At 68.3% G+C, this 52,526-nt stretch carries 58 protein-coding genes and 11 pseudogenes (1 of these 69 only partly in view); 30 read left to right on the top strand and 39 right to left on the bottom strand.

Annotated elements, in window-relative coordinates; translation table 11 throughout:
• Nucleotides 1-1,394: pseudogene (locus tag ASD25_RS09755) on the bottom strand (OPT family oligopeptide transporter) (it extends 548 nt beyond the left edge of the window).
• 233 nt (nucleotides 1,395-1,627) lie between these two features.
• On the opposite strand from ASD25_RS09755, the gene ASD25_RS09760 reads away from it, so the two are divergent.
• The gene (locus ASD25_RS09760) at nucleotides 1,628-2,080 is read left to right on the top strand and encodes a cytochrome c (RefSeq protein WP_056616786.1); all 453 of its coding nucleotides are present in this window, start codon (nucleotides 1,628-1,630) and stop codon (nucleotides 2,078-2,080) included.
• Between the two features lie 7 nt (nucleotides 2,081-2,087).
• Here ASD25_RS09760 and ASD25_RS09765 read toward each other — a convergent pair whose 3' ends face one another.
• Together ASD25_RS09765 and ASD25_RS09770 are read right to left on the bottom strand one after the other, a co-directional pair.
• A complete protein-coding gene (locus tag ASD25_RS09765; RefSeq protein WP_056616789.1) occupies nucleotides 2,088-2,867 on the bottom strand; it encodes an SDR family oxidoreductase in 780 nt (259 codons plus the stop codon).
• Nucleotides 2,867-3,166, bottom strand: a complete 300-nt coding sequence (locus ASD25_RS09770; protein ID WP_056616792.1) for a 4a-hydroxytetrahydrobiopterin dehydratase — start codon at nucleotides 3,164-3,166, stop codon at nucleotides 2,867-2,869. Before ASD25_RS09770 ends, ASD25_RS09765 begins: the two co-directional genes overlap by 1 nt.
• Nucleotides 3,167-3,283: 117 nt before the next feature.
• On the opposite strand from ASD25_RS09770, the gene ASD25_RS09775 reads away from it, so the two are divergent.
• The 4 genes from ASD25_RS09775 to ASD25_RS09790 are packed head-to-tail and all read left to right on the top strand — an operon-like array spanning nucleotide 3,284 to nucleotide 6,906.
• A complete protein-coding gene (locus ASD25_RS09775; protein ID WP_056616795.1) occupies nucleotides 3,284-3,994 on the top strand; it encodes a Crp/Fnr family transcriptional regulator in 711 nt (236 codons plus the stop codon).
• Between the two features lie 56 nt (nucleotides 3,995-4,050).
• Nucleotides 4,051-4,827 carry a class I SAM-dependent methyltransferase gene (locus ASD25_RS09780; protein WP_056616800.1) on the top strand — a complete coding sequence of 259 codons (777 nt, stop codon included), beginning with the start codon at nucleotides 4,051-4,053 and terminating at the stop codon, nucleotides 4,825-4,827.
• Nucleotides 4,815-6,413, top strand: coding sequence for a 2-polyprenylphenol 6-hydroxylase (ubiB, locus tag ASD25_RS09785; protein WP_056616801.1), 1,599 nt, complete (start codon nucleotides 4,815-4,817; stop codon nucleotides 6,411-6,413). The genes ASD25_RS09780 and ubiB overlap by 13 nt, the downstream gene beginning before the upstream one ends.
• 22 nt (nucleotides 6,414-6,435) lie before the next feature.
• Nucleotides 6,436-6,906, top strand: coding sequence for a hypothetical protein (locus tag ASD25_RS09790; RefSeq protein WP_056616803.1), 471 nt, complete (start codon nucleotides 6,436-6,438; stop codon nucleotides 6,904-6,906).
• A gap of 2 nt (nucleotides 6,907-6,908) precedes the next feature.
• Here the strand turns inward: ASD25_RS09790 and arfB are convergent, their stop codons facing one another.
• The 4 genes from arfB to ASD25_RS09810 all read right to left on the bottom strand — a co-directional run bounded on the left by arfB (nucleotide 6,909) and on the right by ASD25_RS09810 (nucleotide 10,697).
• On the bottom strand, nucleotides 6,909-7,313 hold the full coding sequence (gene arfB / locus ASD25_RS09795) for an alternative ribosome rescue aminoacyl-tRNA hydrolase ArfB (RefSeq protein WP_056616805.1): 405 nt from the start codon (nucleotides 7,311-7,313) through the stop codon (nucleotides 6,909-6,911).
• A complete protein-coding gene (locus ASD25_RS09800) occupies nucleotides 7,310-7,771 on the bottom strand; it encodes a YaiI/YqxD family protein (RefSeq protein WP_056616809.1) in 462 nt (153 codons plus the stop codon). Before ASD25_RS09800 ends, arfB begins: the two co-directional genes overlap by 4 nt.
• A gap of 134 nt (nucleotides 7,772-7,905) precedes the next feature.
• On the bottom strand, nucleotides 7,906-9,258 hold the full coding sequence (locus ASD25_RS09805) for an amidohydrolase family protein (protein ID WP_056616812.1): 1,353 nt from the start codon (nucleotides 9,256-9,258) through the stop codon (nucleotides 7,906-7,908).
• Nucleotides 9,258-10,697 carry an amidohydrolase gene (locus tag ASD25_RS09810; protein WP_056616814.1) on the bottom strand — a complete coding sequence of 480 codons (1,440 nt, stop codon included), beginning with the start codon at nucleotides 10,695-10,697 and terminating at the stop codon, nucleotides 9,258-9,260. Before ASD25_RS09810 ends, ASD25_RS09805 begins: the two co-directional genes overlap by 1 nt.
• 189 nt (nucleotides 10,698-10,886) lie before the next feature.
• On the opposite strand from ASD25_RS09810, the gene ASD25_RS09815 reads away from it, so the two are divergent.
• The gene (locus ASD25_RS09815) at nucleotides 10,887-11,345 is read left to right on the top strand and encodes a CHRD domain-containing protein (protein ID WP_056616816.1); all 459 of its coding nucleotides are present in this window, start codon (nucleotides 10,887-10,889) and stop codon (nucleotides 11,343-11,345) included.
• Nucleotides 11,346-11,442: 97 nt separating this feature from the next.
• On the opposite strand, the gene ASD25_RS09820 is transcribed toward ASD25_RS09815, so the two are convergent.
• Nucleotides 11,443-12,372, bottom strand: coding sequence for an electron transfer flavoprotein subunit alpha/FixB family protein (locus ASD25_RS09820; protein ID WP_056616818.1), 930 nt, complete (start codon nucleotides 12,370-12,372; stop codon nucleotides 11,443-11,445).
• A gap of 102 nt (nucleotides 12,373-12,474) precedes the next feature.
• Nucleotides 12,475-13,188: an electron transfer flavoprotein subunit beta/FixA family protein gene (locus ASD25_RS09825; RefSeq protein ID WP_056616821.1), complete on the bottom strand. Its 714-nt coding sequence runs from the start codon at nucleotides 13,186-13,188 to the stop codon at nucleotides 12,475-12,477.
• Nucleotides 13,189-13,310: 122 nt separating this feature from the next.
• On the opposite strand from ASD25_RS09825, the gene ASD25_RS09830 reads away from it, so the two are divergent.
• Entirely contained in the window at nucleotides 13,311-13,643 is a 333-nt protein-coding gene (locus tag ASD25_RS09830; protein WP_056616824.1) for a hypothetical protein, read from the top strand.
• A 155-nt stretch (nucleotides 13,644-13,798) separates the two neighbouring features.
• On the opposite strand, the gene ASD25_RS09835 is transcribed toward ASD25_RS09830, so the two are convergent.
• From ASD25_RS09835 to ahcY, 3 genes are read right to left on the bottom strand one after another with little or no spacing between them, the layout of a single operon-like run.
• Nucleotides 13,799-14,377: a cob(I)yrinic acid a,c-diamide adenosyltransferase gene (locus tag ASD25_RS09835; RefSeq protein WP_056616827.1), complete on the bottom strand. Its 579-nt coding sequence runs from the start codon at nucleotides 14,375-14,377 to the stop codon at nucleotides 13,799-13,801.
• 5 nt (nucleotides 14,378-14,382) lie between these two features.
• Nucleotides 14,383-14,589 (bottom strand): twin transmembrane helix small protein, encoded by a 207-nt coding sequence (locus ASD25_RS09840; RefSeq protein ID WP_056616831.1) that lies wholly within the window; start codon nucleotides 14,587-14,589, stop codon nucleotides 14,383-14,385.
• A gap of 9 nt (nucleotides 14,590-14,598) precedes the next feature.
• Nucleotides 14,599-15,993 carry an adenosylhomocysteinase gene (ahcY, locus tag ASD25_RS09845; protein WP_056616835.1) on the bottom strand — a complete coding sequence of 465 codons (1,395 nt, stop codon included), beginning with the start codon at nucleotides 15,991-15,993 and terminating at the stop codon, nucleotides 14,599-14,601.
• A 161-nt stretch (nucleotides 15,994-16,154) separates the two neighbouring features.
• On the opposite strand from ahcY, the gene ASD25_RS09850 reads away from it, so the two are divergent.
• From ASD25_RS09850 to ASD25_RS09860, 3 genes are read left to right on the top strand one after another with little or no spacing between them, the layout of a single operon-like run.
• On the top strand, nucleotides 16,155-17,495 hold the full coding sequence (locus ASD25_RS09850) for an amidohydrolase family protein (protein ID WP_156389248.1): 1,341 nt from the start codon (nucleotides 16,155-16,157) through the stop codon (nucleotides 17,493-17,495).
• Nucleotides 17,496-17,537: 42 nt separating this feature from the next.
• Complete coding sequence (gene bioB / locus ASD25_RS09855; protein WP_056616841.1) at nucleotides 17,538-18,533, top strand: biotin synthase BioB; 996 nt, start codon at nucleotides 17,538-17,540, stop codon at nucleotides 18,531-18,533.
• 34 nt (nucleotides 18,534-18,567) lie between these two features.
• Entirely contained in the window at nucleotides 18,568-18,942 is a 375-nt protein-coding gene (locus tag ASD25_RS09860) for a hypothetical protein (RefSeq protein ID WP_056616844.1), read from the top strand.
• Here the strand turns inward: ASD25_RS09860 and ASD25_RS09865 are convergent.
• On the bottom strand, nucleotides 18,939-19,913 hold the full coding sequence (locus ASD25_RS09865; protein ID WP_056616847.1) for an ABC transporter ATP-binding protein: 975 nt from the start codon (nucleotides 19,911-19,913) through the stop codon (nucleotides 18,939-18,941). The two genes, ASD25_RS09860 and ASD25_RS09865, sit on opposite strands and share 4 nt — an antisense overlap.
• Before the next feature lie 164 nt (nucleotides 19,914-20,077).
• Here ASD25_RS09865 and ASD25_RS09870 point away from each other — a divergent pair, with 164 nt between their 5' ends.
• Entirely contained in the window at nucleotides 20,078-20,332 is a 255-nt protein-coding gene (locus ASD25_RS09870) for a hypothetical protein (RefSeq protein WP_056616849.1), read from the top strand.
• A 62-nt stretch (nucleotides 20,333-20,394) separates the two neighbouring features.
• Nucleotides 20,395-20,634, top strand: a complete 240-nt coding sequence (locus ASD25_RS09875) for a zinc-finger domain-containing protein (protein WP_056616852.1) — start codon at nucleotides 20,395-20,397, stop codon at nucleotides 20,632-20,634.
• On the opposite strand, the gene ASD25_RS09880 is transcribed toward ASD25_RS09875, so the two are convergent.
• Both ASD25_RS09880 and ASD25_RS09885 read right to left on the bottom strand, forming a co-directional pair.
• A complete protein-coding gene (locus tag ASD25_RS09880; protein WP_056616857.1) occupies nucleotides 20,631-21,287 on the bottom strand; it encodes a glutathione S-transferase family protein in 657 nt (218 codons plus the stop codon). The two genes, ASD25_RS09875 and ASD25_RS09880, sit on opposite strands and share 4 nt — an antisense overlap.
• Before the next feature lie 2 nt (nucleotides 21,288-21,289).
• A complete protein-coding gene (locus tag ASD25_RS09885) occupies nucleotides 21,290-21,988 on the bottom strand; it encodes a dihydrofolate reductase family protein (RefSeq protein ID WP_056616859.1) in 699 nt (232 codons plus the stop codon).
• Between the two features lie 160 nt (nucleotides 21,989-22,148).
• Between ASD25_RS09885 and ASD25_RS09890 the strand changes: the two genes are divergently transcribed.
• Nucleotides 22,149-22,526 carry a hypothetical protein gene (locus ASD25_RS09890; RefSeq protein ID WP_056616862.1) on the top strand — a complete coding sequence of 126 codons (378 nt, stop codon included), beginning with the start codon at nucleotides 22,149-22,151 and terminating at the stop codon, nucleotides 22,524-22,526.
• Between the two features lie 214 nt (nucleotides 22,527-22,740).
• Here ASD25_RS09890 and ASD25_RS09895 read toward each other — a convergent pair whose 3' ends face one another.
• From ASD25_RS09895 to ASD25_RS09905, 3 genes are all read right to left on the bottom strand, one after another.
• Nucleotides 22,741-23,688: a hypothetical protein gene (locus tag ASD25_RS09895; RefSeq protein WP_056616865.1), complete on the bottom strand. Its 948-nt coding sequence runs from the start codon at nucleotides 23,686-23,688 to the stop codon at nucleotides 22,741-22,743.
• A gap of 86 nt (nucleotides 23,689-23,774) precedes the next feature.
• The gene (locus ASD25_RS09900) at nucleotides 23,775-24,542 is read right to left on the bottom strand and encodes an ABC transporter permease (RefSeq protein ID WP_056617200.1); all 768 of its coding nucleotides are present in this window, start codon (nucleotides 24,540-24,542) and stop codon (nucleotides 23,775-23,777) included.
• Between the two features lie 5 nt (nucleotides 24,543-24,547).
• Nucleotides 24,548-25,492 carry an ABC transporter ATP-binding protein gene (locus tag ASD25_RS09905; RefSeq protein WP_056616866.1) on the bottom strand — a complete coding sequence of 315 codons (945 nt, stop codon included), beginning with the start codon at nucleotides 25,490-25,492 and terminating at the stop codon, nucleotides 24,548-24,550.
• Nucleotides 25,493-25,696: 204 nt separating this feature from the next.
• Between ASD25_RS09905 and ASD25_RS09910 the strand changes: the two genes are divergently transcribed.
• The 3 genes from ASD25_RS09910 (at nucleotide 25,697) to ASD25_RS09920 (ending at nucleotide 28,574) form a co-directional block, all read left to right on the top strand.
• Nucleotides 25,697-26,611, top strand: a complete 915-nt coding sequence (locus ASD25_RS09910; RefSeq protein WP_235562689.1) for a DUF1206 domain-containing protein — start codon at nucleotides 25,697-25,699, stop codon at nucleotides 26,609-26,611.
• 76 nt (nucleotides 26,612-26,687) lie between these two features.
• Complete coding sequence (locus ASD25_RS09915) at nucleotides 26,688-27,221, top strand: lipocalin family protein (RefSeq protein ID WP_056616869.1); 534 nt, start codon at nucleotides 26,688-26,690, stop codon at nucleotides 27,219-27,221.
• Between the two features lie 18 nt (nucleotides 27,222-27,239).
• A complete protein-coding gene (locus ASD25_RS09920; protein ID WP_056616870.1) occupies nucleotides 27,240-28,574 on the top strand; it encodes a sorbosone dehydrogenase family protein in 1,335 nt (444 codons plus the stop codon).
• Nucleotides 28,575-28,627: 53 nt separating this feature from the next.
• On the opposite strand, the gene ASD25_RS09925 is transcribed toward ASD25_RS09920, so the two are convergent.
• Nucleotides 28,628-29,254 (bottom strand): hypothetical protein, encoded by a 627-nt coding sequence (locus ASD25_RS09925; RefSeq protein WP_056616872.1) that lies wholly within the window; start codon nucleotides 29,252-29,254, stop codon nucleotides 28,628-28,630.
• A gap of 151 nt (nucleotides 29,255-29,405) precedes the next feature.
• Nucleotides 29,406-29,867 carry a hypothetical protein gene (locus ASD25_RS09930; RefSeq protein WP_056616875.1) on the bottom strand — a complete coding sequence of 154 codons (462 nt, stop codon included), beginning with the start codon at nucleotides 29,865-29,867 and terminating at the stop codon, nucleotides 29,406-29,408.
• 263 nt (nucleotides 29,868-30,130) lie between these two features.
• Here ASD25_RS09930 and ASD25_RS09935 point away from each other — a divergent pair, with 263 nt between their 5' ends.
• The 3 genes and pseudogenes from ASD25_RS09935 to ASD25_RS31895 all read left to right on the top strand — a co-directional run.
• A complete protein-coding gene (locus ASD25_RS09935) occupies nucleotides 30,131-31,930 on the top strand; it encodes a long-chain-acyl-CoA synthetase (protein ID WP_056616878.1) in 1,800 nt (599 codons plus the stop codon).
• An 81-nt stretch (nucleotides 31,931-32,011) separates the two neighbouring features.
• Nucleotides 32,012-32,415: motility-associated protein (locus tag ASD25_RS31890; protein ID WP_369816562.1), on the top strand; the 404-nt coding region annotated here is incomplete at its 3' end.
• 1 nt (nucleotide 32,416) lies between these two features.
• Nucleotides 32,417-32,959: pseudogene (locus ASD25_RS31895) on the top strand (MotA/TolQ/ExbB proton channel family protein); the annotation flags it as partial.
• A gap of 7 nt (nucleotides 32,960-32,966) precedes the next feature.
• Here ASD25_RS31895 and ASD25_RS09945 read toward each other — a convergent pair.
• From ASD25_RS09945 to ASD25_RS10000, 13 genes and pseudogenes are all read right to left on the bottom strand, one after another.
• Nucleotides 32,967-33,296 carry a PilZ domain-containing protein gene (locus tag ASD25_RS09945; protein WP_056616883.1) on the bottom strand — a complete coding sequence of 110 codons (330 nt, stop codon included), beginning with the start codon at nucleotides 33,294-33,296 and terminating at the stop codon, nucleotides 32,967-32,969.
• Nucleotides 33,293-34,018: a kinase gene (locus tag ASD25_RS09950; protein WP_200943579.1), complete on the bottom strand. Its 726-nt coding sequence runs from the start codon at nucleotides 34,016-34,018 to the stop codon at nucleotides 33,293-33,295. Before ASD25_RS09950 ends, ASD25_RS09945 begins: the two co-directional genes overlap by 4 nt.
• Nucleotides 34,019-34,107: 89 nt before the next feature.
• Entirely contained in the window at nucleotides 34,108-34,428 is a 321-nt protein-coding gene (locus ASD25_RS09955) for a 2Fe-2S iron-sulfur cluster-binding protein (protein ID WP_056616888.1), read from the bottom strand.
• Nucleotides 34,429-35,014: succinate dehydrogenase iron-sulfur subunit (locus ASD25_RS09960; RefSeq protein WP_156389270.1), on the bottom strand; the 586-nt coding region annotated here is incomplete at its 5' end. It abuts the gene before it with no gap.
• Between the two features lies 1 nt (nucleotide 35,015).
• Nucleotides 35,016-35,292, bottom strand: a pseudogene (locus ASD25_RS30350) (2Fe-2S iron-sulfur cluster-binding protein); the annotation flags it as partial.
• Nucleotides 35,293-35,393: 101 nt separating this feature from the next.
• Nucleotides 35,394-35,498 (bottom strand): annotated as a pseudogene (locus ASD25_RS33140) (succinate dehydrogenase iron-sulfur subunit); the annotation flags it as partial.
• Nucleotides 35,498-37,000 (bottom strand): cell envelope integrity protein CreD, encoded by a 1,503-nt coding sequence (gene creD, locus ASD25_RS09970; protein ID WP_082572320.1) that lies wholly within the window; start codon nucleotides 36,998-37,000, stop codon nucleotides 35,498-35,500. The pseudogene ASD25_RS33140 and the gene creD, both read right to left, overlap by 1 nt.
• A gap of 8 nt (nucleotides 37,001-37,008) precedes the next feature.
• A pseudogene (gene sdhA / locus ASD25_RS09975) lies at nucleotides 37,009-38,594 on the bottom strand (succinate dehydrogenase flavoprotein subunit); the annotation flags it as partial.
• A 1-nt stretch (nucleotide 38,595) separates the two neighbouring features.
• Nucleotides 38,596-38,894, bottom strand: a pseudogene (locus tag ASD25_RS09980) (FAD-dependent oxidoreductase); the annotation flags it as partial.
• 6 nt (nucleotides 38,895-38,900) lie between these two features.
• On the bottom strand, nucleotides 38,901-39,308 hold the full coding sequence (gene sdhD / locus ASD25_RS09985) for a succinate dehydrogenase, hydrophobic membrane anchor protein (protein WP_082572321.1): 408 nt from the start codon (nucleotides 39,306-39,308) through the stop codon (nucleotides 38,901-38,903).
• Nucleotides 39,305-39,685 (bottom strand): succinate dehydrogenase, cytochrome b556 subunit, encoded by a 381-nt coding sequence (sdhC, locus tag ASD25_RS09990; RefSeq protein ID WP_056616895.1) that lies wholly within the window; start codon nucleotides 39,683-39,685, stop codon nucleotides 39,305-39,307. The genes sdhD and sdhC overlap by 4 nt, the downstream gene beginning before the upstream one ends.
• A gap of 118 nt (nucleotides 39,686-39,803) precedes the next feature.
• Entirely contained in the window at nucleotides 39,804-40,244 is a 441-nt protein-coding gene (locus ASD25_RS09995; RefSeq protein WP_056616898.1) for an HIT domain-containing protein, read from the bottom strand.
• Between the two features lie 6 nt (nucleotides 40,245-40,250).
• On the bottom strand, nucleotides 40,251-41,177 hold the full coding sequence (locus tag ASD25_RS10000; protein WP_235562690.1) for an SIMPL domain-containing protein: 927 nt from the start codon (nucleotides 41,175-41,177) through the stop codon (nucleotides 40,251-40,253).
• A 199-nt stretch (nucleotides 41,178-41,376) separates the two neighbouring features.
• Between ASD25_RS10000 and ASD25_RS29310 the strand changes: the two genes are divergently transcribed.
• The 4 genes and pseudogenes from ASD25_RS29310 to ASD25_RS10015 form a co-directional block, all read left to right on the top strand.
• Nucleotides 41,377-41,559 (top strand): redoxin domain-containing protein (locus ASD25_RS29310; RefSeq protein WP_156389272.1); only part of this gene is annotated, 183 nt, incomplete at its 3' end.
• Nucleotide 41,560: 1 nt separating this feature from the next.
• Nucleotides 41,561-41,982, top strand: a pseudogene (locus ASD25_RS10005) (redoxin domain-containing protein); the annotation flags it as partial.
• Between the two features lie 21 nt (nucleotides 41,983-42,003).
• Nucleotides 42,004-42,252, top strand: a complete 249-nt coding sequence (locus tag ASD25_RS10010; protein WP_235562702.1) for a redoxin domain-containing protein — start codon at nucleotides 42,004-42,006, stop codon at nucleotides 42,250-42,252.
• Between the two features lie 143 nt (nucleotides 42,253-42,395).
• Nucleotides 42,396-42,929 carry a carboxymuconolactone decarboxylase family protein gene (locus tag ASD25_RS10015; RefSeq protein ID WP_056616906.1) on the top strand — a complete coding sequence of 178 codons (534 nt, stop codon included), beginning with the start codon at nucleotides 42,396-42,398 and terminating at the stop codon, nucleotides 42,927-42,929.
• On the opposite strand, the gene ASD25_RS10020 is transcribed toward ASD25_RS10015, so the two are convergent.
• The 3 genes from ASD25_RS10020 to ASD25_RS10030 are packed head-to-tail and all read right to left on the bottom strand — an operon-like array spanning nucleotide 42,926 to nucleotide 44,724.
• Nucleotides 42,926-43,450: a hypothetical protein gene (locus ASD25_RS10020; RefSeq protein ID WP_056616909.1), complete on the bottom strand. Its 525-nt coding sequence runs from the start codon at nucleotides 43,448-43,450 to the stop codon at nucleotides 42,926-42,928. The genes ASD25_RS10015 and ASD25_RS10020 overlap by 4 nt on opposite strands.
• Before the next feature lie 50 nt (nucleotides 43,451-43,500).
• Entirely contained in the window at nucleotides 43,501-43,869 is a 369-nt protein-coding gene (locus tag ASD25_RS10025) for an MmcQ/YjbR family DNA-binding protein (RefSeq protein WP_056616911.1), read from the bottom strand.
• 3 nt (nucleotides 43,870-43,872) lie between these two features.
• Nucleotides 43,873-44,724, bottom strand: coding sequence for a glutamate racemase (locus ASD25_RS10030; RefSeq protein WP_056616914.1), 852 nt, complete (start codon nucleotides 44,722-44,724; stop codon nucleotides 43,873-43,875).
• Nucleotides 44,725-44,846: 122 nt separating this feature from the next.
• On the opposite strand from ASD25_RS10030, the gene ASD25_RS10035 reads away from it, so the two are divergent.
• Nucleotides 44,847-47,021 carry a M3 family metallopeptidase gene (locus ASD25_RS10035; protein ID WP_056616917.1) on the top strand — a complete coding sequence of 725 codons (2,175 nt, stop codon included), beginning with the start codon at nucleotides 44,847-44,849 and terminating at the stop codon, nucleotides 47,019-47,021.
• Nucleotides 47,022-47,124: 103 nt separating this feature from the next.
• Here the strand turns inward: ASD25_RS10035 and ASD25_RS10040 are convergent, their stop codons facing one another.
• Nucleotides 47,125-47,439 (bottom strand): UrcA family protein, encoded by a 315-nt coding sequence (locus ASD25_RS10040; protein ID WP_056616919.1) that lies wholly within the window; start codon nucleotides 47,437-47,439, stop codon nucleotides 47,125-47,127.
• A gap of 136 nt (nucleotides 47,440-47,575) precedes the next feature.
• Nucleotides 47,576-47,875, bottom strand: a complete 300-nt coding sequence (locus ASD25_RS10045) for a UrcA family protein (RefSeq protein WP_056616922.1) — start codon at nucleotides 47,873-47,875, stop codon at nucleotides 47,576-47,578.
• 367 nt (nucleotides 47,876-48,242) lie between these two features.
• Between ASD25_RS10045 and ASD25_RS10050 the strand changes: the two are divergent.
• From ASD25_RS10050 to ASD25_RS10070, 5 genes and pseudogenes are all read left to right on the top strand, one after another.
• Nucleotides 48,243-49,433 (top strand): annotated as a pseudogene (locus ASD25_RS10050) (signal recognition particle protein); the annotation flags it as partial.
• 1 nt (nucleotide 49,434) lies between these two features.
• Nucleotides 49,435-49,719 (top strand): annotated as a pseudogene (locus tag ASD25_RS10055) (signal recognition particle protein); the annotation flags it as partial.
• Between the two features lie 24 nt (nucleotides 49,720-49,743).
• A pseudogene (rpsP, locus tag ASD25_RS10060) lies at nucleotides 49,744-50,236 on the top strand (30S ribosomal protein S16).
• A gap of 143 nt (nucleotides 50,237-50,379) precedes the next feature.
• Nucleotides 50,380-50,841, top strand: coding sequence for a ribosome maturation factor RimM (gene rimM / locus ASD25_RS10065; protein WP_056616928.1), 462 nt, complete (start codon nucleotides 50,380-50,382; stop codon nucleotides 50,839-50,841).
• A 21-nt stretch (nucleotides 50,842-50,862) separates the two neighbouring features.
• Nucleotides 50,863-51,078, top strand: a complete 216-nt coding sequence (locus ASD25_RS10070; RefSeq protein ID WP_056616930.1) for a KTSC domain-containing protein — start codon at nucleotides 50,863-50,865, stop codon at nucleotides 51,076-51,078.
• A gap of 21 nt (nucleotides 51,079-51,099) precedes the next feature.
• Here the strand turns inward: ASD25_RS10070 and ASD25_RS29315 are convergent.
• Nucleotides 51,100-51,804 (bottom strand): annotated as a pseudogene (locus ASD25_RS29315) (enoyl-ACP reductase); the annotation flags it as partial.
• Nucleotides 51,805-51,957: 153 nt separating this feature from the next.
• Here ASD25_RS29315 and ASD25_RS10085 point away from each other — a divergent pair.
• Entirely contained in the window at nucleotides 51,958-52,473 is a 516-nt protein-coding gene (locus tag ASD25_RS10085; RefSeq protein ID WP_156389249.1) for a hypothetical protein, read from the top strand.
• Nucleotides 52,474-52,526: the final 53 nt, after the last annotated feature.

Below are 52,526 nucleotides of genomic sequence, written 5' to 3' on the forward strand. Positions count from 1 at the left end.
CCTGGTTCAGCAGGTTCAGGATCAACGGAATGACGATGGCGCCGGCGATAACGCCGACGATCAGCGCCGTCTGCTGGCGCCAGGGCGTGGCCTCGACCAGCTGGCCGGTCTTGAGGTCCTGCAGGTTGTCGTTGGCGATCACGGCCACGGCGAAGACCACGGCGGTCACGATCAGGGCGAAGGCCACCACCGACGGATCGGCGGGCAGGCCCGCCAGCGCCAGCACGCCCAGCATCAGCACCGAGGCGATGACGATGGCCAGAATGCCCACGCCCGACACCGGACTGTTCGACGAGCCGATCAGCCCGGCCATGTAGCCGCAGATGGCCGCCACGGCGAAGCCGATGAAGACGACATAGATCAGGCCGCCGCCGACCAGCAGGGCGGTCGAGCTCGCCAGCGTCGGATTGCCGTTGGCGAACCAGGCGAGGATGAAGCCGATGCCGATCAGGCAGGCGACCGACAGGCCGGCGACGATGTTGATCGGAATGTCCTGCTCGGTGCGCGCCAGCACCTCGCCGCTCTGACGGCGGCGGTTGGCCGCCAGCGCCGAGGTCAGGCCGCCGATCAGCGGACCGGCCAGCTTGATCAGGGTCCAGATGGCCGCGACGCCGATGACGCCCGCGCCCATGAAGCGCACCTCCCGCCGCCAGACAGTGCTGGCCAGCTCCTCGGCGCCCACGCCTGCGGGCAGGGTGGTGGCGATCGAGGGAATGCCGTTGGCCGTCAGCCAGGCGATGGTCTCGGGACTGGTCAGGATCGGCACGGCGATGCACCAGGCCAGGATCAGGCCGAACAGCTGCGCCAGACCCACGCTCAGCCCGATCAGGTGTCCCGCGCCCAGCAGGGCGAACTGCATGCCGAAGCCGATGCCCGTGGCCCCGCCGCCAAGCGCCGCCGGAAGCTTGACGAACCGCGCCGCCTCGCCCGCGAACACCCGGCCCGCGACCAGTAGGGCGTAGCCCGCCGAGACGATGGCCCCGGTGATCACCACCCACAGTCCGGCGGCGTTCTCGCGCACCGCGCTTTCGGTCTGTTCCGCCCCGCGCGAGCCGACGGTCAGCACCTCGGCCGCCGCGACGCCTTCGGGATAGGGCAGGCCCGCATCGACCACCAGCGCGCGACGCAGCGGGATGGAGAAGGTCACCCCCAGAATCCCGCCGAAGACGCAGATCAGCACCGACTCCCAGAACGGGAACTCCAGCCACCAGCCGACCATGACCACTCATGGCCCCGCCGACCGAGGCCACGGTCTGGACGGTCATGTTTTCCCAGATGGTCGAGGTCTTGAACATCCGCAGGATGGCCATCGAGATGACCGCCGCCGGAATGGCCGAGGCGAAGGTCAGCCCGACCTTCAGACCCAGATAGGTGTTCGCGGCGGTGAAGATCACCGCCAGGATGCAGCCCAGAAACAGGGCGCGCAGCGTCAGTTCGATACGCTTGCCGCCGCTGACGGGCGCGCTCGCGGGTGTGTCGGTCATTGGGGTTCCTCTCCCTCGTTGACCGGACCTAAGCCGGAAATGCCCCGGTCGTCGAGAGGCCTGGATCAGAACGGGACGGCGGATCCCGTCATTGACTCCGGCGGCCCGCCGATCGAGCCTCCATGCAAAGGGGAGAGACGACGATGCGGAAATGGATCACGGCGGCGGTGCTGGGCCTGTTGTGCGTCGGCGGCGCGGCCAATGCCCAGGGAGACGGTCCGGAAGGCGTCATCCAGGGTCGTCAGGCGGCGATGCTGCTGTCCGGCGTGGCCATGGGATCGATCAAGGCGTCGATCGACGCCGGTCAGGATCCTGCGACACAGCGCTTCAACACCCGCGCCCTCGCGCGCTGGGCCCACGCCGTGCCCGGCGTGTTCCCGGCCGGGACGGGTCCCGAGGCCGGCGTTCCCACAAAGGCGAAGGCCGAGGTCTGGAGCGACCGCGCGGGCTTTGAGGCAAGCGCCGCCCGATACGCCGCCGCGGCCGACCGTCTGGCGGAACTGGCCCCCGGCGAGGACGCCGACGCCTTCGCCGCCCAGTGGACCGTGGTGCGCCAGAGCTGCAACGCCTGCCACACGGCCTACAAGGCCGACTGAAGCCCTGTCACTGGGCGGTCATGCCGCCGTCGATGCGGAACTCGGTCCCGGTGACGAATTTCGACTCGTCCGAGGCGAGGTAGAGGACGCAGTAGGCCACGTCGTCCGGCTCGCCGATGCGCTTCAGCGGAATGCCCCGCGACAACCGCTCGTGCGCCTTGGCCTCGTCGCCGCCGGCCATGGCGACGAACGGATCGAGGATCGGCGTCTTGATGAAGACCGGATGCACCGAGTTGCAGCGCACGTTCCAGTCCTGCTTGGCGGCCTCCAGGGCGATGGTCTTGGTGTACATCCACACCGCCGCCTTGGTGGCGTTGTAGGGCCCCATGCCCGGGGCGGCCGCCAGTCCCGCGATCGACGAAATGTTGATGATCGAGGCCGGGGCGGCGTCGCGCAGGTGCGGCATGGCGTGCTTGCAGCCCAGCATTACCGACTTGAGATTGATGTCGTACTGGCGCTGCCAGTTCTCGACCGTGTCGGCCTCGACGAAGGTCAGGGGGCCCCCGACGCCGGCGTTGTTGACCAGAATGGAGAGCCCGCCCATCGCCGCGACGGCGGCCTCGATCACCGAAACCCACTGCGCCTCGTCAGCGACATCGTGGGCGAAGGCGAAGGCGGCGCCGGGATGGTCGGCATTGATGGCGGCCGCCAGCGCCTGCGCCCGCGGCCCGTCGATATCCGTGACCGCGACCTTCGCCCCCTCGCGAACCAGCATCCAGGCCATGGCCTCGCCCAGACCCCCGGCCGCGCCGGTGATCAGCGCCTTTTTCCCGTCAACGCGTCCCATCAGCGGCCTCCCATGGCGGCGGCCGTCTCGTCGATGAACTTCGCCATATCGACGTCCTTGCCCGTCACCCCGCCGGCGTCATGCGTCGTCAGCAGGATTTCGACGCGGTTGTAGACGTTCGACCATTCCGGATGGTGATCGACCTTGTCCGCCTTCAGGGCGACGCGGGTCATGAAACCGAAGGCGGCGTTGAAGTCGGCGAACACGATCTTGCGTGCGATCGCGGGCCGGTCGCCGGCGTCCTCACGCCACAGGGGCAGGCCCTTCAAGGCTTCCGCAACGTCAATCCGGTCGGTCATCTCATCCTCCGCGTCCTCTTCGCCCTATCCCGCCCCGCGCAGTGTCACAAGCGCGCGGAACACACGGCGAAGCTTTGACGTTAACGAGCGTCGCTATTCAGGGAACGGGAGCCTGCCATGGACAATATGTGGATCGCCGCACTGGATCCCGCGGACCGCAAACGGATCGAACCGCACCTGCACGAACGCCCGTTCGCCCAGGGCCAGATGCTGTACGACGCCGGTGAGGCGGTCGAGGAAGTCTGGTTCCCCATGAGCGGGGTGGTCTCGCTGATGACCATTCTGGACGGCGACCGCATGATCGAAACCGCCGCCATCGGGCGCGAGGGGCTGGTCGGCGTGACCTGCGGCCCGCTGAACGCCCGCGCCGCCAGCCGCGCCATCGCCCAGGTCGACGGCGTCTCGGCCTGCTGCCCCTCCGATGTCTTCGCCGACGCCCTGGGCAAGAGCGAAGCCATGCGCACGGCCCTCGCCAAATTCACCGAAAGCCTGTTCGCCCAGGTTCAGCAGGCCGCCGCCTGCAACGCCCAGCACCGGCTGGACGAGCGGCTCGCCCGCTGGCTGCTGACCATCCACGACCGCGCCGACAGCGACCGCTTCGGCCTCACCCAGGCGGATGTCGCCGGCATGCTGGGCGTGCGTCGCGCCACCGTGTCCGAGGTCGGGGCCGAGCTGGAGGACAAGGGATTGATCCGCCGGGGCCGCGGCTGGATCGAGATCACCGACCGTCCCGCCCTCGAGAAAGCGTCCTGCGGCTGCTACGGCGCCATGCGCGGTTTGATGAAGGACCTTGGCGTGCCCCGGCCTACCACCGGGGCGGACGCCTGAACACCGCGACCACGCGGCCCGGTGACGGCGGCGCGGCGACGCGCTAGACCGCCAGAATGACCGATACGGCCCAGCCTGCAGGAAAGACCTCGTCCTTCGGCTTTCGCGACGTTGACGCGAAAGAGAAGGTCCGGATGGTGCGCGGCGTGTTCGACAGCGTGGCCTCGAACTACGACCTGATGAACGACCTGATGAGCGCGGGCGTGCACCGGCTCTGGAAGGACGCGGCGGCGGCGAAGCTGAACCCCCGTCCGGGCGAGACCATTCTCGATGTGGCGGGCGGCACGGGCGACATGGCCCGGCGCTATGCGAAGATGGCTCGGGCGGCGCAGGAGCGGCGCGGCGGGGCAGACGCTTCGGTCATCGTGCTGGACTACAACGCCGAAATGATCATGGCCGGCGTCGAAAAGGGCGGCGAGCCCGAAATGAGCTGGAGCGTCGGCGACGCCATGGCCCTGCCGCTGCCGGACGCCTCCGTCGACGCCTATTCGATCAGCTTCGGCATCCGCAATGTGGCCGACATTCCGCAGGCGCTGGCCGAGGCCCGGCGCGTGCTGAAGCCGGGCGGGCGGTTCCTGTGCCTGGAGTTCTCGCGCCCGACCGCCTCGGCGATCCGCAAGGCCTATGACGCCTGGTCCTTCCACGCCATTCCGCGCATCGGCGGCTGGGTCGCGGGCGACCGCGACAGCTACCAGTATCTGGTCGAGAGCATCCGCCGCTTCCCGGATCAGACGACCTTCAAGTCCATGATCGAGGCCGCCGGCTTCAGCCGCGTGACCGTGACCAACCTGTCCGGCGGTGTGGCCGCCATCCATCACGGGTGGGCGATCTGACCAGCCGGATCGATCCCGCGACCCCGCCGCCCCCGCCGGCGACCGTGCCGGTGCGCCATCCGGTCGAGGCCTGGCTGCGCCTGATGGGTTGGGGCTGGGTGCTGGTCCGCTATGACGCCCTTGCGCCGCGCGAGATCACGCCCCTGCTGCCTGTCTGGATCCGCTGGCTGGCCCATCTGCTGCACGCCTTCGCCGGCAGGGAAGGCCGCGAGGGCCGTCCGGGTCAGCGGCTGGGCAAGGCGTTCGAACACCTCGGTCCCGTGGCCATCAAACTCGGTCAGGTCCTCGCCACCCGGGCCGATATCTTCGGCGTCGAGTTCGCCCGCGATCTGGGCCGGCTGAAGGACGCGCTCGAACCCTTCCCGCTCGAACAGGCGCGGCGCGAGGTCGAACGCTCGCTGGGCCGCCCGGTCGAAAGCCTGTTCACCGATTTCGGTCCACCGGTCGCCGCCGCCTCGCTGGCGCAGGCGCATCCGGCGTGGCTGGCCGATGGCCGCAAGGTGGCGGTCAAGGTGCTGAGGCCCGGCGTCGAGCGCCGCGTGGCCCAAGGCCTCGATTCCATGCGTCTGGCCGCCCGGCTGGCCGTGCGCTTCGTGGCTCCGGCTCGACGGCTGGAGCCCTCCGCCTTCGTCGAAACCATCGCGCGGGCCCTGCAGCTGGAACTGGACATGCGGCTGGAGGCCGCCGCGGCCTCGGAGCTGAAGGACATTCTCGACAAGGTCCGCGAGGGCGGCGGCGGCCACATGTCGGCCCCGGCCGTGATCTGGGACGGTGTCGGCAAGCGGGTGCTGACGCTGGAATGGGCCACGGGCGTGGCCATGACCGATCCGGCGGCGGTGGATCAGCCCGGGCTGGACCGCAACGGTCTGGCCGACAATCTGGTCCGCGCCTTCCTGACCCAGGCGCTGGACTACGGCACCTTCCACGCCGACCTGCACGAGGGAAACCTGTTCTGCCACGCTCCGGCTGAACTGACCGCCATCGACTTCGGCATTGTGGGCCGCCTCGGCCATGGCGAGCGCCGCTATCTGGCCGAAATCCTCTGGGGCTTCCTGAGCCGCGACTACGACCGCATCAGCCGCGTGCATTTCGAGGCCGGCTATGTCCCGCCCGAGCACTCGGTCGAGGCCTTCGCCCAGGCCCTCCGCGCGGTCGGCGAGCCGGTGATCGGCAAACAGGCGTCGCAGGTCTCCATGGGCCGGCTGCTCGGCCAGTTGTTCGAGATCACCGCCCTGTTCGACATGCATCTGCGGCCCGAGCTGATCCTGCTGCAGAAGACCATGGTCTCGGTCGAGGGCGTGGCCCGACGGCTCAATCCCGACCACGACCTGTGGGAGGCGGCCCGTCCGGTGGTCGAACGCTGGATCCGCCGCGAACTGGGCCCGCACGCCCAGGTCCGCGACGCGCTGGAAGAACTTCGCGCCACGCTGAAGGCCCTGTCGAAACTGGCGCAGAACCCGCCGCAGGCTCAAACCGTTGTCATACGCGAGACCCGGACCCCGGCGTGGATGATCGTGGGGGTCACGCTGGCCGCGGCCGCTTCGGCCGCTGCCCTCGTTCTGTCGCTTTGGCCCGCCATCGTCTGACTTCAGTTCTGGAGACGACCCCATGAAGACGCTTCTGATCGCCGCCGCCTTCCTGCTCGCTCCCGCCGCCGCCCAGGCGCAGGTCGCCGCCGCCACCGTGCCCAACAGCTTCGACCGGCCGGCCTCTCAGGCGCCTCGCGCGGCTACGCCCGCCCCGGCCGCACCGGCCGCCGCCGCAGTTCCGGCGATGTCGACCACCCCCGCCAACGCTCGCTCCGAGGAGCTTCTGCGCGAGATCATCGCGGGCGGTCAGGCCGGCGCCCTTCCCTACGCCCTGATGACCGACGACCTCGCTGGCAAGGTGCGCGCCCAGGAGGCCGGCATTCTCCCGCTTCTGCAGGGCTTCGGCGCGATCCAGGCCCTCGACTTTGTCGGCAGCCGCGACGGCGCTGACCTGTTCGCCGTGACCTTCGCCACCGCCGCGACCCAGTGGATCGTGGGCATCGACGAAAGCGGCAAGGTCGCCGCCCTTCTGTTCCGCCCGGCCGAATAGTCTCAGTCGTCCGAGCCCGGCCGTCCCCGCCCGCTCTTGATCGTCGACCGTTTCGCCTTGCCCTCCAGCCGCCGCTCCTTCGAGGCCCGGGTCGGCTTCGTCGGCACGCGATAGACCGGCGCGATCGAGGCCTTGTCGACCAGCTCCTGCAGCCGCTCCATGGCGTCGGCGCGGTTCCGCTCCTGCGTCCGATAGCGCACCGCGGTGATCAGGATCACCCCGTCAAGCGTCAGCCGGCTGCCCGCCAGCTTCATCAGCCGGGCCCGCACCGGCTCGGTCAGCGACGGCGAATTGCGCGCGTCGAACCGCATCTGCACCGCGGTCGAGACCTTGTTGACGTTCTGCCCGCCCGGCCCGCCCGCGCGGAAGAAGCGGAACTCCAGCTCGCCTTCGGGGATGACGGTCATCGGACCACCCGTTTGGCCCGCACCACGGCCTGATCCAGCGCCTGCAGGAAGGCCGAGCGGTCCTTCGGCCCGAACGGCGGCGGTCCCGAGGTCGCCACCCCCATCGATCGCAGATGCTCGCCCACCATCCGCCCCGCCAGCGCCGAGCCGATCGAGTCCGGCGTGAACGGCTGGCCGTTCGATTTCAGCGCCTGCGCCCCCGCCTTCAGGCAGCGGTCGGCCAGCGGGATGTCGGCAGTGATGACGATGTCGCCCTTCCCGCCCCGCTCGGCGATCCAGTCGTCGGCGATGTCAGGGCCGGCGTCGACGACGACCTGCTCGATCCACTTTTCGCGCGGCGTATTGATCCAGCTGTTGGACACCACGAACACATGCAGGCCGTACCGCGCCGCCACGCGATAGACCTCGTCCTTCACCGGACAGGCGTCGGCGTCGATGAAGATGCGGGGAAGACTCATGCGCGGCACACTATCTCTCCCTCCCCCTTGTGGGGAGGGTGGTCGCGCAGCGACCGCGTGGGGACTGTCAGACGCACCCCACCCTGTCGTCGCTTCGCGGCGACATCCCTCCCCATGAAGGGGAGGGAGAACGCCTACCTCGGATAAGCCGGCGGCATCGCCCCTTCGCCACCGCTGCGATAGCGGTCGCGCAGCAGGAACTGCCGGCTGGTCGGCGCCTGCTCGGCCCCGTCGATGAAGATGGTCTCGGCGATGCTCAGCGGCTCCAGCGGATCGCCGGACCAGACGACCACATCGGCCGCCGCCCCCGCGCGCAGCTCGCCGATCTCGCCGGCCATGCCGAAGATCTTCGCCGGATTGACCGTGATCGCCTCGATGGCGGACTCATAGGACAGGCCATGCGAAACGGCGTTGCCGGCGTTGTAGCGGGTCTCGCGGGCGCGGTGGATCGAGCCCTCATTGCCCTTGATGGCGATCGTCACACCCGCGGCGTCCAGTACGGCCGCATTCTGCATCCGCACGGCGCGGGTCTCGAGATTGCCCGGCAGGTTGGAAATCGGGTTCAGCAGCACGGGCACGCCCGCCGCCGCGATCTGCCCGGCCACCAGCCAGCCTTCCTCGACGCCGTCGAGGATGACCTTCACCCCCTCCTCGCGCGCCAGCCGCAGCACCTGCTGGATGTCCGCCGCGCGGTGCACGGTGACGATCAGCGGCATGCTGCCGTTGGCGACCGGGATCAGCGCCTCCAGATCGGCCCGCGACAGGCTGAGATCGCGCAGGCCGGCGCGATCGTAGGCGGCCTTGTTGCGCGCATACAGGCGCACCTCGGCCAGGGTTTCCTTGAACTGGGTGAACTCGGCTCCGCGCGCGCCGCCGGCCACGCCGGCTCCGGCCTCGCCGAACGGCGCGACCATGGCCACGCGCGGCTTGACCAGAATGTCGGTCCCCTGCGCCAGATGGATGACGGCGGCCTGACCGGCGAACAGGCTGGGCGCCTGATAGCCGCCCTCGCCGACGCCTGCGAAGTCGCTGTCGTCCTGGTGGTTGTGCCCGCCGGATCCGCCCGGATGGCTGGGCACCACGATGGCGCGGGTGATGCCGCCCAGCCGCGCGACCGGCAGGGTGAAGGACCACGGATCGAGGCCGTAGCTGACATCGAACGAGGCGCTGATCGAGTTGGCCCCGTTGGACTGGTCATCCGACCCGCCGACCGACGAGATTTCCGAGGCGCCCAGACCGCTGTCCACGGCCACGAAGCCGGGCGCGACCACCTTGCCGCGGGCGTCGATGATCCGGGCGCCCGACGGCGCGGCGCCGGTCCCGACCGAGACGACCCGGCCGTTCTGGATCACGACGGTGCCGTTTTCGATGACGGAGGTTCCGGTCAGCACCCGTCCGCCGGTGATGGCGGTGAGGGACTGGGCGAAGGCGGGACTGGTCAGCGCGGCCGCGCAGGCCGCGCCGAGGATAAGGCTCTTGAGGCGCATCAGCGGGCTCCCTGCGGGACGTGATAGGCCGGGTTCATGCGGTCGAAGCTCAGGCCGCCGTCGATGAAGACCTGATCGGCGCGGGCGTAGACGCTGAACGGATTGGCGCTCCAGATCACCACATCGGCGCGTTTGCCGGCCTCCAGCGATCCCGTCTGGTCGGCGATGCCCAGCGAACGGGCCGGGTTCAGGGTGATCCAGCTGATCGCCCGCTCCTCGGGGATGTTCATCCCCATGCGCCGGCCGGCGGCCAGACCGGCGGCGGCTTCCTGATTGAGGCGCTGGGTCAGCTCGGCGTCGTCCGAGTGGATCACCGCGCACGACCCCTGCGGCGCATCCACTAGGGCGGCGTTGGCCTCGACTGCGTCCAGGGCCTCCATCTTGAAGCCCCACCAGCCGGTCCACATGTCGGCGCAGATGCCTTCGCGGGCGAGGGTCGGGGCCAGTTTGTAGGCCTCGATCGCATGGTGGAAGGCGGTGATCTTGAAGCCGAACTCTTTCGACAGGTCGATCATCATCGCCATCTCGTCGGCGCGGTAGCAGTGGTTCTGCACCAGGATCGAACCGTCCAGCACCCCGGCGATGGTCTCGTTCTGCAGGTTGCGGGTCGGGGGCGAGCCCTCGCCGTCCTCGCGCCACTTGTCCCATTTGGCGCGATAGTCCTGGGCGGCGATGAAGGCGGCGCGATAGCCGGCCATATTACCCATGCCCGTCGCCGGCGACTGGTTGCGCCCGCCATAGACGCGCGACGGATTCTCGCCACAGGCCATCTTCAGCCCATATGGCGCGCCGGGCATCTTCATGCCCTGCATGGTCACCGACGGCACATTGCGCACGGTCACGCCGCGGCCGCCGAACAGATTGGCCGAGCCGGGCAGGATCTGGAGCGTGGTCACCCCGCCCGCGCGGGCGGCGTTGAAACCGGGGTCCTGCGGCCACAGCGAATGCTCGGCCCAGACCTGCGCCGTGTTCGGGCTGGTCGCCTCGTTGCCGTCGCTCATCCCCTGCACGCCCGGCGAGGGATAGACGCCGAGGTGGCTGTGCACGTCGATGATGCCCGGGGTCACGAACCGGCCGCGCGCGTCCACCACGCGGTGGCCGTCGGGAACCGGGGTCGAGGCGTCGCCGACCGCGGCCACCTTGCCGTCGGTGACGATGACCACGCCGTTCTCGATCTTGCCACCCGCGCCGTCGAAGACCGTACCGCCGACGATGGCCATGTTCTCGCGCGGCAGGCCGCGATAGGTCGAGGGGAAAGGATCGGGATTGGCGGCATAGTCCAGCCCCCGGGGCATCGGCTCGCGCGCTTCGGCAGACGCGTTGCCCGCCGCGGGCTTGTCGTCGCCCCCGTTGGTGGCGCAGGCCGACAGGGCCAGAGAGCCCGCCAGCACGCAGGCGAGGACGGCGAGGCTGGAACCCCGCAAGGCGTGAAGTCTCATCGAACGCTCCCCTTGTACGCCCGCTGGCGTACGTCGGGGCGGATTACAAAAGGGTCCGGCGCGTCCCGTCAAAGCCGGAAACATTACAAACCCGTAAGGCGGCGGCGCCGGGACGGGCCTGCGCTGGCGTTCGCCCTCGATCGGGGTGATGCTCGAGACGATTACGGTCGAGCATTCATCGGAGGTCTGATGAAATCCGGATACAGGGCGACCGTCATCGTCGCCGCGGCCGCCGCGCTGGCCGCCTGCTTGCCTTTGACCACCGGATCCGACGGCCCGGGGGGTCGGACGATGGTGATTCCGCTGAGCGGCGCGGCGGAAGGACCGGGGTTGGGAGACCCCGACGGCAGCGGGACGGCCGAGTTGCTGATCGACCCCGTCCGCAGCCGGTTCTGCTATCTCCTGGAGGTGGACGGCATAGCGCCCGCGCAGCTCGCCCACATTCACAGGTCGCCGGCCGGCGAGTCGGGCGGACCGATTGTCGTCCACCTTGAGGCCCCGACGGATGGCGACAGCGAACGCTGCATCGCCATCGATCCCGCAGTGGCGCGGTCGCTGCTTCAGTCGCCCGCCGACTACTATGTCAACGTCCACAACGCCGAACACCCCGGCGGCGCCGTGCGCGGCCAGCTGGACCAGCGCCTGTAAGTCTGTCGCGGACCGGCATGCCAGGCCTGTGCCTCCGCCCATGAAAAAGGGCGCGGGCCCGAAGGCGCCGCGCCCTGTCTCGGTCCGCCCGTGGGCTTTAGCCCAGCGCCTTCATCAGCTCCGGGACCACGACCTTGTAGTCGCCGACGATGCCATAGTCCGCGACCTGGAAGATCGGGGCGTCGGCGTCCTTGTTGATCGCCACGATGACCTTGGAGTCCTTCATCCCGGCCAGATGCTGGATGGCGCCCGAGATGCCGATGGCGATGTAGAGGGCCGGGGCAACGACCTTGCCGGTCTGGCCGACCTGATAGTCGTTGGGCGCATAGCCGGCGTCCACGGCGGCGCGCGAGGCGCCCACGGCGGCGCCCAGCTTGTCGGCCAGCGGGTCCATCACGGCGTGGAACTCCTCGGCCGAACCGAGGGCCCGGCCGCCCGAGACGACGATCTTGGCGGCGCCCAGTTCAGGGCGGTCCGACTTGACCATTTCCTCGCTGACGAAGGCCGCCTTGCCGGCGTCCGCGCCCGCCACGGTCTCGACCTTGGCCGAGCCGCCTTCAGCCGCGGCGTCGAAGCTGGTCGGGCGCACGGTGATGACCTTCTTGCCGTCGCCCGACTGCACCGTCTCCAGCGCATTGCCGGCGTAGATCGGGCGCACGAAGGTGTCGTTGGACACGACCTCGATGATGTCAGAGATCGGGGCGACATCCAGCTTGGCGGCGATGCGCGGCATGAAATTCTTGCCGTCGGTGGTGGCCGGCGAAAGGATGGCGTCATAGCCGCCCGCCAGACCAACCACGGTCGCCTCGACCGCCTCGGCCAGCTGGTGGCCCAGACCGGCGCTTTCGGCCAGCAGGACCTTGCGCACGCCGGCGATCTTCGCGGCGGCGTCGGCCGCGGCCTTCGAGCCCTGGCCGATGACCAGCACGTCCACATCGCCCGACAGCTTCAGGGCGGCGGTGACGGTCTTGTTGGTGGTGTCGCGGACGGTGTCGCCGTCGCGGTCGGCGATAACGAGAACGGCCATTACAGGACCCCCGCGGTCTTGAGTTTCGCAACCAGTTCGGCGGCGTCGNGGTGGTGTCGCGGACGGTGTCGCCGTCGCGGTCGGCGATAACGAGAACGGCCATTACAGGACCCCCGCGGTCTTGAGTTTCGCAACCAGTTCGGCGGCGTCAGCCACCTTGATGCCCGCCGAACGCTGCGGCGGGGCGGTGACCTTGACCACTTTCAGGCGTGCCGCCGTGTCGACGCCATAGTCGGCGACCGCCTTGACCGCGATCTCCTTCTTCTTGGCCTTCATGATGTTGGGCAGGCTGGCGTAGCGCGGCGTGTTCAGCCGCAGGTCCACCGACACCACCGCCGGCAGGGTCGCCGACAGGGTCTGCATCTTGCCGGCGAAGGTGGCCTGGGGCCAGTCCAGCAGGGCGGCCAGCATCTGGCCGACCGCATTGTTGTCGCCGTCGATCGACTGCTTGCCCAGCAGCACCATGTCCGGCTTCTCCTCGTCGACCACGGCCTTCAGCAGTTTGGCGACCGCCAGCGGCTCCAGATCGGCGTCCGACTGGATCAGCAGACCCCGGTCCGCGCCCATGGCCAGGGCGGTGCGGATGGTTTCCTGGGCCTGGGTGACGCCGATGGAGACGACCACGATCTCGCTGACCGTTCCGGCCGCGTGATGCTCCTTGCCTTCCTTCATGCGGACGGCCTCCTCGACGGCGATTTCGTCGAAGGGATTCATGCTCATTTTGACGTTGGCGAGATCAACGCCGGTCTGGTCCGCCTTGACGCGGGCCTTGACGTTATAGTCGATCACCCGTTTGACGGGGACGAGAACCTTCATTGTGCTATCCACGAAAGCGCCGGAATGTTGGGTCACGGAATGGTACGCCGCATCCGGCCTGTCAACGTAACGCCGCGTCAACGACCTCGTTCGTTTGTCCTTGAAGCCACGGGAATCCCCAGATGAACCGCCTCCTGACCATGAAACGGCTGAGCATCCTGTTTCTCTCGACCTTCGCCGTCCTGATCGCGGGCATGTTCGCCTACGAGAATCTGGTCGTGGCGCCGGGCGACCGCTGCGAGGCGGGCGGCAAATGGTGGGATCCGGAAGGCCGCACCTGCGCCCAGCCCATCTCCATCGCCGAAATCACCGGCCGTCCCCTGCCGGGCCAGCGCGCCGCCGCCTCGGCCGAAAAGAACCGCGAACTGGTGGCGATCGAGGATTCCCTGACGGCCCAGCAAAAGGCCCGCGACGCCGAGGCCGACCGTCAGCGCGCGGCCCTGGCGGCGCAATAGACAAGTCCTGTCCTGGCCTGCGTCCGTTTTTGACGCACGGGCGTGCTTCATTGACCGACGCCCGTTCGGGCGCGGTCTTTGAAAATCGAATCCTGATGCGACGGCGTCCGGGATGAGACTCATGAGACTCATGAGACTGTTTTTTTGGCGACCGGTCAGGTCTGGCGGGTCGCCCCGGGCTTCCACTTCACGTCGTCCGCGCCATTGGCGTTGGCCCGGCGGGCGGCGACGAACAGATGGTCGGACAGCCGGTTCAGATAGCGGATCGAGGCCGGCGTCATCGCCTCGCCCGCCTCGACCAGACGCACGGCCTCGCGCTCGGCCCGGCGCGCCACCGTGCGGGCCAGATGCAGCACGGCCGACAGCGGCGACCCGCCCGGAAGGATGAAGCTGTCCAGCGGCTTCAGGCTCTCGTTCATCCAGTCGATCTCCGCCTCCAGCCGTTCGACCTGGCTGTCGAGGATGCGCAGCGCCTCCCATTTGGGCGCAGGCTCCAGCGGCGTGGCCAGATCGGCCCCGAGGTCGAACAGTTCGTTCTGGATCCGGCCCAGCATGGCGTCGATGCGGTCGTGCTGACCCGAATGCTGGCGCGCCACGCCGATGACGGCGTTCAGCTCGTCCACCGCCCCGTAGGCCTCGACCCGGGGATCGCTCTTGGACACCGTCGCGCCCGAGGCCAGCCGCGTCTGCCCGCCGTCGCCCGTCTTCGTATAGATGCGGTTCAGGACGACCATGGCGTCTAGGCCCCGTGCGTGGATTTCCACCACATGCCGACGACCAGCAACACGATCGCCAGCGCCTGCAGCGCGACCCTCAGCCGCATCAGCTTGTTGGAATGCGACCGCGCGAAATCGCCGCCCCGATACAGCGAATAGATGCCGAAGCCGAGAGTGATGGCCACCGCCGCGATGGCCAGCAGGATCAGGATGTTCAGAACGTCGCCCATGGCCGCAGTCTAGGCGCCCCGCCTCCGCGAAGCCAGCGATGCGCAGCAAAAAGGGCCCGCGCCATATGACGCGGGCCCCTTCCGGTCTTTTGCTCCAGGTCGCCCTAGTAGCGGTAGTGTTCCGGCTTGAACGGGCCCTCGGAGGTGCTTGGGCAGGGTGTAGACCTGGTTCTCGTAGGACTTGGCGTTGGTCCACAGCTCGATCTGGGCCAGCGTCTGGTTGGTGAAGGACGCCGACATCACGAACGACGGGTGACCCGTGGCGTTGCCCAGGTTCACCAGACGGCCTTCCGACAGCAGGATGATCTTCTTGCCGTCCGGGAACTCGACGTGGTGCACCTGCGGCTTGATCTCGTCCCACTTGAAGTTCTTCAGGCCCGCGACCTGAATCTCGGAATCGAAGTGGCCGATGTTGCAGACGATGGCGTTGTTCTTCATCGCCCGCATGTGTTCGACGGTCAGGACGTCCTTGTTGCCCGTGGCGGTGACGAAGATGTCGGCCTCGCCGGCCACGTCCTCGACGGTGACGACCTCATAGCCTTCCATCGCCGCCTGCAGGGCGCAGATCGGATCGACTTCGGTGACCTTCACGCGGGCGCCGCCCTGGCGCAGCGAGGCGGCCGAGCCCTTGCCCACGTCGCCATAGCCGCAGACCACGGCGACCTTGCCCGACAGCATGACGTCGGTGCCGCGGCGGATCGCGTCGACCAGCGATTCACGGCAGCCGTACAGGTTGTCGAACTTGGACTTGGTGACGCTGTCATTGACGTTGATGGCGGGGAACGGCAGATCGCCCTTCTTGGCCATTTCGTACAGGCGGTGAACGCCCGTGGTCGTCTCTTCCGACACGCCGCCGATGGCGTCGCGGATCGCCGAATAGAAGCCGGGCTTCTCGGCGATGTAGCGCTTCATCACCTTGTAGAGGGCTTCCTCTTCCTCGTTCTGCGGGTTGTCCAGCAGCGTGCCGTCCTTCTCAGCCTTCGGGCCGAGCACGCACAGCAGGGTGGCGTCGCCGCCGTCGTCGAGGATCAGGTTCGGATAGCCGCCGTCGGCCCATTCGAAGATCTTGTGGGCGTAGTCCCAGTACTCTTCCAGCGTCTCGCCCTTGGTGGCGAACACCGGCGTGCCGTTGGCGGCGATGGCGGCTGCGGCGTGGTCCTGGGTCGAGAAGATGTTGCACGAGGCCCAGCGGACGTCGGCGCCCAGCGCTTCGAGCGTCTGGATCAGGACGGCGGTCTGGATCGTCATGTGCAGGCTGCCGGCGATGCGGGCGCCCTTCAGGATCTGCTGGCCGCCGAACTCTTCGCGCAGGGCCATCAGCCCGGGCATTTCGGTTTCGGCGATGGCGATTTCCTTGTTGCCGAACGGGGCAAGCGAGATGTCGCGGACGATGTAGTCGGTCATGAAGGGGGCTTTCCGGGAGATTGTTCGCGCGCCCTATAGACCGGGACGGTCCCCGGAGCAAGAAACACATAAGGATATCTTTATGTGTTTGTCGTGTTGGCCTCTCTGGCGGAACGGCGTCGAGTGCGCGCAACATGGCGGATGATCCGGGGAGGGTGACGATGAACAGATGGATGGCGAGCCTTGGCGGCGTGGCGCTGCTGGGTCTGGGTGCGGCAACGGCGCAGGCCCAGACCGCACCTCCGGTGACGGTCGAACAGGGTCCTGTCACCCTGATCCAGGCCGGCCGGCTGCTGGACCGCCCCGGCCAGGCGCCGCGAGGACCCTCGACCGTGGTGGTGCGTGACGGACGGGTCGTCGAGATCCGCGACGGCTTCGTGGACGCCGCCGCCTTTCCCGGCGCGACCATCATCGATCAGCGCGATCGTTTCGTCCTGCCCGGCCTGATCGACAGCCACGTGCATCTGGTTTCTGACCTCGGCGGCCAGGCCGGCTTCCTGTCCGGGATCACCGAAAACCTGCCGACACACGCCTACCGCGCGGCCGAGAATGCCCGGAAGACCCTGATGGCCGGCTTCACCACCGTGCGAAATCTGGGCGACGACGGCGGGGTCACCATGGCCCTGCGCGACGCCACGGCCGCTCATAGCCTGCCCGGTCCGCGCATCGTCGATTCCGGGAACAGCATCTCGACGACGTCGGGACATATGGACGGGCGGCTGGGCTTCAACGACGAGCTCCGCGACGACATTCCGCACGACAACGTCTGCAACGGTCCCGAAAGCTGCCGCGAGGCGGTGCGCGTCCAGGTCGGACGCGGCGCCAATGTCATCAAGATCGCCACCACGGGCGGCGTGAACAGCCGCATCGGCGCCGGGCTCGGCGCCCAGATGTTCGAGGACGAGGCCCGCGCCCTCATCGACACGGCGCATCTGTACGGCCTTAAGGTTGCGGTCCACGCCCACGGTGCGGACGGCATCAATCTGGCGCTGCGGATGGGGGCGGACTCGATCGAGCACGGCACCATTTTCGACGACGAAACGATCCGCCTCTTCCGTCAGTCCGGCGCCTATTATGTGCCGACCCTGTCGACGGTGAACGGCTATATCGAGCGGCTGGCCGCCGATCCGAACGCCTATTCGCCCGAGGTCCTGCCCAAGATCCGCTGGCGCATCTCGATCACCGGCCAGTCCCTGCAACGGGCGGTTCCGGCAGGCGTGAAGATCGCCTTCGGCACCGACGCGGGCGTGTCGAAGCATGGCCGCAACGCCGACGAGTTCGCCCTGATGGTCCAGCACGGCATGACGCCGATGGGCGCGATCCAGGCGGCTACCGTCAACGCCGCCGACCTGCTGGGCCTGTCATCCGAGATCGGCACGCTGGAGCCGGGCAAGCGGGCGGATATCGTCGCGGTAGACGGCGATCCGCTGACGGACGTCACCGTGCTGACTTCGATGGATTTCGTGATGCGCGACGGCCGGGTCTACCGCGACGAGGAGTAAGGCGGCTTGGCGGGGGCGTGGGGTGGAGCTAAGCAGGCTCGCATGACCCAGGACCTCGCCGCCCCCCGCCACGACTGGACGTTGACCGAGGTGGAGGCGCTGTTCGCCCGGCCCTTCATGGAACTGGTGTTCGAGGCCGCGACCGTCCACCGCCGCTGGTTCGATCCGTCGGAACTGCAAAAGAGCCAGCTGCTGTCGATCAAGACCGGCGGCTGCGCCGAGAACTGCGGCTACTGCTCCCAGTCGGCCAGTTTCCAGACCGGTCTGAAGGCCGAAAAGCTGATGGACGCCACCGCCGTTCTCGCCGAGGCCATGGCGGCCAAGGCCGGTGGGGCCAGCCGCTTCTGCATGGGCGCGGCCTGGCGCGAGCTGAAGGACCGGGACACGCCGAAGCTGGCCACCATGATCGCCGGCGTGAAGGCGCTGGGGCTCGAGACCTGCGCCACCCTCGGCATGCTGACCGCCGATCAGGCGCGGCAGCTGAAGGACGCCGGGCTCGATTATTACAACCACAATCTTGATACCGGCCCGGAATACTACGCCCAGGTCGTGACGACCCGGACGTATCAGGACCGGCTCGACACCCTGCAGCACGTGCGGGACGCAGGGATGGCGACCTGCTGCGGCGGCATCGTCGGCATGGGCGAGGCGCGGCGGGATCGGGCCAGCCTGCTGCATGCGCTCGCGACCCTGCCGGAGCATCCCGACAGCCTGCCGGTCAATGCGCTGGTGCCGGTCACCGGCACGCCGTTGGGCGAGCGGATGCTGGCCGAGGGCCAGATCGATCCGATCGAGTTTGTCCGCACCGTCGCGGTCGCCCGTCTGGTCTGTCCGAAGGCGATGGTGCGCCTGTCGGCGGGCCGCGAGACCATGAGCGCCGAGATGCAGGCGCTGTGCTTCCTCGCCGGGGCCAATTCCATCTTCGTCGGCGGCAAGCTGCTGACCACGCCCAATCCCGAACAGGACGAGGACGCCGCACTGTTCGCCCTGCTGGATCTGAAACCGATGGAGCCGAGGGGATTGGAGGCGGCGGCGTAACCACGCCTTAAGCGCCGTGTGTCAGGGTCGGCCCATGGAACGCCGCGCCCTTCTCGGACTGAAGTCCCGGACATCGAAAACCAGTGGCGGCTCCGGCGCGCCACAGGCCAGCTATCTGCGGCTGCCGACCATCACCGCCAACGTTATCCGCTCGGGCGGCCGGCGCGGCGTGATGACGGTCGAACTCGGCCTCGATACCGCGGACGCCGCCCTGCGGACCCGCGTGGCCCAGTCGGCGCCGCGACTGCGCGCCGCCTACGCCGTCGTGGTTCAGCAGGCGGCCAGCGCCTTGCTGCCCGGCGCCCCGCCGGACGTCGAGCGGCTGGTCGCCCAGCTTCAGGCGGCGACCAACACCGCCATGGGCCGCGCGGGCGCGCGACTGCTCATCGGCACGGTGATGGTGATCTAGTCCTTCGTCGGACTGACCTGGCTGGCGTCGCCATAGGTCAGCGCCAGGAAGACATCTTCCAGATCAGGATCCTCGGTGGTGATGTCGGCGATGGTCACGCCGGCCGCCCGTACGGCCGCCAGCACCTGCTCCACTGACGACTGGCCCTTGCGGTAGGTGACGACGAAGGCCCCGTTCGGGCGCGCCACGGCCTCGAAGCCCTTCAGGGCAGGCAGGCCGTTGAGCTCGCCCTCGGGCGTCACCACGACGTTGCGGGTGTCCAGCCGGCGCAGCAGCTGCGGGGTGGGCTCGCAGGCCACCACCTCGCCCCGGTTCATGATGGCGATGGTGTCGCAGAGCTCCTGCGCCTCCTCCAGATAGTGGGTGGTCAGCAGGACGGTCACGCCCTCGGCGTTGATGCGCCGTACGTACTCCCACAGCTGGCGGCGCAGCTCGACGTCGACCCCGGCGGTGGGCTCGTCGAGGATCAGGATCGGGGGGTTATGCACCAGCGCCTTGGCCACCATCAGGCGGCGCTTCATGCCGCCCGAGAGGGCGCGGACATAGGCGTGGGCCTTGTCGGACAGGCCAAGCGCCGCAAGCAGTTCATCGGAGCGGCGCTCATTGGCGGGCACGCCGTAGAAGCCGGCCTGCACCTCCAGCGCCTCGCGCGGGGTGAAGAAGACGTCGGCGACGATTTCCTGCGGCACCACGCCGAGGGCCGCCCGGGCGTCGCGCGGCTGTTTGTCGATGTCGCGGTCCCAGATCGAGGCCGTGCCGCCGGTCTTGTTCACCACGCCCGCGAGGATGTTGATCAGGGTCGACTTGCCGGCGCCGTTGGGACCCAGCAGGCCGAACATCGAGCCCCGCGGAATGACCAGATCGACGCCCCGCAGCGCCGTCTTGGGCGGCGCCTTCTTCGTCCCGGCGTAGGTCTTTTCCAGTCCGCGCACCTCGATGGCGTTGACGGGCAGGGCGGTCGCTTCGGGCATGCAGGCTTTCCGTTGGGCTGGCCGGCCTAGGTAGGCTTGCCGGGCGGCGTCGCCAAGGCCGCGCGCGATCTGCCGATCATCTGTGTCAATGACGCTTGACATATCGCGATCAAATGTCAAGTATCCTTGTCATTATGAACAGCACGCTTGACGGAACGTCTACAATGACCCGCACCAAAATGATCGGCTGGACGGCCTTTGCCTTCTGCCTCCTCGGCTACGGCGCCTTCACGGCCATCGTCATCCTGAACCGGACGGGCCAGCTGGATATGCGCGAAGCCCTGATGTTCGGCGGCCCGGCCGCTGTCGTCGGCGAGATCGGCCTGTGGGTCGCCGCGGGTTCACTGGGCTGGTCGCTGTTCAAGCGGCGCAAGGCGCTGTTCGACCGGGTCTTCCGCAAACGCTCGCAGACGGTTTGACGCAGAACCCGCTCACGCCTAGGGAATCGGTCCCGCCGCTTATGCAGTTCCGAGATCGCGCCATGCCGCCCCGTCACCCCGACGCCATCATCCCGCCGCCGGAAGACATTGTGGTCCCGACCAAACGGGTCGCGTGCGATGGCGGCGGCGGAGCCCTGGGCCACCCGCTGGTCTATATGGACATGGGCGGGGACGATTTCGTCGAATGCGCCTATTGCGACCGCCGTTTCGTCCTGAGCGCCCATCCGAAGCCCGAAGACGAATACTTCAGCCCCGCCGCCCGACCGCCCGAGGCGCACTAGTCGTCGCGGGCCGGCGGCGCCGGCATCAGATCGCCGAACGGGGCCGCGTCCTCCAGCGCCCGGACGAATGACGGCCGCGCCATCAACCGCCGGTGCCATGCCTTCAGCAGGGGCCGGTCGCCGAACGGAACCAGCCGCCGGGCATAGGTCAGGATCGGCGCGGCGCAGCAGTCCGCCAAGGTGAAGGTTTCGCCCGCGCCCCAGGTCCGACCGTCGGACAGGCGGTCCTCCAGCCAGTCCCATCCGCTCGCCAGAACGGCCTCGTCCTGGGCGTCGCCGTAGGGGTCTTCGTTGCCTGCGGGCCGGAATTTGCGCGGGATGATGCGGTTCATGGGGCCGCCGATGTAGATGTCGACGATGCGGTCGATCAGCCGCGCCTCCAGCGCCGCATCGGGATCCGCCGGGATGAGCCGGCCGCCGCCGGCGAGCCCGTCCAAGTATTCGATGGCGATGCTGGATTCGACGAGGCGGCGTTCGCCGTCGACGAGAACCGGCATTTTGCCGAAGGGCGAGACTTCCCGGAACGCGGCCATGCTCGCCTCGTCATTGGCGTCAACCAGCCGAAGCTCGAACGGCAGGCCCAGCTCGTACAGGGCGACGGACGCCTTCTGGCCATAGGCGGCGTAGGGATGGGAGTAGAGCTGCAGGGCCATGGTCAGCGCTCGTCCTTTGCGACGCGGTTCAGGATCAGATGGGTGGCCCGTTCGCCCGCCGTGCTGGATGCGACCTCGTAGCCGAGGGCCGGAAGATCGAGGCCCTCCCAGAAGGGTTCGCCCCGGCCGAGCACCACAGGCGAGACAGCCACATGCAGTTCGTCGATCAGCCCGAGCCGCAGATACTGGCGGATGGTTTCGGCGCCGCCGCCGATGCGGATGTCCCTGTCGCCCGCGAAGGCTCGCGCCCTTGCCAGCGCCGCCTCGACGCCCCCCGTTTCAAAGTGGAAGACCGTGCCGCCCTCCATCTCGAGCGGATCGCGGGCGTGGTGGGTCAGGACCAGGACGGGCACGTGATAGGGCGGCTCTTCGCCCCACCAGCCCTTCCAGTCGTCATCGGGCCAGTCGCCGCGGCTCGGCGCGAACATGTTGCGACCGAGGATCCACGCGCCCAGCCCCTCCATGCTGCGCCGGGAAAAGCCGTCATCCACGCCCGTCTCGCCATTGGACTGGCCAAAGCGGGTTCTGAAGCTGTCGGTCGGGAAGACCCATTGGTGCAGCCGTTCGCCGCCGACGCCGAGGGGGTGTTCCAGGCTCTGATCAGGGCCCGCGCTGAAGCCGTCGATGGAGACGCTGTAAGCGCTGACGCGCACCTTGCCGGCCGGGGTCAGGCCTCCAGCGAGGCTGGTTGCAGCGGTCATTTCGGAAACTCCTCTTCGGCAGGCGGATCGGACAGGAACTGACCCCGGCGTGGGCGCGGGTGTCAAATCGCGCGCGGGCCGGGGCAGGCGGGAAAACAGGGCTAACGGGGCGTTAATCGACGCGGCGCACGCTTGGGATCGGACCTTTTCCGGAGGCGTCATGTCCACGATCCAGACCGGCGGCTATCGCCGCCAGCGCGATCATTTCGAGCCCCAGGACGCCGATCCGGCGGAACAGCGGCGCGTCCGCGGCCTGCTGGAACGGATCGACTATTCGGCCTTCATCGCCAACCGCGAGATCATCGGCCAGATGCTGCCGAAGCTCGACGCGCCGACCTTCCAGAAGCTGGCGATCATGACGGCCACGGCGCGGGGCAAATGGGTGGCCGAGAGCCTGCGGCAGTCGGAATCGGGCGCGCCCTCGACCCCGGACCAGATCGCCCGGCTGACCTCGGCCCGCATCGCCTATGAAGAGCTGGCAGAAGCCTATGAAGGGCTGCGCCGCATGGTCGAGCGCGGCTACGTCGCCATCCGCTAGCGGCGGGTCCGGGACGAAAAAAACAGTCTCATGAGTCTCATGAGTCTCATGCGCCGCCACCACGGGGACGGTGCAGAGAACCGTGCGAAGCATAGGTACTGCGGAGGCGTCTCGCCAGAATTCAGCTTTCAAAGACCTGACCCGGGACGGGTCCGGTGATGAAAGCATGGGCCTGCGTCAGATTTGGTCGTAGGCCCGGCGAGCGTGCGGTTTTCTATCCGACAGGCTGGGGTCGGGTCGCGATCGGGGCGTCAGGATCGGACGGGGGGCGTTCCGCCTCGGTCGGCGGAGGGCCGGCGGGCTGAGCGGGCGCGATCTCGATCAGGGGCGCGGTGGTGATCGCGGGCGGCGGAGTCGCTGCGGGCGGCGGCGTCACGCGGGCGGGCGTAGCGGCGGCGGGACGGGGCGTCTCCCCTCGCGCCGCGACGGGCGCGGGGCGGGTCGCCGGCGTGGTAGAGGCCGGGACCGGAGCGGGCTCGGGCGCCGTCGCGGCCGGTGCGGGCGTGGCCGCCCGAATGACGGGCGCAGGCGCCGCCTCGACCGGTGCGACGGAGGCGGGCGCCTCGGCGGCGGGAGCCGGGGCCGGGGTGCGTGTCATGAACCAGCCGGCCGCCGCAATGACGGCGACCGCGGCGACGGCGACGCCGCCGTACAGGGCGGTGCGGCCCGAAGATTTTCCGCGGGCGCTCGCGGCCTGCAGGGTGGAGCCGACGGGCGTCGCTTCGACGACGGTTGGACGGGGAGTCGCAGGCGCGGAAGTTACGGCCGGTTTCGGAGCGGGGCGGGCCGGCGCGGGTTCCACGGGCGGCAGCGGGCGGACCGTCAGATCTGGCGCGGGAGCGGGCGTGGGGGCCGGAGCGGGCGCAGGCGACGCCGCGACCGCGGCTTCTTCCACAACAGCAGGGGCGAGCGTTGCGGGCTGCGCAGCAGCCGGCGCGGGCCGGGGCGCGGCGCGGGGAATCATCGAGCCGCTGAAGATTCCGGCGGCGGGAGCCGGCGCAGGCCTCGGCGCGCGCGGCGGTTCGGGCAGGGGCGGCAGGCTGTCGCCCCTGGGCAGCGGGCCGGCGCGGAACACGGTCGCCGGCGGCCGGCCCCAGACCACGGGGCGGCGGAACGGCTCGGGCGTTCCGTTCAGGGGCTTCTTGTCGGACTCGGTGGACATTCAGACTCCCGCGCCCCGGCGGGCGCGCTTCCTCAACGCTTACGACGGTCAGGGTGTCCGCCGAAATGGCCCGTTTCGTGACGGGCCTAGTTCTTCAGACGATAGCCGGTTTTGAACATCCAGCCCACGATGGCCAGGCAGACGAACAGGAAGCCCAGCGTCGCCGCCAGACTGGCCGCGATGCCGACGTCGCCCGAGCCGTAGAAGGTCCAGCGGAAACCGGAGATCAGATAGACCACCGGGTTGAACAGGGTGATCGTCCGCCACATCGGCGGCAGCATGTCGATCGAATAGAAGGAGCCGCCGAGGAAGGTCAGGGGCGTGACCACCAGCATCGGGATCATCTGCAGCTGTTCGAAGCCGTTGGCCCAGATGCCGATGATGAAGCCGAACAGGCTGAAGGTCGTGGAGATCAGGATCAGGAAGGCCAGCATCTCGAGCGGATGCAGGATCTGCAGCGGCACGAAGAAGGCCGCCGTGGCCAGGATGATCAGTCCCAGCACCGCCGACTTGGTCGCCGCGGCCCCGACATAGGCGATGACGATCTCGAGCGGCGACACGGGGGCCGACAGCAGCTCGTAGATGGTGCCGGTGAATTTGGGGAAGTAGATGCCGAACGAGGCGTTGAAGATCGACTGGGTGAACAGGCTGAGCATGATCAGGCCGGGCACGATGAAGGCGCCATAGGGGACGCCGTCGATCTCGGTCATCCGGCTGCCAATGGCAGAGCCGAAGACGACGAAATACAGGGCCGTGGTGATCACCGGGGTGACGACCGACTGCCAGATGGTGCGGATGGCCCGGGCCATCTCGAATTTGTAGATGGCCCAGACGCCGTGGCCGTTGAAGGTCATGCTGCTCATGCCGCGGCTCCCGTGGTCTTGTCGCGATGCACGAGGCTGACGAAGATGTCCTCCAGCGAGCTCTGGCTGGTGTGCAGATCCTTGAAGGCGATGCCGAGGTCCGACAGCTTGCGCAGCAGGGACGGCACGCCGGTCTTCTCGAGGTTGGAATCGAAGACGTATTCCAGCTCGTTGCCGTCGGCCTTCAGCGTCGGCGACCATTCGGCCAGCTCGGCCGGCACGGCGGTCAGAGGCTCCTGAAGATTCAGGGTCAGGGTCTTCTTGCCCAGCTTCTTCATCAGGGCGGAGGTTTCCTCAACGAGGATCAGCTCGCCCTTGAGGATGACGCCCACGCGGTCGGCCATCTCCTCGGCCTCCTCGATATAGTGGGTGGTCAGGATGATGGTGACGCCGCGCTCGCGCAGGCCCCGCACCAGATTCCACATGTCGCGGCGCAGCTCGACGTCGACGCCGGCCGTGGGCTCGTCAAGGAACAGGATGTCGGGCTCGTGGCTCAGGGCCTTGGCGATCATGACGCGGCGCTTCATGCCGCCGGACAGGGTCATGATCTTGTCGTTGCGCTTCTCCCACAGGCTGAGATCGCGCAGCACCTGTTCGATGAAGGCGGGGTTCGGCGACCTGCCGAACAGGCCCCGGCTGAAGGTCACGGTGGCCAGGACGGTCTCGAAGGCGTCGGTGGTCAGCTCCTGCGGGACCAGACCGATCTTCGAGCGCGCCGCGCGGTAGTCGCTCTGGATGTCATGGCCGTCGGCGACGACGGTTCCGGTGGTCGGGGTGACGATGCCGCAGACGACCGAGATCAGGGTGGTCTTGCCGGCGCCGTTGGGGCCCAGCAGGGCGAAGATCTCGCCCTTGTTGATCGTCAGATCGATGGGTTTGAGGGCCTGCAGCCCGGACTTGTAGGTCTTGGTCAGACCCGTGATTTCGATGACCGGGGCCATGGCGTCTCCTGCGACATCCGGTCGCCGGGCGAATATGGCGCCGATTGTCCGGCGCTCAAGACGCAAGCTTCACGATTTGCACGGTCTTTTCCGCCTGACCCGGGCGGCGGCAGGGCGGGGTCCCGGATGTCTGTGGGGACAAGCGGAGCCTTTGCGACGCCCGCGTGTTCCATGGCCTTGCCGTTCCCCCGAGTACAGACGCCCGTGACTGCCTTCGCCGACGCCCGCCATGAGATCCGCCGTCGTCTCGCCGCCCTCGGCGAGGCCGGACGCAAACACTCTCCCCTGCTGCGGCGCGTGCCGACCCTGGACCGGCTGATCGAGGCGGCCGCGCGGGTCGGCTATGGCGCCCTCGGTTTCGTCTATCTGTCGGCGGGGGTGCTGACCCTGCTGGCGGCCACGGATCGCATCCGTGACGCGGCCGGGTCCAAGGAGGCGACCTTCTGGTTGGCCGAACAGCCGTTCGAGCGGGTGTGGCTGATCCTGCTGGGGCTGGGGCTGCTGGCCTTCGTCCAGTGGTGCGTGCTGCAATCGGTGTTCGACGCCGACCACGTGGGCACGACGTGGAAGGGGCTGATGAAACGGGCCAGCCAGGCGTGCAACGGCCTGTTCCACGGCATTCTCGCGGTGTCCGTCTTCGGCCTGCTGAAAAAGCAGCCGGTCGATCCCAATGCGGTGGAAACGGCGGCCAATCAGGACAAGGCCGCCATGGTGCTGAGCCTGCCGTTCGGCGACTGGCTGCTGATCGCCATCGGCCTGGGGATCGTCGGCGTCGGCGTCAGCAACATCGTCAACGGGCTGCGCGAGGACTTCACGAAGAAGCTGGCTTGCTCGGCCAAGGTCTGCCGCCGCGTCGCGCCCCTGGCCAAGGCGGGCAATGTGGCGCGCGGCGTCTCGTTCATTCCGCTGGGGATCTTCGTGGTTCTTGGAGGCCTGCACTCGCGGGCCTCGGAGGTGCGCAGTTTCGGGGCCGCGCTGGACGGGCTGGAGGCGCAGCCGGGCGGGCCGTGGATTCTCGCCTTCACCGCGCTGGGGCTGATGGCCTTCGGCGCCTTCTCCTTCGTGGAGGCCCGGTTCCGTCGCATCCAGCCGCCGCACGATCTCAACCCCCTGACCTGAATTCAGCGCCGACCGCGTCCCGGCGGAACCTGCGCCGTATCTCCGGTATTCCTTCGCTGCCGGAGCCCGTCTCGCCATGCGTATCGCCGCCGCCGCCCTCGCCCTGTCCCTTGGCGTTTCCGCCTGCGTCACCGCGCCGTCGCCCGATCAGGTGCGGGCCCCACAGCCAGCCCGGGCGGTCGATCCCGAGCGCTTCTATTCCGGACGCTGGCTCGAAATCGCGCGCCTGCCCATGGGGATCACCGACGGCTGTGTCGCAGGCGCGACCAGCTATGTTCTGGTCAATCCGACGCGGGTCGACATCCGCGACACGTGCCAGGTCGACACCCCGCAGGGCCGCGAGAAGGCCGTCGGGGCGCGCGGCGAAATCCTCGATCCGGGAACCAACGCCAAGCTGCGCGCCCGCTATTTCGGCGGTCTGGTCACCTGGGACTACTGGGTGCTGGATCACGCCGAGGACTACAGCTGGTTCATCTCCGCCGACCCCACCTTCAACAAGCTATGGATCTACACCCGCGAGGTCCCTGACGCCGCTGAACGCCGCGCGCTGGTCTCCCGGGCCGAGGCGCTGGGCTATGATGTCAGCCGTCTGGAATTCCCTGCCTTCTGACCCGCCGGAAAGCCGCCCATGTCCCGCCTGACCCTGCTCGCCGTTTCGACCGCCGTCCTCACCCTCGCCGCCTGCGGAGGCAATGAGGCGCTGGACCCGTCCGCCGGGTTCGGTCCCGATCCGACCCTGCCGGCGCCGAGCCGCGCGCTGTTCCCGACCGTCAATGTCGCCGACGCCGTCGGCTGGCCCGCCGGACGCACGCCGGTGGCCGCGCCCGGCTTCCGGGTCCAGGCCTTCGCCAGCGGTCTGGATCATCCGCGCTGGCTGTACCGCCTGCCCAACGGCGACATCCTCGTGGCCGAGAGCAACGCCCCGCCGAAGCCCGAGGGCCTCGATTCCGGCGGGACGGGCGGGATCCGCGGCTGGGTCCAGGGTCTGGTGATGAAGAAGGCCGGCGCCAAGGTTCCCAGCGCCAACCGCATCACCCTGCTGCGCGACGCGGACGGGGACGGGACGGCGGAGACGAAGACCGCCTTCCTGACCAACCTGATGTCGCCCTTCGGCATGGCGCTGGTGGGGGACACGCTCTACGTCGCCAACGCGGACGCCGTGGTGGCCTTCCCCTATCAGGCCGGCCAGACGCAGATCACGGCCGCGCCGCGCAAGGTCGTCGACCTGCCCGCGCAACGGAACCACCACTGGACCAAGAGCATGGTCGCCAGTCCCGACGGGTCGCGGCTGTACGTGGGCGTCGGTTCGAACTCCAATATCGGCGAGAACGGGCTGGACGAGGAAGAGGGCCGGGCGGCGGTGTGGGAGATCGACCCGGCGACGGGCGCTCATCGCATCTACGCCTCGGGCCTGCGCAATCCGGTCGGCATGGCCTGGCAGCCGGACAGCGGCAAGCTGTGGGTGTCGGTCAATGAGCGGGACGAGCTCGGCAATGATCTGGTGCCCGACTACATGACCTCGGTGACGCCGGGCGGCTTCTATGGCTGGCCGTGGAGCTACTACGGCCAGATCGTCGACACGCGGGTCGAGCCGGCCAACCCCGGCATGGTCGCCCGGGCGCTGAAGCCCGACTATGCGCTGGGCGCGCACACCGCCTCGCTGGGCCTGACGTTCGGGGAAGGGTCGCTGTTTCCGGCGTCGTATCGCGGCGGCGCCTTCGTCGGTCAGCACGGGTCGTGGAACCGCAAGCCGCGCAACGGCTATCGGGTGATCTTCGTGCCCTTCGCCAATGGCGCGCCTGCGGGCCCGCCCCGGGATATTCTGACGGGTTTCCTCAACGACGAGGATCAGGCGATGGGCCGGCCGGTCGGGGTGCAGTTCGACCGGCTGGGAGCGCTGCTGGTGGCCGATGATGTGGGCAATATCATCTGGCGGGTGTCGCCCGCCGCCCCTGCCGCCTGACACGAAAAACCCCGGCGGATCGCTCCGCCGGGGTCTTCATTTTCAGCGCTCGATCAGTTGAGCGGTTCGACCACGATGACCGGGGCCGGGGGCGTCGGCGCCGGGGTGACCGTGACGGCGGGCGCCGGGGTCGGGGCCGTGTTGAGCGTGGCGGTCGAGGAGGACGCCGGCGCCGGAGTCACGACGCGGGCTGTCGGCGCGGTCGTGGCGGTGCGCGGCGCGGTCGGCGTGGTTGCGCGACGGACCGGAGCCGGGGCGGCGGCGCGCCGGACGGGCGCGGCCTCACGCACTACGGGAGCCGGAGCCGGGGTCGAAACGACGGGAGCGGGCGTCGAGGCGCTGGTCGCGGGCGTTGCGCTCACAAGCGGCGTGGCGGCGACGACCGGGGCGGTCGCAGCGGGCTCGGCCAGCGGGGCGGTGGTTTCGCCGCCGTTGTCCATCAGCATCATGGCGACGATCGCGCCGAGCGCGATGACGCCCACGGGGGCCAGGATCATCCAGGCCGGGACCTTGCCGGCCGTCCGGCGCGCGGCCTTGCCGCGGCGGGCGTAGACGGGGACGAACGGCTCATCGGCCATGGCGGGCCGGGCGTTCAGGTCCACCCGGTCGCCGGTCAGCGGCCGGATCTCGGAACGTTCCGAATAGGGGTTCAGCGGATCAGGGTTATAGGTGACGGTCATATCTGTTCCTCCAATAACGTGGGAGAAGGAACAGTCTTGTCAGACCACGGTTCCGTGATTTTTGTTGCAGCCGCGAAGAAACACCGTTGTCGCCACAATTGAGGCAACAACGGTGAAGCTCCTGGCTTGGCGCTTTACTTGGCGTGAGTCGTCAGAAGTTATTGATTTCTGAAATAGACAGGACGGCCGGTTGCGGATCGCCGCTCGAATAGGTGCCGACCCAGATTTCGTAACGTCCCCCGGTCGAGGCCAGGGTGATGAGCGGATTGTTGTCCTCGCCCGTGTCGTCGTCGCAGTACCACTCGCCGTTGGGCCCGTTGACGACCAGTGTGGTGTCGGCCTTGGAGAGCACCGAAATCTTGATGTTCAGCGAGCCCTTGCCGCTCCAGTTCAGGCGGAAGTCCGGCGCGCTGGTGATGTAGCCGGAGCAACCGCTGCCGGCGGCGGTGGCGCTGACGGCGCCTCCGGCGCGCAGGCTGACCAGATGCGGATCGGGCGTGAAGCCCGGCGACAGGGTGATGTCGCCGTAGTTTGGATCGGCGTTGTAGTCCTGGGCCGAAGCGGCCCCGGTGATCGCCAGGGCGCAGGCCGTGGCGGCGATGAGAAGTCGCATGGTTCAAGTCCCCCCGGGGGCCCCTCACGGCCCCAACGCCGCACACCCCTGTTCGCCGATTAAGCCCAAGCTTGAGGCGATCTTCAAGCGCGGCTCCCGAATTGGAGTGCTGACGCTACGTCACCGCCGCATCGGCGCCACGCCCCGGGGCAAACCCGCGCGCACACGGTATGAAACGCTGTTCAGATTCCCCTGCCGGTTGACCGCGGCGACGGGCTTGTCCATCACCAAGGGGGGCGACGGACGACGGAGTGGATACGACGATGGGTCTGGTGGCGAACATCAAGCGCAACATGCGTTTCGCCAAGGGGCTGCGGCGCCTGCTCAATCGCATCAAGCCGATCACGCTCGATAGCGCCGATCTGGTCTGCGATGACTGGGAAGAGGCCGTCGACAAATTCCCCGATCATCCCGCTATCGAGGACGACCGCCGCACGCTGAGCTATCGCGAACTGGACGCCATGGCGAACCGGTTCGGACACTGGGCCCAGAGCCGGCGGCTGAAGCGCGGCGACACCATCGCCCTCGTAATGCTGAACCGGGCCGAATACGTCGCCGCCTGGCTGGGCTTCGCCAAGGTCGGGGTGGCCACGGCCCTGATCAACACCAACCTGACCGGCCACGCGCTCGCTCACTGCCTGTCGATTTCCAACGCGTCGCAGGTGGTCACAGACGAGGACTGCTGGAAACGGGTCGAGGACGCCCGCGCCCTGTCTGGCCGCAATCTGATGCTGTGGGTGCTGGGGCTGAAGGACGAGGACGAGGCCGACGAGCGGCGCGGCCTCGACAAGCCGGTGCGCAGCGGGTCTTCGGTGCGGCCGGCGCGCTCGGCGCGGTTTGGCCTGACCAACCGCGACACAGCGATGTACATCTACACCTCGGGCACGACCGGCATGCCCAAGGCGGCGCGGATCACCCACGCCCGGGCCCGCACCTATATGCGCGCCTTCGCCGGGGCCACGGCGGCCACGGACAAGGACGTCACCTTCAACGTGCTGCCGCTGTACCATTCGACCGGCGGCCTCGTGGGAGTCGGCCCCGCGCTGCTGAACGGCGGCAAGCTGGTGCTGCGCAAGCGGTTCTCGGCGAGCAGCTTCTGGCCCGACGTGAAGGCCTCGGGCGCGACCCTGTTCGTCTATATCGGCGAGCTGTGCCGCTATCTGGTCAACTGCCCCGAGAACCCGGACGAGCGGTCGCACAAGCTGCGTCTGGCGTTCGGCAACGGCCTGCGGCCCGACGTCTGGTCCGACTTCCAGAAGCGGTTCGCGATTCCCGACATTCTGGAATTCTACGGCTCGACCGAGGGCAATGTCTCGGTGTTCAATTTCGACGGCAAGCCAGGGGCCATCGGCCGCGTGCCCGGCTTCCTCAAGAAGCAGATCAATTTCCGTCTCGTGCGGTTCGACATGGACACCGAGGAGCCGGTGCGCGGCGCGGACGGTCTGTGCCAGCTGGCCAAGGCGGGCGAGGTCGGCGAGGCGCTGGGGATGATCGGCGACGACATCCGCCACGCCTTCTCGGGCTATGCCGACAAGGCGGCTTCGGAGAAGAAGATCCTGCGAGACGTCTTCACGCGCGGCGACCGCTGGTTCCGCACCGGCGACCTGATGAAGCAGGACAGCGAAGGCTATGTCTATTTCATCGACCGGATCGGCGACACCTACCGCTGGAAGGGCGAGAACGTCTCGACCGCCGAGGTCGAGCAGAGGCTGGCCGACGCCCCCGGAGTCAAGGAAGTCATCGCCTATGGCGTCCCCGTGCCCGGCCACGACGGCAAGGCCGGGATGGTCGCCCTGGTCGTCGACGGGAAGTTCGCGGCCCGGTCCTTCGCCGACTGGGTCGATCAGGAACTGCCCGTCTACGCCCGGCCGGCCTTTGTGCGGCTGATCAAGTCCGCCGACACCACCGGGACGTTCAAATACAAGAAGACCGATCTGGTGGCCGACGGCTTTGATCCGGAAAAGGTCGAGGGGGTTCTGTATGTTCGCGGCGGCAAGAGCGGCTACACCAAGCTGAGCGAAACCGCGGTGAAGGCGATCCTGAGCGGCGAGACGCGGCTCTGAAGGTTACCGGTTCGCAACCGCCCCTTAATCATTAACGGCGATGGTCGGCGTCTCTCGCGCGCGCAGGACTGACGCTCTTCCATGTTCCAGATTATCGGCATCGTGCTGCTGTTCGCCCTCGTGTTCGGCAGCTACGTCATCTCGGGCGGCAAGTTCGAGGTCATCCTGCACGCCCTGCCGCATGAGATGATGGCCATCGGCGGGGCCGGTCTGGCCGCCTTCCTGATCTCGAACAGCACCACCACGATGAAGGCGACGCTAGGCGGTCTGGGCAAGGCCTTCGCCGGCCCGAAATGGAAGAAGCAGGACTACAAGGACCTGCTGTCCCTGCTGTTCCAGCTGACCAAGACGATGAAGTCGAAGGGCGTCATCGCGCTGGAAAGCCACATCGAGAAGCCGGCCGAGAGCACCATCTTCCAGAAATATCCCAAGGTCCTGAAGGACCATTTCGCCACGGACTTCATCTGCGACACCCTGCGCATGATNACCATCTTCCAGAAATATCCCAAGGTCCTGAAGGACCATTTCGCCACGGACTTCATCTGCGACACCCTGCGCATGATGACCATGAACCTCGAGGATCCGCACCAGATCGAGGACGCCATGGAAAAGCAGCTGGAAAAGCACCACCACGAGGCGCTCGAGGCGCCGCACGCCCTGACGGCCCTGGCCGACGCCCTGCCCGCCCTGGGCATCGTCGCCGCCGTGCTGGGGGTCATCAAGACCATGGGCTCGATCTCGGAGCCGCCGGAAGTTCTTGGCGGCATGATCGGCGGGGCGCTGGTCGGCACCTTCCTGGGCGTGTTCCTGGCCTATGGCCTTGTGGGACCCATCGCCTCGCGCCTGAAGGCGATCGTCGACGAGGAGTCGGCCTTCTACAAGATCATCCAGTCGGTTCTGGTCGCCCACCTGCACGGCAATGCGGCGCAGATTTCGGTCGAGATCGGCCGCGGCGACATTCCGTCCTCGGCCCAGCCGTCCTTCCTCGAGATGGAAGAGTCCCTGTCGGGCGCTCCGGCCGAGGCCTGATCGAGGCCTAGCCCCACCCCGCCCGGCGCAGCGCTTCCCGCGCGGCGGCGAAGCGCGACGGTACAAGCCCCCGCAGGGAGGTCTGACCGGACTGCTTGAGTCCTGCCTCCAGACCCTTGCTCCAGGCCACGGAGGCCTCGATGGCGATGCCGCGGGCCAGGTCGATCACGATGACGGTTCCCGTCAGCGCGAAGCCGCGATCCAGCCGGATGCGCATGCCGCTGGCGGACTGGTCGACGATGAGGCACGGCATCTCGAGCCCGGGCGCGACCACGACCCCGCGTGCGTTGGCCGCGTGTCTCGGTTCGAAGCGGCGGTCCGGGGGCTGCTGTGTCATTCGGGAATGGAACCAGGGCGGCGGTCGCGATCAAGCGGCACGACCGTATGCGCAATAACGCCGCCATCCAGCATTCGCCGCGTGATGCGTTCGAAAAACTGGATGAAGACCGCCAGATGGCGGCGCTCCGCGGCGGGCAGCCGGCCCGGCGTGACGCCGAGCAGGTCCGCTTCCTGCTGGCTGCGCCAGTCGAGCACGACCTCGAAGCCCGGGGCCTTGAGAAACACGATGGCGTCGAACTTCGCCGCGAAGTCGGCATAGGAGCCGGCGACGAAACCGTTGACGGCGCGCCGCCAGGTCCCGTCGGGGTCCCGGTCGCGCTCAAGGGCATTGACCGGTTCGGCCAGGGCGGCCTCATCCTCGGGCAGGGCGCCCAGGCACCAGGCGTCGACCAGTATGGCGCGCGGCCGTCCTTCGAAGACGCGCCACTCGCGGATAGGCCGGCGGTCGTCCCCTCGCTTGTCGAAGTCGGGGAGCAGGGTCTTGTCGTCGGGACGGGCCGTGCCCAGCGCCTTCATCAGTCGGCCCAGCATCCGCAGATCGTGGGTGCCCGGCGGCCCGCGCGTGAGAAACAGGGGGTGAACTTCCTCCGCCATCGCCTCGCGCCGGGCGCGGGTCAGATAGACGTCGTCGATCGAGATCTGCACGCCGCCGAACTTTTCAGCCGCGGCGCGGGCGAGCGTCGTCTTGCCCGACCCCTGGGCACCCACGATGGCGATCACGGGCGGCCCGACGCCGGCCCGGGGACCGGTCGCGATCAGGCGGCCGATCAGGTCGACGAGCCGGGGATCCGCCGGGCTCGCGCGGCCGGTCAGTGCTGGTTCTCGGGCAGGCGCACGATCAGGCCGTCCAGATCGTCAGAAACCCGGATCTGGCAGGACAGGCGGCTGTTCGGCTGGACGTTCTCGGCGAAGTCCAGCATCGACTCCTCCATCGCCGAAGCGCGGCCGGTCTCGGCGGCGAAGGCCTCGTCGACATAGACGTGGCAGGTGGCGCAGGCGCAGGCCCCGCCGCAGTCGGCGTCGATGCCGGGGACGTTATTGCGGATCGCCCCTTCCATGACCGACAGGCCGTTCTTCACCTCGACCACATGCTCGCGGCCGTCGTGCTCGATGTATCTAATTTTTGCCACTCAGGCGGCCACTTCCGTCTTCTTGCGCGATGGCGAAACCATCAGCTGCTTCGTCTTCGCAATGGCTTCGGCCGGGTTCAGCCCCTTGGGGCAGACCTGGGCGCAGTTCATGATGGTGTGGCAGCGGTAGAGCTTGAACGGGTCCTCAAGGTCGTCGAGGCGCTTGTCCGTTGCGTCATCGCGGCTGTCGGCGATCCAGCGGTAGGACTGCAGCAGGGCTGCGGGGCCGAGGTATTCCGTCTGGTTCCACCAGTAGCTGGGGCAGGACGTCGAGCAGCAGGCGCACAGGATGCATTCGTACAGGCCGTCCAGCTTGGCGCGGTCCTCGGGCAGCTGGATGCGCTCCTTCTCCGGGTCCGGCTCGTCGGACTGGAGGTAGGGCTGGATCGAGTCGTACTGGGCGTAGAACAGGGTCAGGTCCGTCACCAGATCCTTGACCACCGGCTGGTGCGGCAGGGGCGCGATCGAGATGGTCGAGGACGAGCATTCCTCCCAGCCCTTGGTGCAGGCCAGGGTGTTGCGCCCGTCGATGTTCATCGAGCACGAACCGCAGATGCCCTCGCGGCACGAGCGGCGGAAGGTCAGGNTCCTCCCAGCCCTTGGTGCAGGCCAGGGTGTTGCGCCCGTCGATGTTCATCGAGCACGAACCGCAGATGCCCTCGCGGCACGAGCGGCGGAAGGTCAGGGTCGGGTCGATCTCGTTCTTGATGTGGATCAGGGCGTCCAGCAGCATCGGGCCGTGATCGTCGGCCGAGATCTCGAACGTGTCCCAGCGCGGGTCGGCGTCGACCTCGGGGTCACTGGGGCTCGAGACCTGCGCCACCCTCGGCATGCTGACCGCCGATCAGGCGCGGCAGCTGAAGGNCGTTCTTGATGTGGATCAGGGCGTCCAGCAGCATCGGGCCGTGATCGTCGGCCGAGATCTCGAACGTGTCCCAGCGCGGGTCGGCGTCGACCTCGGGGTCATAGCGATAGACCTTGTAGGTCTTGACGTTCTTCGCGCCGGCCGGGGCCTTGTAGACCTTGCCGCGTACGGGTTTGGAGCCCTTGGGGAGGGTGAGCTGAACCATCAGGCGATGTCCTTGGCGCCGGTGCCCGTAACGCCGTACCAGTCGACCTTGCGGGTGAAATACATGACGGCGGCGATGGCCGCGAAGCTGGAGAGGGCGCCGACCAGCAGCGCATAGTCCTCGAGCCGCATCAGCATATAGATGAGGCCGTACAGGAAGGTGAAGGCGACCAGCGCGCGGACGCCCTGCCTGCGGCTGTCGAAGGTCCAGCCGGCGTAGGCGGAGATCAGGCCCACGGTGGCCGCGGCGGCCAGCAGGAAGGCGAGGTCGAAGCCCGTGTGCTCGGCCACCGACAGCAGCAGCATGTAGAAGATCACCTGCGCCATGCCGACGAGAATGTACTGGGCGGGGTGGACGCGGCGACCGGTCGTGGTCTCGAACAGGAAATAGGCCAGGAAGACCAGGCCGATGAACATCGGGGCGTATTTCAGCGAACGGCTGACCGACTGATAGGGATTGGCGGGCTCGACGAAGCTGACGCCCAGTTCGGTGGCGCCGAGGCGGGCCAGGGCGTCGGAGCCGCCCTCGACCGGAATGCCGCGGGCGATGAAGGGCACGGACCAGCTGGCGTCGAAGCCGTTGGCCGGGGTCTCCTGACGCGCCGGCAGGAAGCCGCCGTTGTAGGACGGGTGGGGCCAGTCGCCCTTGATCGCCGCCTCGGTGGTGCCGGCGAAGGCCACCACGGCGACGCGCTGGGCGCCGGAGAAGGTGGCGCGGCCGGCGACATCCAGCGCGCCTGTCGCGCGGTCGGCCTCGGTCAGCGGGGTGCTGAACAGCTGAAGTTCGCGCGTCTCGCCGTCGCCGCGATAGTTGCGGCGGCCGTTCTCGGACGGGCCGTCATTCAACCGGACGGAACCGACGAGGTTGGACGGTGTCAGGGCCACGGTGCGGCCGGCCAGGGTCAGACGCAGATCGGCCCGGGCGCCGCGGGCGTCCGAGGCGCCCAGCAGCAGCTCGGCCCGGCTCCAGTCCAGAACCGCCCCGCGCGGGAGCTCGGCGCCGACGTTGGCGAGATCGAACCGGGCGGTGTAGCCGACGGTCGCCTCATAGACGGTGACGCGGAACAGGGAGCGTTTGCGGACCTCGGAATCCGTGGCCACATCGACCTTGCCGCGCGTCGGGAAGACGTACCAGACATCGTTCGTGCGGTTGACCGGAGGCCGGGTGCTGGCGACGGCCGCGCCGGCCGGACCGGCGTCTGCAATGTCGGCGGGCCGGCTGTAGGGGATGGCGATCACCGGGCCGAGGAAGGTCTGGGGCCCGCCCATCATGTCGCCGATCTCGGCGGCGACGCTTTCGGCGCGGTTGCTGCGATCCATCAGCAGACCGAACACGAACAGCGCCGGAATGCTCATCAGAAGAGCGAGGGCGCAGACCAGCAGCAGCTTAAGCCCCATGGACCGGCGCGGCAGGTTCACCCGCGCGAAGGATTCCACCGTCTGCGCGGCAGGCTGCGCGGGTGGCGGCTGGTCGACGGGGGGCGTCCGGGGCGTGCGGGCCATGGGCGTTCCTAGTAAACCCGAGCCTTGGGCTCGATGTACGCAATGTCATCGGACATCGTGTAATTATGCACCGGGCGGTAGTCGATCTTCACAGCGTCGCCGGGGACCTTCCAGGCGAGCGTGTGCTTCATCCAGTTCACGTCGTCGCGGTCCGGGAAGTCCTCGCGGGCGTGGGCGCCGCGGCTCTCGGTGCGGTTCAGCGCGCCCTCGATGGTGACCAGCGCCTGATCGATCAGGTTGTCGTACTCCATCGTCTCGACCAGATCGGTGTTCCAGATCAGGCCGCGGTCCGTCGTCTTGATGTCGTCGCCGGCGGCGTGGATGGCGCGCAGCTTGGCGACGCCCTCTTCCAGCGTCTTGCCGGTGCGGAAGACGGCGGCGTCGGACTGCATGGCGCGCTGCATGTCGATGCGCAGTTTCGACGTGGGGGTCGAGCCGTTGGCGTGACGGAAGCGGTCCAGACGGGCGACGTGGCCGTCGGTGGACGATGCGGGCGCGTCCGGAACCTTCGACGCCTTGTCCACGACCTCGCCGCAGCGAAGGCCGGCGGCGCGGCCGAACACCACCAGATCGGTCAGGGAGTTGGAGCCCAGACGGTTGGCCCCGTGCACCGAGACGCACGCCGCCTCGCCCACGGCCATCAGGCCGGGCACGACGCTGTCGGCGTTGTCGCCGACCTTGGTCAGGACCTCGCCGTGATAGTTCGTGGGGATGCCGCCCATGTTGTAGTGGACGGTCGGCAGGACCGGGATCGGCTGTTTCGTCACGTCGACGCCGGCGAAGATCTTGGCGCTTTCCGAGATGCCCGGCAGGCGCTCGTGCAGGATCTTCGGATCGAGGTGGTCGAGGTGCAGGTTGATGTGGTCCTTGTTCGGGCCCACGCCGCGGCCTTCGCGGATCTCGATGGTCATGGAGCGGCTGACCATGTCGCGCGGGGCCAGATCCTTCACGGTCGGCGCATAGCGCTCCATGAAGCGTTCGCCCTCGGAGTTGGTGAGATAGCCGCCCTCGCCGCGGGCTCCCTCGGTGATCAGGCAGCCGGCGCCGTAGATGCAGCGGCAGGCCGGCGCGCAGCACCATGGCGTTGCCGTCGCCGGTGCAGGTGTGGGCCGAGGTGGCCGAGAAATAGGCGCGGCCGTAGCCGCCGGTGGCCAGGATGACGAGCTTGGCGCGGAAGCGGTGCAGGGTGCCGTCGTCGAGCTTGAGGGCGGTCACGCCGGTGCAGGCGCCGTCCTGCATGATCAGGTCGAGGCCGAAATATTCGACGAAGAACTCGACCTCGCGGCGAACCGACTGGCCGTACAGGGTGTGCAGGATGGCGTGGCCGGTGCGGTCGGCGGCAGCGCAGGTGCGCTGCACCGGGCCCTCGCCGAAATTGCGGGTCATGCCGCCAAAGGCGCGCTGGTAGATCTTGCCCTCATCGGTGCGTGAGAAGGGCACGCCCCAATGTTCCAGCTCGTAGACGGCCTTGGGCGCGTTGCGGACGAGGTATTCGATGGCGTCCTGGTCGCCCAGCCAGTCCGACCCCTTGACGGTGTCGTACATGTGCCACTGCCAGCTATCCTCGCCCGCAACTGACCTGCGACACCATGTTNTAGACGGCCTTGGGCGCGTTGCGGACGAGGTATTCGATGGCGTCCTGGTCGCCCAGCCAGTCCGACCCCTTGACGGTGTCGTACATGTGCCACTGCCAGCTATCCTCGCCCATGTTGCCGAGCGAGGCCGAGATGCCGCCCTGGGCCGCCACGGTGTGGGAGCGGGTCGGGAAGACCTTGGTGACGCAGGCGACCTTCAGCCCCTGCTGGGCGGCGCCGAGGGCGGCGCGCAGGCCCGAGCCGCCCGCGCCGACGACGACGACGTCATAGGCGTGATCGACAAATTCATAAGCAGCCATCAGCCGTCAGATCCCGAAGCCGGCGGGCAGGGGGGCGGAGCCCAGCGCCAGCCGTACGATGAAGAAGACGCCCGCCGCCGCGATCACGAGGCAAAGCAGGCCGATCAGGCCGAGCAACGCGGTGCGCGAGCCGGGCTTGTGGATATAGTCGTCGACGATGACCTTCAGGCCCATATTCATGTGCCAGACGCTGACCAGCAGGGTCACGGCCAGCAGCACGGCGTTGACGGGCGAGGCGAACCACTCGCGCGCGCCGTCGTAGCCGCCGCCCGACAGGACGAAGCCGCTCCATAGACCCCACAGGGTCAAGGGGACGAGGATCAGGGAGGACAGACGTTCGGCGGTCCATTCGCCGGCGCCGTGGCGCTCGGAGACCTTGACGCCCTTGATGTAGGCCTTGGTTTCGCGGCTCACAGCACAACCCTCCCCGAGGCGAACAGGAAGACCCAGAAGGCCACGGCTCCGACGACGCCGAGGATGATGGAGGCCCAGGACAGGGCGTCGGCCGACTTCGGCGCAAGGCCGATGACGGCGTCCCAGATCAGGTGACGGATGCCCCCGGTCAGGTGCAGGAACAGGGCCAGGGTCAGGCCGAACCAGACCAGCAGGCCCAGCGGCGATCCCATCCAGCCGGTGAAGGTCGCATAGGCGTCGGGCCCAAACGCCAGGGCCAGCAGCCACAGGGCGACCAGCACCGATCCGACAGACAGGGCGCCGCCGGTCATCCGGTTCAGGGTCTGGTCGTCGGTCGGGTCGTTCGAGGCGTCGCCCGGCAGGGGAGAGGTCGACATATTGCGAATGGTTCTCAGAAACCTGAGCGAATTCAGCCGCTCAAAATCGGTGCTCTGGCTTTAAGCAGCGGGGCGGCGGGGGTCAACGAAGCTTGAGGGTCAGAACGCGTTGCGCCGCTTATTTCGCCGTGGCGTCGCGCGCTAGCAGGCGGAGACGCGACACCGCCGCCTGCAGTGTGTTTGCGCCATAGGGCAGGGCCGCGCCGCGGCCCCAGACCGGATCGGGCCAAAGGCCGTCGTCGTGGCGGCGGCCGACGACATGGACATGCAGCTGGGCCGTGACATTGCCGAGGGCGCCGACATTGAGCTTCTGCACCGGCCGGCCCGCGGCCTCGCCGAGCGCCCGCACCAGATCTCCGGCCCGGACGATTTCGTCCATCAGGGCGGCGCGTTCCGTCGCCGTCAGTTCCTCCAGCTCATGCAGCCCGGATCGACGGGGGATCAGGATCAGCCACGGAAAGCGGCCGTCGTCCTGCAGCCGCACCTCGCAGAGCGGCCAGTCGCAGACCACGACGGAACCCGCGTCGAAGGCGGGGTCGGCTTTAAAGTCGGCGACCATGACCCGTCAGTTCAGGCCGTAGACGACACAGGCCCGGTCGGTCAGTTCGCGCAGCGGCGGCTGCAGGGCCAGCCGGGCGGCCTCGATCTGGGCTTCGGACGGCGCAGCGCCCCCCGGCGGGGGAGGCGGTGGGGGAGGCGGAGCGGAGGGCGACGCGTATTCGCGCTGAACCCGCGACCCGGTGACCACGACCTCGTTGACGTCGGTCGCCAGTCCGTCGCCCGATGAATAGGAGGGCCAGCCGGCCAGCACGTCGGTCTGGCAGGCCCGGCCGGTTGGGTCGATCACCCGCACCCCGCCCAGCGCAGCGCCCGCATTGGACGCAGCCTCGCGCGCCCGGCGCGCCGCATCCTTGACCGCCTCGCCCTGCAGCCAGGTCTTGACTGCATTGTCGGGTTCCAGATGGAACGACACGGGGCTGGTTGAAGTGGGCTGCGCGGCCAGGACGGTGGCGTAGACGCGCTCGAGGACGGAGCTGTCCCGGACGGTGACGCTGACGTTGGCGTTGGCCTGATAGCGTTCGATCTGGTCGGCGCGGACGTTGTCGCGCAGGATGCCGTTCTCGTCGCGATACTGGTCGTACAGCGGCTGGGTGGTCAGGCTGGTCTCGACCCGCACCTTGTCGACGCCATAGGCGGCCAGCGCCTGGCTGAGGGCGCGCACCTGATCGGCCGCCTTGCGCGAGGCGTCGGCGGCCGAGCGGTCGACCGACTGGAAGGTGGCGCCGAAACTGGCGCGGTTGGCGGCGACTTCCGCGCGAACGAAGCCAATCGATGCGATGACCGGATCCCGCATCCACCAGGGCGCGGGCACATAGCGCTCGCCGATGGTGGCCGGCGGGGTCTGGGCCGCGGCGGGAAGGGCGAGGGCGGGCGCCGCGACGGCGGCGATCAGCAGGACGGCGGACAGTCGGCGCATGCGGGTCTCTCTCATGATTGACGGACCGACCTTGCCGGGCGGGTCAAGCTTCGTAAAGGCGCGGCCAGGCCTATGTGATCCATAGGCAAAATCTATAGAACATTATGGAGTCCACACATTGACTTTGTGCACTGCACAAGCCATTTCGCATCCGCAGCGCCGCTCCCCCGGCGCTCTACAGATTCCTTCCTTCAGAGACTTCAGGAGAACAGCGATGCTGGGCGTCGGTCAAAAACTGCCGGACTTCAAGATCATCGGCGTCAAGCCGGGCTTCAACAGCCACGAAGAAAACGGCGTTTCGGCCTTCGAGGCCGTCACCCAGGACAGCTTCGAGGGCAAGTGGAAGGTCATCTTCTTCTATCCGAAGGACTTCACCTTCGTCTGCCCGACCGAGATCNCGCCAGAACCCGAACGCCGCCGCCCAGAAGCCGGGCTTCAACAGCCACGAAGAAAACGGCGTTTCGGCCTTCGAGGCCGTCACCCAGGACAGCTTCGAGGGCAAGTGGAAGGTCATCTTCTTCTATCCGAAGGACTTCACCTTCGTCTGCCCGACCGAGATCGCCGAGTTCGCCTCGCTGGCCCGTGACTTCGACGACCGCGACACCGTCGTGCTCGGCGGCTCGACCGACAACGAGTTCGTGAAGCTGGCCTGGCGCCGCGACCACGCCGACCTGTCGAAGCTGCCGATCTGGCAGTTCGCCGACAACGGCGGCAAATTCGCCCGCGACCTGGGCGTCCTGGACGAAGCCGAGGGCGTCGCGCTGCGCGCCACCTTCGTGGTCGACCCGCACAACGTCGTGCAGCACGTCTACGTCACCAANTGTCGCCGCGGTTGACGAATTTGCGCCAGACCTGCTCCGACAACGGCGGCAAATTCGCCCGCGACCTGGGCGTCCTGGACGAAGCCGAGGGCGTCGCGCTGCGCGCCACCTTCGTGGTCGACCCGCACAACGTCGTGCAGCACGTCTACGTCACCAATCTGAACGTGGGCCGCGCCCCCGCCGACACCCTGCGTGTCGTCGACGCCCTGCAGACCGACGAGCTGTGCGCCTGCAACCGCCCGGTGGGCGGCGAAACGCTGGCGGCGTAAAGTAACGTCAGCGTCTTCCTGACAGGCGGCGGCGCGAGCCGCCGCCTGTTTCGTTTTTACGGACCCTTTTTGCGCGCTAGCACTCGCCGCGCGGCGGCTCGCTGCTTGAGCGCGTTCCGCACTTCTTCTGACGGAGCTTCCCCATGACCATCGACGCGCTTCGCGACCTCATCCCGGCCTACGCCAAGGACATCTCCCTGAACCTCGGTTCTCTGGCGTCCGAGACGGTGCTGAACGACCAGCAGAAATGGGGGACCTTCCTCGCCTCGGCCCACGCCATCGGCGTCGCGCCGGTGGTCAAGGCGATCGAGGCCCAGGCCGCGACCGTCCTGTCGCCCGAGGCCATGAGCGCGGCCAAGTCCGCCGCCGCCATCATGGGCATGAACAACATCTACTACCGGTCGCTGCACCTGATGAAGAACCAGGAGTACACGACCATCCCCGCCCGCCTGCGCATGAACGTCATCGGCAATCCGGGCGTCGACAAGATGGACTTCGAGCTGTGGTCCACGGCGGTGTCGGCGATCAACGGCTGCGGCGCCTGTCTGGACGCCCACGAGAGCGAATTGCGCAAGCACGGCGTGCCGGCCACCCAAGTCCAGGCCGCGCTGCGCATCGGCGCGGTGGTTCACGCCGCAAGCCGGATCGTCGCGTCTGAAGCCGCCTTGGCCGGCTAGGCTGCCTGCGACTCGCCGTATTCGAGATAACGAAGCCAGCGCTGGTAGCCGGCGCCCATGACCGCGTCGACGCCGTCGGCCATGGCGCCGATGCCGGGGCCCTCGACGACCATGGTCCAGGTCGGGGTCCAGCCCTTGTTGGCCGCCGGCCAGGTGACGGTTAGTTCGGCTTTTGTCGTCTTGCCGCGCAGGGGACCGAAGGGGGCGTTGAAGAGGAAGCTGTCAGGCGTGACCGAGACGGTGCGTCCGTGGTCGAAATCGGTCCCGTCGGCCAGCTTCTCGCACCAGCATCCGCCGGGCGTGAGGTCGAGGCTGAGGTTGGCGGCCGAGCCGCTGTAGGTGTGGGCGGAGTCCCACCATTTCGGCAGGTCCACGAGCGCGCCCGGAATGTCGCCCGGATCGATCTCGGCGCCGACCGCATAGCGCAGGGTGAAACTGTCGGCGGTGCGCGCCACAACCTCGGCTGCGGCAGGCGTCACGGACAGCGCCAGAACGGCGGCGGCGAGCAGGGGTCTGAGCATCGGATATCCTCCCGCCGCCAAAGGGGCGACGGAACGGCTGCGCCGTCAAGTCAGGGCTGAAAGGCCGGGGCCAGGGCGATCAGCTTTTTCGGCGCCTGGGCGCGGTAGCTTTCGTCGATCCAGCTGCGGAACATCGCCATCGGGTCGTCGATATCTTCCGGCCATGACGCGGTGACCCAGCCGCTCTTGCCGAGGCCGTAGCCGGTGGGCGTCACGAACGGCATTTCGCGGGCCTGTTCCGCCGAGAAGGGCAGTTTGCACGAGAGGCTGAACGGTTCGCCCGCCACGCTCAGATAGGCGAAGGTCTTGTCGCGCACCGCCAGATCGGCGTGGCCGGGCCAGGGGCTTTTCAGCGCGACCTCGGGATAGGTAAGCCCGAAGGCCCTGAGCCGGTCGGCGGCGTCGGCGGGCGCCTGCATGGATCAGGCGGGGGTGAAGGTCAGGGGGGCGCCCCAGAACTGGCCGACCAGTTCCGACTGCGGACCGGCCTTGCCGCTGGTCAGGAAGTCGCGGCGGCCTGAACCGCCCAGATCGTACTCCGGATGGCGTTCGAAATAGCGCGACAGGGCGTCGGCCACGGCGGTCGGCTGGTGGATCACCGGGGTGCCGGGCGGCAGGGCGGCCGCGAACAGGTCGGCGACGATCTCATAGTGGGTGCAGCCGAGGATGGCCTGATCCGGATGGCGGCCGATGCGGCGGCGCAGGGCGTCGACATGATCCTCGACCACCACCTTCAGCTCTTCGGTCGGGGCGCCCAGTTCGATCAGGCCGGCCAGACCCGGGCAGGGTTCGGAGAAGACGGCCAGATCCTCGCGCCGCTTGTCGATCTCGATCTCGTAGACCCGGCTCATGGCCGTCGCCGCCGTGCAGAAGACGCCGGTGATGTCGATGGCCTCGATCTTGTCGTCGACCGCCGTGCGCTCGTAGGTCCAGGGCAGGCCCGTGGCCGCCTCGATGGTCGGGACGATGATGCCGAGGACGTTGATGGGCCGGCCATGCCGCGCCCGCGCCTCGGGCACCCAGGTCTGCTGCAGCCGGCGCAGGGCGATGGCGCTGGCGGTGTTGCAGGCCAGGACGATGACATTGGCCCCGGCCTCGAACAGGCGTTCGCAGCCCGCGCGCGTCAGTTCGACGATCTCCTCGCCGCCGCGCCCGCCATAGGGGGCGTTGGCCTGATCGGCCAGATAGACGAAATCCCGGTCGGGGAACCGCCGCGTCAGTTCGCGGTGGACCGTCAGTCCGCCCACGCCGGAGTCGAATACGCCAATCGCCATGGGCGGGCTTTAGACTTGCGGTCCCGCCGCGTCCACCGGCGAAGATTACGGCCCTGTCATGTGACAGCCGGCGGCCCGAGCGCCTAGGGTCGCGGAAACGAACGCCCTCCACGGAGTTTCTCATGCACAGACGCCAACTTCTCATCGCCGGGGGCAGCCTGTTCGCCCTCTCGGCCTGCGCCTCGAACGGAACAGCCATGGGTGGAGGAACTCCCGCCACGACCCTCGCCGCGGACGCGGCCGCGGCCCGCGCGATCCTGCCGGCGCAGACGCCGCAGGCCGAACTGCTGCAGGTCTGGACCGGCCCCTACGAAGGCGTGCCGCCGTGGGACCGCGTCACCGCGCCCAAGCTGAAGGCCGCCATGCTGGAAGGCATCGAGCTGCGCCGCGCCGAGATCGCGGCCATCGCCGACAACCCCGCGCCGCCGACCTTCGCCAACACCCTTGTGGCCCAGCAGATGGCCGGTCAGCCGCTGCAGCGCGCGGGCGCGATCTACGGGGTGATGACCTCGAACATCGGCTCGGCCGACTATCAGGCGATGGACCGCGAGGTCTCGCCGATCCTGTCGGCGGCGGGCGACGAGATCACCTTCAACGAAAAGCTGTTCCAGCGCGTGAAGGCCGTCGCCGACGGCGCCGCGGCCGCGGGCCTGAGCGCCGAACAGACCCGTCTGGCCACGCGCAGCCGGGACGCCTTCATCCGCAACGGCGCGGCGCTTAACGCGACGCAGAAGGCCGAACTGGGCCGGATCAACACCGCCCTGTCCAACGCCTTCACCAGCTTCGGCCAGAAGGTCGTGGCCGACGAGAACGCCTGGACGCTGATCCCGAACGAAGCCGGCGTCGCCGGCCTGCCCGCCTCGAACAAGGCCGCCGCTGCCGGCGCGGCCCGGTCGCGGAACCTGCAGGGCTGGGCCATCGTGAACACCCGGTCCAGCGTGGATCCGTTCCTGAGCTTCGCCGACGACCGCGCGCTGCGCGAGCAGGTCTGGCGCAAATTCGTCAACCGCGGCGACAACGGCGACGCCAACGACACCAATGCGACCATCGCCGAGATCGTGCGCCTGCGGGACCAGCGGGCGAAGCTGCTGGGCTTCCGCAACCACGCCGAATGGCGGATGCAGGACACCATGGCCAAGACCCCGGCCGCGGCCATGGAGCTGATGAACCGCGTCTGGGCGCCGGCCAAGGCGCGCGTGATCGAGGAGGTCGCCGACATGCGCGCGATCGCCGGACACGAGATCGAGCCGTGGGATTATCTGTATTATGCCGAGAAGGTCCGTAAGCAGAAGTACGACCTCGATCAGAACGAGCTGAAGCCCTATTTCGAGCTGGGCAACGTCAAGCGCGGCGCCTTCTACATGGCCGGGCGTCTGTACGGTTTCGACTTCACGCCGCTGCCGCGCGGGACGGTTCCGACCTTCACGCCGGACGTCGAGGTGTTCGAGGTCAAGGACAAGGCCACCGGCCGCCACATCGGCCTGTTCTATTCGGACGACTTCTCGCGGGCCGGGAAGCGGTCGGGCGCCTGGGCGACCAGCTACCGCAGCTATTCGACCTATGACGGCGTCAGGAACGTGCTGGCGTCGAACAACAACAACTTCACCAAGTCCGAGGGCGGGGAGCCGATCCTGATCTCGCTGGACGACGCCCAGACCCTGTTCCACGAGTTCGGCCACGCCCTGCACTCGCTGGCGGCGGCCTATACCTATCCGGCGCTGGGCGGCACGCCGCGGGACTATGTCGAATATCCCTCGCAGGTGCATGAGCACTGGGTGCTGAGCCGGCCGATCCTGGACGGCTATATGAAGCACGTGGAGACCGGCCAGCCGATGCCGCAGTCGCTGGTCGACAAGATCGATGCGTCCAACACCTTCAACCAGGGCTATGACACGGTCAGCTATCTATCCTCGGCCCTGGTCGACATGGACCTGCATACCCAGGCCACGCCGCCGACCGACATCGACGCCTTCGAGCGCGAAAGCCTCGCCCGGCTGGGCATGCCGAAGGAGATCGTGATGCGGCACCGCCTGCCGCAGTTCAATCACCTGTTCACCTCGGACGCCTATTCGGCCGGCTATTACAGCTACCTCTGGTCAGAGGTGATGGACGCCGACACCTGGGCCTATTTCGAGGAGTCGGGCGACGTCTTCAATCCGGACATCGGGGCCCGCTACAAGGCCATCATCCTGGCCGAGGGCAATACCACCGACCGCGCCGAGGCCTATCGCCGCTTCCGCGGCCGCGACCCGGACGTGACGGCCTTGCTCAAGGTCCGAGGCTTCCCGACTTCCTAGAGGCCCTATCGCCCTTCGGGCTGCTTGAGGGCGCCGCGCATGGCGCGGAGGTCAGAATGAGAGAGGCCGGCGGATCGCTCCGCCGGCCTCTCTTTTGTGCGGCTCACGCCGGCCAGGCGGGGGCGACCATGGCCAGGATTCGCTCGCCGCGGCGGGCGCGGGCGTAGTCGTCCTGACGCGCCGCCGGAAGGCTGCGGACGGCCTCCTGCTGCACGCGGCGGACGCAGTTATCGTTCACGAGCCGCGAGCCGAGGGCGCACGCGTCCCGCGCCGCGGCGGCGGTGCGGGCGTCGAAGGCTGCGGCGCCCGAGGCGGTCGACAGGTTGAGGTCGCCGAACGGCACGCGGACGGTCTGGGCCGCCGCGGGGGCTGCATAAAGCAGGGCCGCGGCGGCGAGGGCGAGGGCGGTCTTGATCATCTGATTATCCTCCTTGTCGCGGGGGGTGCGACACAAGGCAGATGATAGGCTCGTGTGACAGACGCCAGATCAGCAATGCGACAAATACTCGACAAGAGGCCGAGAACTGATCAGCCAGACAAAAGTCTGGCTTATGTCAAACGACGAGGGGGAGACGGGCGAGGGCGTAGTCGACCTGCACCGGTCCGGGCAGCAGGCGCACAGCCTCCCTCTGAACGGCCGCGCGGCAGAAGGCGCGGTCGCTCAGGAGGCTGCCGGGCTTCCTTGCGTTCCGGCACAGGGATCGGGCGGCGGCCTCGACGCGGGCGTCGAAGGCGTTGGCTCCGGGCGCGCTGGACATGTCGAGGTCGCGGTAGACGATGCGCGCCTCCTGCGCCGAGGCGGTACCGGCGATGGCGAGAGCCGCGATGGCGGCGAGAGAAGCGAGGGCTTTCATGACGAACTCCTGGGGAGATCAACGTCGCTCTTGTCGGCGACCATGGCCTGATGCGCCCGGTCCGTTGCAGCCTCATGTGTATTCGACGGCGAAATAGCGACGCTTGATGAATTCGCGGAAACCTGAACGGCGATAAGGGTCTGGACGCGCGGTTGTGGGTTGGCGCTCGACTCTGGCCGACAATTCCGCCATAAGCCGCCGCTTCCGACGCAAGTGAACCTCGCGTCTCCACCATCACGACCCCGGTTTCGGCCGGACGAGGATGGCGAGAACCCTCCGCCGACGTGATCGTCGCCGGAGGCCATTTCGCTATGGAGACTGTTTCACCCGTCGGATGCAGGTGGCCTTCGGGCTGACGAGGTAGTGAATGTTCGAGGCTCTGAACGAGCGGCTGACAGGCGTCTTCGACCGGATCACCGGGCGCGGCGCCCTGTCCGAGAAGGACGTCTCCGAGGCGATGCGGTCAAGCCCGCCGATCAGGTGGTCAAGATCGTCTATGACGGCCTGGTCGAGATGCTGGGCGGGGACGAGCCGACCCCGATCAACCTGAACGCTGCGCCGCCCGCCGTCATCCTGATGGCCGGCCTGCAGGGCTCGGGCAAGACGACGACCTCGGCCAAGCTGGCCCTGCGCCTGACGAAGTTCGATCGCAAGAAGGTCATGATGGCCTCGCTGGACACGCGTCGTCCGGCGGCCATGGAACAGCTGGCCACCCTCGGCAAACAGATCGAGGTCGCCACCCTGCCGATCGTGGCCGGCGAGTCGCCGATCCAGATCACCAAACGCGCCCTGCAGTCGGCCAAGCTTCAGGGTTTCGACGTCCTGATCCTCGACACCGCCGGCCGGATCACCCTGGACGAGGCCCTGATGGCCGAGGTGGCCGAAGTCGCCGCCGTCTCCAAGCCCGTCGAGACCCTGCTGGTCGCCGACAGCCTGACCGGTCAGGACGCCGTCCGCACGGCCAAGGCCTTCCACGACCGCCTGCCGCTGACCGGCCTGGTCCTGACCCGCGCCGACGGCGACGGGCGCGGTGGGGCCATGCTGTCGATGCGGGCCGTCACCGGCCGCCGCGTCGCCGGCCGCATCCTGGGTCAGGGGGACATCGTCGCCCTGGTCGAGAAGGCGTCGCAGGAGCTGGACCAGTCCAAGGCCGAGGCCATGGCCCGCAAACTGGCCAAGGGCCAGTTCGACCTGAACGACCTGGCCGGCCAGCTGCAGCAGATGAAGAAGATGGGCGGTCTTCAGGGCATCATGGGCATGCTGCCCGGCGTCGCCAAGATGAAGGCCCAGATGGCCGACAGCGGCGTCGACGACCGCATGATCGCGCGCCAGGAAGCCATCATCAGCTCGATGACCAAGGCCGAGCGCAAGAAGCCCGACCTGCTGAACGCCAGCCGCAAGAAGCGCGTCGCCGCCGGCGCGGGCGTCGAGGTGCAGGAGATCAACCGCCTGCTCAAACAGCACCGCCAGATGGCCGACATGGTGAAGTCCATGTCGCGCGGCGGCGGCAAGGGCATGAAGCAGATGGCCGCCATGATGGGCGGTCTCGGCGGTGGCGNAACCGCCTGCTCAAACAGCACCGCCAGATGGCCGACATGGTGAAGTCCATGTCGCGCGGCGGCGGCAAGGGCATGAAGCAGATGGCCGCCATGATGGGCGGTCTCGGCGGTGGCGGCCTCGGCGGCGGCCCCGACATGGCGCGACTGAAAGCGATGGGCGGCGGCAAGATGCCGGAACCCAGCGCCGACGAACTGAAAGCCCTTCAGGACCGCATCGCGGGCTTGAGCGGCGGACAACTTCCGGGGGGCCTTCCGGGCTTGCCGGGCTTCCCTCCCAAGAAATAGAACGACCAAAGAAAGAGACTGAAAATGCTGAAGATTCGTCTGGCCCGCGGTGGCGCCAAGAAGCGCCCCTACTACTACATTGTCGTCGCCGACAGCCACTCGCCGCGCGACGGCAAATTCATCGAGCGCGTCGGCACCTACAACCCGAGCCCTGGCCGGCAAGGTCAAGTGGACCCAGTCGAACAACCCGAACAAGGCGCAGCCGGGCAAGAAGGCCCAGGAACGCGCCGCCGAGCGCGCCCAGCGTGAAGCCGACCGTGCGGAAGCAGAAGCTGCAGCCAAGGTGGAAGCCGCTGAAGCCGCCGTCCGCGCCAAGGAAGAGGCCAAGGCCGCCGCTGAAGCCGCCAAGAACGCTCCGGCCCCCGAGCCCGAAGCCGCTGCTGAAGAGGCTCCGGCCGCTGAAGCTGTGACCGAGGAAGCCCCGGCTGAAGCCGCCGCGGAAGAGGCTCCGGCCGAAGCTGCTGCTGAAGAAACCCCGGCCGCTGAAGCGACCGAAGAAGAGAAGACCGAGGCCTAAGCCTCATCCGTGCATCCCGGCGACCGCCGGGATCCAGATGACAGAGAGCAGCGCCCGAAGCCCGGGTGCTGCTTTTCTGCTATCTGGCGGCGGCGTTTGTATCTGGGCCCTGGCGTTCGCCGGGATGAGCGGGATTTCTTGCCATGACCACCGACAGCAAACTCATCCTCGTCGGCCAGGTCGCCGGCGGGTTCGGGGTCAAGGGCGAGGACGGCACGCCCGGCCTGACCCTGACCTCGGCCCGGCCCGAGAAGACCGCCGTGGTCGGCCGCGCGAAGGAGATCGCCACCAAGGAACAGGCCGACGCCATGCGCGGGCTGAAGCTCTACATCCACCGCGACCGCCTGCCCGAGCCGGACGAGGACGAATTCTACCTGGCCGATCTGGTCGGACTGGAAGCGCGCGACCCCGAGGGCGTGGTGCTGGGGTCGGTCCGCGCGGTGCAGAATTTCGGCGCGGACGACATGCTGGAGATCGCCCCGGCGACGGGCGGCCCGACCTGGTACCTGCCGTTCACGAAGGACGCCGTGCCCGAACTGCACATCGCCGACGGCTGGCTGCTGGCGGTTAAGCCGACCGAGGTCGGGGAGCGCGAACCGGACTGAGGTCGCCCGCGTTCCGGAGGCATGCCTTCCTCCGTCATCCGCCGTTTCAGCTATGACGAACCGCAACGCCGCCTGCGCGTGACCTTCACCTCGGGCGACGTCTACGACTACGCAGGCGTGCCGCCGGAGGTGGAGGCGGCCTTTCGCGCCGCCTTCTCGAAGGGCCGGTTCTTCGCCTCGGACATCCGCGACCGCTACCCGTTCGAGCGGGTGCTGATCGCGACGCCTCCGGGCTGAGCCTAGGCTTCCTCGTCGCCACAGCCACAGGGCGGCGCCGGCGACGCCCTCCATCGAGGTGTCCTCCTTCATCGCCGACATGGCCCGGCCCTGGCTGATCATGCCGCGGCCGCCCGAAATTCCGGCCAGCGACAGGGTGCGCATGGCGCCGGCCGAGATGGCGTTGACGCGGATGCCCCTGGGCCCCAGGTCGCGGGCGATGTAGCGGGTCGCCGCCTCCAGCGCGGCCTTGGCCACGCCCATGGTGTTGTAGTTGGGGATGGCCCGTTCCGAGCCGAGATAGGTCATGGTCACAAGCGAGCCGCCGTTGGGCATCAGGCGCGAGGCGCGCTTGGCCACGTCGACGAAGCTGAAGGCCGAGATGTTCATGGCCAGCAGGAAGCTGTCGCGGCTGGTGTTCTCGACGAAGCTGCCCTTCAGCTCGTCCTTGTTGGCGAAGGCGACCGAGTGGACGACGAAGTCGATCGTGCCGAAGGCCTTTTCCAGCTCGGCGAAGGCGGCGTCCATGGAGGCGTCGTCGGTGACGTCGGCCTGGATCAGCAGCTTGGCGCCGACGCTCTCGGCCAGCGGGCGCACGCGGCGCTCAAGTCCCTCGCCGAGGTAGGTGAAGGCCAGTTCGGCGCCCTGGGCCGCCAGCTGGGAGGCGATGCCCCAGGCGATGGAGTTGCTGTTAGCGACCCCCATGATCAGGCCCTTCTTGCCCTTCATCAGGTCGCCCGTGGGCATGTTCCAGCCGCTCTCGCTCGCCATGGTCCGTCTCCGTGTTCTGAACGCGGAGGGTTAGCAGCCACCGGCCAGCGGTGAAAGACCATCGTCAGGGGTGCTTGGCCGGGCGGAAATGGCGGGCTAGCGTGATGTAAAGCGTCAGGGAGCCCGCCGATGATACGATCACTAGCCGTTCTGGGCGTTGCCCTCGCCTTGAGTGGCGGCTCCGCGGCCCTGGCGCAGGCCGGTCCGCCACCGTTGCGGGTCAAGGTGCTGCTGGCCTCGAGCCCTCATCTGGACCCGCCGGCGCGCGCCCAGCACGACGCCCTTCTGCAGAGCCTTTCGGCGGGCGGGCCGTCCGGCGGCTGGTTCGAGCTGCTGCCTGCCGGGCTCGACGTGGCAGAATTCGAGCACTGCACCATCTCGGCGCAGGACAGCCGCACCTGCGCCAGCCGCCAGCTGGCCGAACAAGGCGCGACGGGCGCGACGATCGTCGTGCTCGCCGGCGGCGAGGCGGACCATGCGAGCTGGCTTTGCGTGGGGGTCGGCGCGGCGCCCAACAGGCCGGAACGCCAGTTCATCCGCTTCGACCTGAACGCCGCGCTCGACGCCGCATCTCCGAAGCGCCGCGATATCCGTTCGGACGCCGCCAGCTGCATTGTCGCCGCAGGCGCCGAGAGCGGCTGGTAGGCGCTCTTCGTCGACCACGCGGACTTGTTACGGCCCCGCTTGCCGGGTCAGGA

The sequence above is a fragment of the Brevundimonas sp. Root1423 genome (assembly GCF_001426805.1).

What these genes read in the sequence shown, in the direction of transcription:
- ASD25_RS09890 (WP_056616862.1), top strand. Translation starts at nt 22,149, where the DNA reads ATGTCCACGATCCAGACCGGCGGCTATCGCCGCCAGCGCGATCATTTC.
- ASD25_RS09770 (WP_056616792.1), bottom strand. Translation starts at nt 3,166, where the DNA reads ATGACCGACCGGATTGACGTTGCGGAAGCCTTGAAGGGCCTGCCCCTG.
- ASD25_RS10035 (WP_056616917.1), top strand. Translation starts at nt 44,847, where the DNA reads ATGCACAGACGCCAACTTCTCATCGCCGGGGGCAGCCTGTTCGCCCTC.
- ASD25_RS09835 (WP_056616827.1), bottom strand. Translation starts at nt 14,377, where the DNA reads ATGGTCGTCCTGAACCGCATCTATACGAAGACGGGCGACGGCGGGCAG.
- ASD25_RS09840 (WP_056616831.1), bottom strand. Translation starts at nt 14,589, where the DNA reads ATGGGCGACGTTCTGAACATCCTGATCCTGCTGGCCATCGCGGCGGTG.
- creD (WP_082572320.1), bottom strand. Translation starts at nt 37,000, where the DNA reads ATGGCCCGCACGCCCCGGACGCCCCCCGTCGACCAGCCGCCACCCGCG.
- ASD25_RS09895 (WP_056616865.1), bottom strand. Translation starts at nt 23,688, where the DNA reads ATGTCCACCGAGTCCGACAAGAAGCCCCTGAACGGAACGCCCGAGCCG.
- ASD25_RS10000 (WP_235562690.1), bottom strand. Translation starts at nt 41,177, where the DNA reads ATGAGAGAGACCCGCATGCGCCGACTGTCCGCCGTCCTGCTGATCGCC.
- ASD25_RS10085 (WP_156389249.1), top strand. Translation starts at nt 51,958, where the DNA reads ATGATACGATCACTAGCCGTTCTGGGCGTTGCCCTCGCCTTGAGTGGC.
- ASD25_RS09995 (WP_056616898.1), bottom strand. Translation starts at nt 40,244, where the DNA reads ATGGTCGCCGACTTTAAAGCCGACCCCGCCTTCGACGCGGGTTCCGTC.
- ASD25_RS09945 (WP_056616883.1), bottom strand. Translation starts at nt 33,296, where the DNA reads ATGACACAGCAGCCCCCGGACCGCCGCTTCGAACCGAGACACGCGGCC.
- rimM (WP_056616928.1), top strand. Translation starts at nt 50,380, where the DNA reads ATGACCACCGACAGCAAACTCATCCTCGTCGGCCAGGTCGCCGGCGGG.
- ASD25_RS09765 (WP_056616789.1), bottom strand. Translation starts at nt 2,867, where the DNA reads ATGGGACGCGTTGACGGGAAAAAGGCGCTGATCACCGGCGCGGCCGGG.
- ASD25_RS09850 (WP_156389248.1), top strand. Translation starts at nt 16,155, where the DNA reads ATGAACAGATGGATGGCGAGCCTTGGCGGCGTGGCGCTGCTGGGTCTG.
- ASD25_RS10030 (WP_056616914.1), bottom strand. Translation starts at nt 44,724, where the DNA reads ATGGCGATTGGCGTATTCGACTCCGGCGTGGGCGGACTGACGGTCCAC.
- ASD25_RS10070 (WP_056616930.1), top strand. Translation starts at nt 50,863, where the DNA reads ATGCCTTCCTCCGTCATCCGCCGTTTCAGCTATGACGAACCGCAACGC.
- ASD25_RS09780 (WP_056616800.1), top strand. Translation starts at nt 4,051, where the DNA reads ATGACCGATACGGCCCAGCCTGCAGGAAAGACCTCGTCCTTCGGCTTT.
- ASD25_RS09815 (WP_056616816.1), top strand. Translation starts at nt 10,887, where the DNA reads ATGAAATCCGGATACAGGGCGACCGTCATCGTCGCCGCGGCCGCCGCG.
- ASD25_RS09920 (WP_056616870.1), top strand. Translation starts at nt 27,240, where the DNA reads ATGTCCCGCCTGACCCTGCTCGCCGTTTCGACCGCCGTCCTCACCCTC.
- ASD25_RS10040 (WP_056616919.1), bottom strand. Translation starts at nt 47,439, where the DNA reads ATGATCAAGACCGCCCTCGCCCTCGCCGCCGCGGCCCTGCTTTATGCA.
- ASD25_RS09830 (WP_056616824.1), top strand. Translation starts at nt 13,311, where the DNA reads ATGAACCGCCTCCTGACCATGAAACGGCTGAGCATCCTGTTTCTCTCG.
- ASD25_RS09885 (WP_056616859.1), bottom strand. Translation starts at nt 21,988, where the DNA reads ATGACCGCTGCAACCAGCCTCGCTGGAGGCCTGACCCCGGCCGGCAAG.
- ASD25_RS09905 (WP_056616866.1), bottom strand. Translation starts at nt 25,492, where the DNA reads ATGGCCCCGGTCATCGAAATCACGGGTCTGACCAAGACCTACAAGTCC.
- ASD25_RS09860 (WP_056616844.1), top strand. Translation starts at nt 18,568, where the DNA reads ATGGAACGCCGCGCCCTTCTCGGACTGAAGTCCCGGACATCGAAAACC.
- ASD25_RS09870 (WP_056616849.1), top strand. Translation starts at nt 20,078, where the DNA reads ATGACCCGCACCAAAATGATCGGCTGGACGGCCTTTGCCTTCTGCCTC.
- ASD25_RS09800 (WP_056616809.1), bottom strand. Translation starts at nt 7,771, where the DNA reads ATGAGTCTTCCCCGCATCTTCATCGACGCCGACGCCTGTCCGGTGAAG.
- ASD25_RS09915 (WP_056616869.1), top strand. Translation starts at nt 26,688, where the DNA reads ATGCGTATCGCCGCCGCCGCCCTCGCCCTGTCCCTTGGCGTTTCCGCC.
- ASD25_RS09805 (WP_056616812.1), bottom strand. Translation starts at nt 9,258, where the DNA reads ATGCGCCTCAAGAGCCTTATCCTCGGCGCGGCCTGCGCGGCCGCGCTG.
- ASD25_RS09820 (WP_056616818.1), bottom strand. Translation starts at nt 12,372, where the DNA reads ATGGCCGTTCTCGTTATCGCCGACCGCGACGGCGACACCGTCCGCGAC.
- ASD25_RS09930 (WP_056616875.1), bottom strand. Translation starts at nt 29,867, where the DNA reads ATGCGACTTCTCATCGCCGCCACGGCCTGCGCCCTGGCGATCACCGGG.
- ASD25_RS09880 (WP_056616857.1), bottom strand. Translation starts at nt 21,287, where the DNA reads ATGGCCCTGCAGCTCTACTCCCATCCCTACGCCGCCTATGGCCAGAAG.
- ahcY (WP_056616835.1), bottom strand. Translation starts at nt 15,993, where the DNA reads ATGACCGACTACATCGTCCGCGACATCTCGCTTGCCCCGTTCGGCAAC.
- ASD25_RS10025 (WP_056616911.1), bottom strand. Translation starts at nt 43,869, where the DNA reads ATGCAGGCGCCCGCCGACGCCGCCGACCGGCTCAGGGCCTTCGGGCTT.
- ASD25_RS09760 (WP_056616786.1), top strand. Translation starts at nt 1,628, where the DNA reads ATGCGGAAATGGATCACGGCGGCGGTGCTGGGCCTGTTGTGCGTCGGC.
- ASD25_RS09865 (WP_056616847.1), bottom strand. Translation starts at nt 19,913, where the DNA reads ATGCCCGAAGCGACCGCCCTGCCCGTCAACGCCATCGAGGTGCGCGGA.
- ASD25_RS10045 (WP_056616922.1), bottom strand. Translation starts at nt 47,875, where the DNA reads ATGAAAGCCCTCGCTTCTCTCGCCGCCATCGCGGCTCTCGCCATCGCC.
- ASD25_RS09790 (WP_056616803.1), top strand. Translation starts at nt 6,436, where the DNA reads ATGAAGACGCTTCTGATCGCCGCCGCCTTCCTGCTCGCTCCCGCCGCC.
- ASD25_RS09925 (WP_056616872.1), bottom strand. Translation starts at nt 29,254, where the DNA reads ATGACCGTCACCTATAACCCTGATCCGCTGAACCCCTATTCGGAACGT.
- sdhC (WP_056616895.1), bottom strand. Translation starts at nt 39,685, where the DNA reads ATGTCGACCTCTCCCCTGCCGGGCGACGCCTCGAACGACCCGACCGAC.
- arfB (WP_056616805.1), bottom strand. Translation starts at nt 7,313, where the DNA reads ATGACCGTCATCCCCGAAGGCGAGCTGGAGTTCCGCTTCTTCCGCGCG.
- ASD25_RS09775 (WP_056616795.1), top strand. Translation starts at nt 3,284, where the DNA reads ATGGACAATATGTGGATCGCCGCACTGGATCCCGCGGACCGCAAACGG.
- ASD25_RS09900 (WP_056617200.1), bottom strand. Translation starts at nt 24,542, where the DNA reads ATGACCTTCAACGGCCACGGCGTCTGGGCCATCTACAAATTCGAGATG.
- ASD25_RS10015 (WP_056616906.1), top strand. Translation starts at nt 42,396, where the DNA reads ATGACCATCGACGCGCTTCGCGACCTCATCCCGGCCTACGCCAAGGAC.
- ASD25_RS10020 (WP_056616909.1), bottom strand. Translation starts at nt 43,450, where the DNA reads ATGCTCAGACCCCTGCTCGCCGCCGCCGTTCTGGCGCTGTCCGTGACG.
- bioB (WP_056616841.1), top strand. Translation starts at nt 17,538, where the DNA reads ATGACCCAGGACCTCGCCGCCCCCCGCCACGACTGGACGTTGACCGAG.
- ASD25_RS09875 (WP_056616852.1), top strand. Translation starts at nt 20,395, where the DNA reads ATGCCGCCCCGTCACCCCGACGCCATCATCCCGCCGCCGGAAGACATT.
- ASD25_RS09935 (WP_056616878.1), top strand. Translation starts at nt 30,131, where the DNA reads ATGGGTCTGGTGGCGAACATCAAGCGCAACATGCGTTTCGCCAAGGGG.
- ASD25_RS09810 (WP_056616814.1), bottom strand. Translation starts at nt 10,697, where the DNA reads ATGAGACTTCACGCCTTGCGGGGTTCCAGCCTCGCCGTCCTCGCCTGC.
- ASD25_RS09825 (WP_056616821.1), bottom strand. Translation starts at nt 13,188, where the DNA reads ATGAAGGTTCTCGTCCCCGTCAAACGGGTGATCGACTATAACGTCAAG.